Annotated in this window: 59 protein-coding genes, 10 tRNA genes, 1 other RNA gene and 1 pseudogene (1 of these 71 running past the window's edge); 34 read left to right on the top strand and 37 right to left on the bottom strand. The window is 71.5% G+C overall.

All coding sequences use genetic code 11. The features are described from left to right. Positions 1 to 424, top strand: partial view of a GtrA family protein gene (locus QJR14_04645; protein ID MDI3316886.1) — the 3' portion only. It extends 77 nt beyond the left edge of the window; the window shows 424 of its 501 coding nt (coding positions 78–501); its start codon lies off the left edge, out of view; its stop codon occupies positions 422 to 424. Here QJR14_04645 and QJR14_04640 read toward each other — a convergent pair. The 3 genes from QJR14_04640 to QJR14_04630 form a co-directional block, all read right to left on the bottom strand. Next, entirely contained in the window at positions 369 to 758 is a 390-nt protein-coding gene (locus QJR14_04640; protein MDI3316885.1) for a VOC family protein, read from the bottom strand. The two genes, QJR14_04645 and QJR14_04640, sit on opposite strands and share 56 nt — an antisense overlap. Positions 759 to 936: 178 nt before the next feature. Then, entirely contained in the window at positions 937 to 1,947 is a 1,011-nt protein-coding gene (locus QJR14_04635) for a cobyric acid synthase (GenBank protein ID MDI3316884.1), read from the bottom strand. Then, a complete protein-coding gene (locus QJR14_04630) occupies positions 1,929 to 2,516 on the bottom strand; it encodes a bifunctional adenosylcobinamide kinase/adenosylcobinamide-phosphate guanylyltransferase (protein ID MDI3316883.1) in 588 nt (195 codons plus the stop codon). The genes QJR14_04635 and QJR14_04630 overlap by 19 nt, the downstream gene beginning before the upstream one ends. Before the next feature lie 514 nt (positions 2,517 to 3,030). Here QJR14_04630 and QJR14_04625 point away from each other — a divergent pair. Both QJR14_04625 and QJR14_04620 read left to right on the top strand, forming a co-directional pair. Further along, on the top strand, positions 3,031 to 4,512 hold the full coding sequence (locus tag QJR14_04625) for a radical SAM protein (protein MDI3316882.1): 1,482 nt from the start codon (positions 3,031 to 3,033) through the stop codon (positions 4,510 to 4,512). Between the two features lie 164 nt (positions 4,513 to 4,676). Continuing rightward, positions 4,677 to 5,078, top strand: a complete 402-nt coding sequence (locus QJR14_04620; GenBank protein ID MDI3316881.1) for a rhodanese-like domain-containing protein — start codon at positions 4,677 to 4,679, stop codon at positions 5,076 to 5,078. Between the two features lie 65 nt (positions 5,079 to 5,143). Here the strand turns inward: QJR14_04620 and QJR14_04615 are convergent, their stop codons facing one another. Then, a complete protein-coding gene (locus tag QJR14_04615; GenBank protein MDI3316880.1) occupies positions 5,144 to 5,926 on the bottom strand; it encodes an ABC transporter permease in 783 nt (260 codons plus the stop codon). Next, the gene (locus tag QJR14_04610) at positions 5,923 to 6,882 is read right to left on the bottom strand and encodes an ATP-binding cassette domain-containing protein (GenBank protein ID MDI3316879.1); all 960 of its coding nucleotides are present in this window, start codon (positions 6,880 to 6,882) and stop codon (positions 5,923 to 5,925) included. Before QJR14_04610 ends, QJR14_04615 begins: the two co-directional genes overlap by 4 nt. 143 nt (positions 6,883 to 7,025) lie before the next feature. Here QJR14_04610 and QJR14_04605 point away from each other — a divergent pair, with 143 nt between their 5' ends. Next, the gene (locus QJR14_04605) at positions 7,026 to 7,286 is read left to right on the top strand and encodes a PLP-dependent transferase (GenBank protein ID MDI3316878.1); all 261 of its coding nucleotides are present in this window, start codon (positions 7,026 to 7,028) and stop codon (positions 7,284 to 7,286) included. Next, positions 7,277 to 8,599 (top strand): acetamidase/formamidase family protein, encoded by a 1,323-nt coding sequence (locus tag QJR14_04600; GenBank protein ID MDI3316877.1) that lies wholly within the window; start codon positions 7,277 to 7,279, stop codon positions 8,597 to 8,599. Before QJR14_04605 ends, QJR14_04600 begins: the two co-directional genes overlap by 10 nt. A 46-nt stretch (positions 8,600 to 8,645) precedes the next feature. Here the strand turns inward: QJR14_04600 and QJR14_04595 are convergent. Then, positions 8,646 to 8,921, bottom strand: a pseudogene (locus QJR14_04595) (transposase). Between the two features lie 550 nt (positions 8,922 to 9,471). Here QJR14_04595 and QJR14_04590 point away from each other — a divergent pair. Then, the gene (locus QJR14_04590) at positions 9,472 to 10,455 is read left to right on the top strand and encodes a site-specific integrase (protein MDI3316876.1); all 984 of its coding nucleotides are present in this window, start codon (positions 9,472 to 9,474) and stop codon (positions 10,453 to 10,455) included. 128 nt (positions 10,456 to 10,583) lie between these two features. Here QJR14_04590 and QJR14_04585 read toward each other — a convergent pair. From QJR14_04585 to QJR14_04515, 15 genes are all read right to left on the bottom strand, one after another. Continuing rightward, a tRNA-Glu gene (locus tag QJR14_04585) sits at positions 10,584 to 10,659 on the bottom strand. A gap of 10 nt (positions 10,660 to 10,669) precedes the next feature. Continuing rightward, positions 10,670 to 10,743: transfer RNA gene (locus QJR14_04580), tRNA-Gln, on the bottom strand. A 144-nt stretch (positions 10,744 to 10,887) separates the two neighbouring features. After that, positions 10,888 to 12,486: a glutamate--tRNA ligase gene (gene gltX / locus QJR14_04575; protein MDI3316875.1), complete on the bottom strand. Its 1,599-nt coding sequence runs from the start codon at positions 12,484 to 12,486 to the stop codon at positions 10,888 to 10,890. A gap of 94 nt (positions 12,487 to 12,580) precedes the next feature. Beyond that, positions 12,581 to 12,913 (bottom strand): pro-sigmaK processing inhibitor BofA family protein, encoded by a 333-nt coding sequence (locus QJR14_04570; protein MDI3316874.1) that lies wholly within the window; start codon positions 12,911 to 12,913, stop codon positions 12,581 to 12,583. Positions 12,914 to 12,946: 33 nt separating this feature from the next. Next, positions 12,947 to 13,144: a DUF2508 family protein gene (locus tag QJR14_04565; protein MDI3316873.1), complete on the bottom strand. Its 198-nt coding sequence runs from the start codon at positions 13,142 to 13,144 to the stop codon at positions 12,947 to 12,949. Positions 13,145 to 13,342: 198 nt separating this feature from the next. Next, entirely contained in the window at positions 13,343 to 13,939 is a 597-nt protein-coding gene (recR, locus tag QJR14_04560; GenBank protein ID MDI3316872.1) for a recombination mediator RecR, read from the bottom strand. Positions 13,940 to 13,972: 33 nt separating this feature from the next. Beyond that, positions 13,973 to 14,311, bottom strand: coding sequence for a YbaB/EbfC family nucleoid-associated protein (locus QJR14_04555; GenBank protein MDI3316871.1), 339 nt, complete (start codon positions 14,309 to 14,311; stop codon positions 13,973 to 13,975). Further along, a complete protein-coding gene (dnaX, locus tag QJR14_04550) occupies positions 14,308 to 16,020 on the bottom strand; it encodes a DNA polymerase III subunit gamma/tau (GenBank protein ID MDI3316870.1) in 1,713 nt (570 codons plus the stop codon). The genes QJR14_04555 and dnaX overlap by 4 nt, the downstream gene beginning before the upstream one ends. Before the next feature lie 103 nt (positions 16,021 to 16,123). Next, positions 16,124 to 16,386: signal recognition particle sRNA large type (ffs, locus tag QJR14_04545), an RNA gene on the bottom strand. Between the two features lie 19 nt (positions 16,387 to 16,405). Then, positions 16,406 to 16,495, bottom strand: a tRNA-Ser gene (locus QJR14_04540). 9 nt (positions 16,496 to 16,504) lie between these two features. Next, a tRNA-Ser gene (locus QJR14_04535) sits at positions 16,505 to 16,593 on the bottom strand. A gap of 86 nt (positions 16,594 to 16,679) precedes the next feature. Further along, positions 16,680 to 16,758: transfer RNA gene (locus tag QJR14_04530), tRNA-Arg, on the bottom strand. A 320-nt stretch (positions 16,759 to 17,078) separates the two neighbouring features. Beyond that, positions 17,079 to 17,543: a tRNA adenosine(34) deaminase TadA gene (gene tadA / locus QJR14_04525; GenBank protein MDI3316869.1), complete on the bottom strand. Its 465-nt coding sequence runs from the start codon at positions 17,541 to 17,543 to the stop codon at positions 17,079 to 17,081. Next, entirely contained in the window at positions 17,536 to 19,026 is a 1,491-nt protein-coding gene (locus QJR14_04520) for an ATP-binding protein (GenBank protein MDI3316868.1), read from the bottom strand. Before QJR14_04520 ends, tadA begins: the two co-directional genes overlap by 8 nt. A 1-nt stretch (position 19,027) precedes the next feature. Then, the gene (locus tag QJR14_04515) at positions 19,028 to 19,741 is read right to left on the bottom strand and encodes a response regulator transcription factor (protein MDI3316867.1); all 714 of its coding nucleotides are present in this window, start codon (positions 19,739 to 19,741) and stop codon (positions 19,028 to 19,030) included. 170 nt (positions 19,742 to 19,911) lie between these two features. On the opposite strand from QJR14_04515, the gene QJR14_04510 reads away from it, so the two are divergent. Together QJR14_04510 and QJR14_04505 are read left to right on the top strand one after the other, a co-directional pair. Continuing rightward, positions 19,912 to 21,120, top strand: coding sequence for a glycosyltransferase (locus QJR14_04510; protein ID MDI3316866.1), 1,209 nt, complete (start codon positions 19,912 to 19,914; stop codon positions 21,118 to 21,120). A 9-nt stretch (positions 21,121 to 21,129) separates the two neighbouring features. Continuing rightward, the gene (locus tag QJR14_04505) at positions 21,130 to 22,341 is read left to right on the top strand and encodes an MFS transporter (GenBank protein MDI3316865.1); all 1,212 of its coding nucleotides are present in this window, start codon (positions 21,130 to 21,132) and stop codon (positions 22,339 to 22,341) included. A gap of 73 nt (positions 22,342 to 22,414) precedes the next feature. Here QJR14_04505 and QJR14_04500 read toward each other — a convergent pair. Both QJR14_04500 and QJR14_04495 read right to left on the bottom strand, forming a co-directional pair. After that, positions 22,415 to 22,490, bottom strand: a tRNA-Arg gene (locus tag QJR14_04500). Between the two features lie 16 nt (positions 22,491 to 22,506). Continuing rightward, positions 22,507 to 22,596, bottom strand: a tRNA-Ser gene (locus tag QJR14_04495). A 98-nt stretch (positions 22,597 to 22,694) separates the two neighbouring features. Here QJR14_04495 and QJR14_04490 point away from each other — a divergent pair. Further along, a complete protein-coding gene (locus tag QJR14_04490; protein ID MDI3316864.1) occupies positions 22,695 to 22,964 on the top strand; it encodes a YqhV family protein in 270 nt (89 codons plus the stop codon). A gap of 52 nt (positions 22,965 to 23,016) precedes the next feature. Here the strand turns inward: QJR14_04490 and QJR14_04485 are convergent, their stop codons facing one another. The 13 genes from QJR14_04485 to dnaA form a co-directional block, all read right to left on the bottom strand. Further along, on the bottom strand, positions 23,017 to 23,301 hold the full coding sequence (locus QJR14_04485; GenBank protein ID MDI3316863.1) for a hypothetical protein: 285 nt from the start codon (positions 23,299 to 23,301) through the stop codon (positions 23,017 to 23,019). Positions 23,302 to 23,410: 109 nt separating this feature from the next. Beyond that, positions 23,411 to 23,902, bottom strand: a complete 492-nt coding sequence (locus tag QJR14_04480; protein ID MDI3316862.1) for a YbaK/EbsC family protein — start codon at positions 23,900 to 23,902, stop codon at positions 23,411 to 23,413. A 63-nt stretch (positions 23,903 to 23,965) separates the two neighbouring features. Further along, positions 23,966 to 24,056: transfer RNA gene (locus tag QJR14_04475), tRNA-Ser, on the bottom strand. Positions 24,057 to 24,119: 63 nt separating this feature from the next. Further along, the gene (serS, locus tag QJR14_04470) at positions 24,120 to 25,403 is read right to left on the bottom strand and encodes a serine--tRNA ligase (protein MDI3316861.1); all 1,284 of its coding nucleotides are present in this window, start codon (positions 25,401 to 25,403) and stop codon (positions 24,120 to 24,122) included. A gap of 3 nt (positions 25,404 to 25,406) precedes the next feature. Continuing rightward, positions 25,407 to 26,447 (bottom strand): AIR synthase-related protein, encoded by a 1,041-nt coding sequence (locus QJR14_04465; GenBank protein ID MDI3316860.1) that lies wholly within the window; start codon positions 26,445 to 26,447, stop codon positions 25,407 to 25,409. Between the two features lie 4 nt (positions 26,448 to 26,451). After that, the gene (gene gyrA, locus QJR14_04460; GenBank protein MDI3316859.1) at positions 26,452 to 28,908 is read right to left on the bottom strand and encodes a DNA gyrase subunit A; all 2,457 of its coding nucleotides are present in this window, start codon (positions 28,906 to 28,908) and stop codon (positions 26,452 to 26,454) included. A 22-nt stretch (positions 28,909 to 28,930) separates the two neighbouring features. Beyond that, positions 28,931 to 30,880: a DNA topoisomerase (ATP-hydrolyzing) subunit B gene (gene gyrB / locus QJR14_04455; protein ID MDI3316858.1), complete on the bottom strand. Its 1,950-nt coding sequence runs from the start codon at positions 30,878 to 30,880 to the stop codon at positions 28,931 to 28,933. A gap of 56 nt (positions 30,881 to 30,936) precedes the next feature. Continuing rightward, the gene (locus QJR14_04450; GenBank protein MDI3316857.1) at positions 30,937 to 31,170 is read right to left on the bottom strand and encodes a DUF370 domain-containing protein; all 234 of its coding nucleotides are present in this window, start codon (positions 31,168 to 31,170) and stop codon (positions 30,937 to 30,939) included. Next, positions 31,151 to 31,726 (bottom strand): DUF721 domain-containing protein, encoded by a 576-nt coding sequence (locus tag QJR14_04445; protein ID MDI3316856.1) that lies wholly within the window; start codon positions 31,724 to 31,726, stop codon positions 31,151 to 31,153. Before QJR14_04445 ends, QJR14_04450 begins: the two co-directional genes overlap by 20 nt. After that, the gene (gene recF / locus QJR14_04440; protein ID MDI3316855.1) at positions 31,701 to 32,915 is read right to left on the bottom strand and encodes a DNA replication and repair protein RecF; all 1,215 of its coding nucleotides are present in this window, start codon (positions 32,913 to 32,915) and stop codon (positions 31,701 to 31,703) included. Before recF ends, QJR14_04445 begins: the two co-directional genes overlap by 26 nt. Then, positions 32,905 to 33,129 (bottom strand): RNA-binding S4 domain-containing protein, encoded by a 225-nt coding sequence (locus tag QJR14_04435; protein ID MDI3316854.1) that lies wholly within the window; start codon positions 33,127 to 33,129, stop codon positions 32,905 to 32,907. Before QJR14_04435 ends, recF begins: the two co-directional genes overlap by 11 nt. Positions 33,130 to 33,143: 14 nt before the next feature. Next, a complete protein-coding gene (dnaN, locus tag QJR14_04430) occupies positions 33,144 to 34,319 on the bottom strand; it encodes a DNA polymerase III subunit beta (GenBank protein MDI3316853.1) in 1,176 nt (391 codons plus the stop codon). A gap of 277 nt (positions 34,320 to 34,596) precedes the next feature. Beyond that, positions 34,597 to 35,964 (bottom strand): chromosomal replication initiator protein DnaA, encoded by a 1,368-nt coding sequence (dnaA, locus tag QJR14_04425; GenBank protein ID MDI3316852.1) that lies wholly within the window; start codon positions 35,962 to 35,964, stop codon positions 34,597 to 34,599. A 514-nt stretch (positions 35,965 to 36,478) separates the two neighbouring features. On the opposite strand from dnaA, the gene rpmH reads away from it, so the two are divergent. From rpmH to QJR14_04375, 10 genes are all read left to right on the top strand, one after another. Continuing rightward, positions 36,479 to 36,616, top strand: coding sequence for a 50S ribosomal protein L34 (rpmH, locus tag QJR14_04420; GenBank protein ID MDI3316851.1), 138 nt, complete (start codon positions 36,479 to 36,481; stop codon positions 36,614 to 36,616). Positions 36,617 to 37,010: 394 nt separating this feature from the next. Further along, complete coding sequence (gene yidD, locus QJR14_04415) at positions 37,011 to 37,256, top strand: membrane protein insertion efficiency factor YidD (GenBank protein ID MDI3316850.1); 246 nt, start codon at positions 37,011 to 37,013, stop codon at positions 37,254 to 37,256. Positions 37,257 to 37,315: 59 nt separating this feature from the next. Then, on the top strand, positions 37,316 to 37,969 hold the full coding sequence (locus QJR14_04410; protein MDI3316849.1) for a YidC/Oxa1 family membrane protein insertase: 654 nt from the start codon (positions 37,316 to 37,318) through the stop codon (positions 37,967 to 37,969). A gap of 13 nt (positions 37,970 to 37,982) precedes the next feature. Beyond that, positions 37,983 to 38,717, top strand: a complete 735-nt coding sequence (jag, locus tag QJR14_04405) for an RNA-binding cell elongation regulator Jag/EloR (protein ID MDI3316848.1) — start codon at positions 37,983 to 37,985, stop codon at positions 38,715 to 38,717. Beyond that, a complete protein-coding gene (locus QJR14_04400) occupies positions 38,714 to 39,415 on the top strand; it encodes a 16S rRNA (guanine(527)-N(7))-methyltransferase RsmG (GenBank protein MDI3316847.1) in 702 nt (233 codons plus the stop codon). Before jag ends, QJR14_04400 begins: the two co-directional genes overlap by 4 nt. A gap of 85 nt (positions 39,416 to 39,500) precedes the next feature. Further along, complete coding sequence (locus tag QJR14_04395) at positions 39,501 to 40,397, top strand: ParB/RepB/Spo0J family partition protein (GenBank protein MDI3316846.1); 897 nt, start codon at positions 39,501 to 39,503, stop codon at positions 40,395 to 40,397. A gap of 10 nt (positions 40,398 to 40,407) precedes the next feature. After that, a complete protein-coding gene (locus tag QJR14_04390; protein MDI3316845.1) occupies positions 40,408 to 41,172 on the top strand; it encodes a ParA family protein in 765 nt (254 codons plus the stop codon). Beyond that, a complete protein-coding gene (locus QJR14_04385) occupies positions 41,162 to 42,085 on the top strand; it encodes a ParB/RepB/Spo0J family partition protein (GenBank protein MDI3316844.1) in 924 nt (307 codons plus the stop codon). The genes QJR14_04390 and QJR14_04385 overlap by 11 nt, the downstream gene beginning before the upstream one ends. A gap of 141 nt (positions 42,086 to 42,226) precedes the next feature. Then, the gene (locus QJR14_04380) at positions 42,227 to 42,925 is read left to right on the top strand and encodes a DUF554 domain-containing protein (protein ID MDI3316843.1); all 699 of its coding nucleotides are present in this window, start codon (positions 42,227 to 42,229) and stop codon (positions 42,923 to 42,925) included. Between the two features lie 100 nt (positions 42,926 to 43,025). Continuing rightward, on the top strand, positions 43,026 to 43,562 hold the full coding sequence (locus QJR14_04375) for a DUF4446 family protein (protein ID MDI3316842.1): 537 nt from the start codon (positions 43,026 to 43,028) through the stop codon (positions 43,560 to 43,562). On the opposite strand, the gene yyaC is transcribed toward QJR14_04375, so the two are convergent. Next, positions 43,557 to 44,219 carry a spore protease YyaC gene (gene yyaC, locus QJR14_04370; GenBank protein ID MDI3316841.1) on the bottom strand — a complete coding sequence of 221 codons (663 nt, stop codon included), beginning with the start codon at positions 44,217 to 44,219 and terminating at the stop codon, positions 43,557 to 43,559. The genes QJR14_04375 and yyaC overlap by 6 nt on opposite strands. A 197-nt stretch (positions 44,220 to 44,416) precedes the next feature. On the opposite strand from yyaC, the gene QJR14_04365 reads away from it, so the two are divergent. The 15 genes from QJR14_04365 (at position 44,417) to QJR14_04295 (ending at position 54,674) form a co-directional block, all read left to right on the top strand. Continuing rightward, positions 44,417 to 44,914: a tetratricopeptide repeat protein gene (locus QJR14_04365; protein MDI3316840.1), complete on the top strand. Its 498-nt coding sequence runs from the start codon at positions 44,417 to 44,419 to the stop codon at positions 44,912 to 44,914. After that, complete coding sequence (locus QJR14_04360; GenBank protein ID MDI3316839.1) at positions 44,911 to 45,132, top strand: DUF951 domain-containing protein; 222 nt, start codon at positions 44,911 to 44,913, stop codon at positions 45,130 to 45,132. Before QJR14_04365 ends, QJR14_04360 begins: the two co-directional genes overlap by 4 nt. A gap of 141 nt (positions 45,133 to 45,273) precedes the next feature. Continuing rightward, a complete protein-coding gene (gene rpsF, locus QJR14_04355) occupies positions 45,274 to 45,579 on the top strand; it encodes a 30S ribosomal protein S6 (protein MDI3316838.1) in 306 nt (101 codons plus the stop codon). Between the two features lie 75 nt (positions 45,580 to 45,654). Beyond that, on the top strand, positions 45,655 to 46,050 hold the full coding sequence (gene ssb, locus QJR14_04350) for a single-stranded DNA-binding protein (protein MDI3316837.1): 396 nt from the start codon (positions 45,655 to 45,657) through the stop codon (positions 46,048 to 46,050). 63 nt (positions 46,051 to 46,113) lie between these two features. Next, a complete protein-coding gene (gene rpsR / locus QJR14_04345) occupies positions 46,114 to 46,341 on the top strand; it encodes a 30S ribosomal protein S18 (protein MDI3316836.1) in 228 nt (75 codons plus the stop codon). 78 nt (positions 46,342 to 46,419) lie between these two features. Beyond that, the gene (locus tag QJR14_04340; GenBank protein ID MDI3316835.1) at positions 46,420 to 46,788 is read left to right on the top strand and encodes a MazG-like family protein; all 369 of its coding nucleotides are present in this window, start codon (positions 46,420 to 46,422) and stop codon (positions 46,786 to 46,788) included. 5 nt (positions 46,789 to 46,793) lie between these two features. Next, positions 46,794 to 47,753, top strand: a complete 960-nt coding sequence (locus QJR14_04335) for a DUF2232 domain-containing protein (protein ID MDI3316834.1) — start codon at positions 46,794 to 46,796, stop codon at positions 47,751 to 47,753. Beyond that, positions 47,753 to 48,226: a 50S ribosomal protein L9 gene (rplI, locus tag QJR14_04330; protein MDI3316833.1), complete on the top strand. Its 474-nt coding sequence runs from the start codon at positions 47,753 to 47,755 to the stop codon at positions 48,224 to 48,226. Before QJR14_04335 ends, rplI begins: the two co-directional genes overlap by 1 nt. A 22-nt stretch (positions 48,227 to 48,248) precedes the next feature. Next, positions 48,249 to 49,577 (top strand): replicative DNA helicase, encoded by a 1,329-nt coding sequence (gene dnaB, locus QJR14_04325; protein MDI3316832.1) that lies wholly within the window; start codon positions 48,249 to 48,251, stop codon positions 49,575 to 49,577. A gap of 66 nt (positions 49,578 to 49,643) precedes the next feature. Beyond that, positions 49,644 to 50,936 (top strand): adenylosuccinate synthase, encoded by a 1,293-nt coding sequence (locus tag QJR14_04320; GenBank protein MDI3316831.1) that lies wholly within the window; start codon positions 49,644 to 49,646, stop codon positions 50,934 to 50,936. A gap of 93 nt (positions 50,937 to 51,029) precedes the next feature. After that, positions 51,030 to 51,105 (top strand) — tRNA-Lys (locus QJR14_04315). A gap of 262 nt (positions 51,106 to 51,367) precedes the next feature. Beyond that, positions 51,368 to 51,934 carry a thymidine kinase gene (locus QJR14_04310; GenBank protein MDI3316830.1) on the top strand — a complete coding sequence of 189 codons (567 nt, stop codon included), beginning with the start codon at positions 51,368 to 51,370 and terminating at the stop codon, positions 51,932 to 51,934. Between the two features lie 85 nt (positions 51,935 to 52,019). Beyond that, positions 52,020 to 53,024, top strand: coding sequence for a dipeptidase (locus QJR14_04305; GenBank protein MDI3316829.1), 1,005 nt, complete (start codon positions 52,020 to 52,022; stop codon positions 53,022 to 53,024). Further along, positions 53,021 to 54,487 carry a purine/pyrimidine permease gene (locus QJR14_04300; protein MDI3316828.1) on the top strand — a complete coding sequence of 489 codons (1,467 nt, stop codon included), beginning with the start codon at positions 53,021 to 53,023 and terminating at the stop codon, positions 54,485 to 54,487. The genes QJR14_04305 and QJR14_04300 overlap by 4 nt, the downstream gene beginning before the upstream one ends. Before the next feature lie 110 nt (positions 54,488 to 54,597). Further along, positions 54,598 to 54,674: transfer RNA gene (locus QJR14_04295), tRNA-Asp, on the top strand. The last annotated feature ends 549 nt before the right edge of the window (positions 54,675 to 55,223 follow it).

The following is a 55,223-nucleotide window of genomic DNA, read 5'->3' as shown; positions in this document are numbered from 1 at the left end:
GGTCGGCTCCGCCTGGCTGGATGCGAGCGGCGCCGGGACGCACGCCTGGCTCGCCCTCCTCTCGGGGGGCAGCGCCATGGTGCAGAGCTTCCTGCTCCAGCGCGGCTGGGTCTTCCGGAGCGAGGCGCGGCCGCTCCGCTTCCTGCTGGTGAGCGGCACGGCGCTCCTGGCCGGGGCGGTGGCGACCGCCTCCCTGGCCGACGTTCTCGCCCCGCCGGCGGCGCGCCTCGGCGGGGCGGCGCTCACCGCCCTGGTCGACTGGTGGGGATACCGGCGCTGGGTCTTCGCCGCCGAGGACGAGGGGGCGACGGGTCCGCGGCGCGGAGAGCCCGGGGCCGCCCGTCGCCCTGGGCGGGGTGCGGCCGGCTTCAGCGTCCCCTCCGCGGGCCGAGGAGAAAGACCAGGTTGCCGTCGGGGTCGTTGAGGCTGCAGGCCCGTGCCCCCCAGGGCTGGTCCTCCGGCTCGCCGGTCAAGACGACGCCCTGCTCCCGCAACCGGCGGCAGGCGTCGTCCACGTCGCTCACCCAGAAGCTCAGGTGGTCCAGCCCGGGCGGGTCGTCGACCAGCTCCGGGCGTCGCTGGGCGCCTGCTCCCTCGGCCCTCGTCTCGAAGAGGTAGAGGCGTGCACTGCCCGCCGCCATCAGGACGCCGGGCGTCGCGTCCCTCTCCACCACCTCGAAGCCGAGCAGGCCGTAGAACCGTTCCATCGCCTCCAGACGCCGGGTCGCGACACCGACGTTGTCGATGCGCTCGATCATGGCTCACCCCTCCGTTGCCGCGGGAAAGGCCGGCGACCACCGCCTCAAGCACGCGCTTGCCGAATTCGCGAGCCGGCTCCGCCTCCCTGCAGGAGAGTCCGCGGCCCTGGAGGCTCCCCGGCCGAAGGCAGGTGGCCGTTCGAGGCCAGCGCCTCGGCGGGACGCTCGGCCGTGCCGTCTACCTTCGGAAGCTGAGCCGGCCATACCGCGCCGGGGGGTCGCGACCCGGGGGACGGGGGCCGCTCTCCCGGTGCGCCCGCAGGTCGTCGACGGTGTTCTTGCTGCCCGGGAGGAGGATGGCGTCCGGCTCCCCCAGCTCCTCCGGCCGCCGCACCGGCCGGAGGCGGACGCCGGGCCGGCGGCGGAGCGGTTCCAGGTCGCTGAAGTTGGAGAGGTGCGGGTGGAGGACCACGGCGATCTCCAGCGTCCCGGGCTCGGCCGCCGGCGCGGTCCAGGCCGCGCGCCCGCCCAGGTCCAGCGCGTCCTCCGGCTCGATCTCCACCTCCAGGCGAGGAAGCACCCCCACCACCGGCACGCCGCCCCGCTCCTCCAGGATGCGCACCCCGTCCTCGAAGAGGCGCAGGTCGCCGCGGAACTTGTTGACCACCAGGCCCCGCACCCTCCGCCGCTCCTCCGGCGGCAGGAGGTCGAGCGTGCCCAGGAGCGCCGCGAAGATGCCTCCCCGCTCGATGTCGCCGACCAGGAGGACGGGGGCGCCGGCCGCCCCGGCCACGCGCATGTTGGCCAGGTCGTGGCGGCGCAGGTTCAGCTCCGCCGGGCTCCCCGCACCCTCGATCACCACCAGGTCGAAGGCCTCGCGAAGGCGGTCCAGCGCCTCCGCGACCGCCGCCCAGAGCCGCTCCCCCTCCGCCCAGAGGGCCCCCGCGCCCAGGTCCCCCAGGGGCCGCCCGCGGAGGATCACCTGGCTGACGCCGTCCCCCTTGGGCTTGAGGAGGATGGGGTTCATCTCGACGCGCGGCTCGACCCCGGCCGCCTCCGCCTGGACCGCCTGCGCCCGGGCCATCTCGCCGCCGTCGGCCGCCACCCAGGCGTTGAGCGACATGTTCTGCGCCTTGAAGGGGGCCACCCTCAGCCCGGCCTGGGCGAAGAGGCGGCAGAGCCCCGTCACCAGGAAGCTCTTCCCCACGCCCGAGCCGGTCCCCTGGACCATCAGCGTGCGCGCGCGCACTCCGGCAGCTCCCCCTTGACCGCCAGCGGCAGGCCGGCCACCATCCAGACCACGCGCCCGGCCTCGGCAGCCAGCTCCTGGTTGAGCCGGCCGAGCCAGTCGACGAAGCGGCGCGCCCCCGGATCCGGCGGCACGATCCCCGCCCCGGCTTCGCCGCTGACCACCACCGCCGGCGCCCTCCTCCCCGCCAGCGCCCTCACCAGCCGCGCCAGCAGCCGCCGGTACGCCGCCTCGGCCACCCCCGCCCCCGGCCCCGTCTCCGCCCAGGCGTCCAGGCAGGTGGCCACCCAGAGGCTCGCCTCGTCCAGGAGCACGAGGCGCTCCTGCGCCAGGGACTCCAGGGCCGCAGGAAGCGCCTCCGGCCGCCAGGCGTCGGGCTCCAGCGTCTCCCACGCCGGCGGCCGCCGCGCCCGGTGCGCGCGGATCCGCTCCAGCATCTCCGGGTGGTCCGGGCGGGCGGTGGCGACGTAGGTGACGGGGAGGTGCGCCTCCTCCTCAAGGCAGGCGGCCAGCCGCTCGGCGAAGGTGGACTTGCCGCTCCGCCGCGCGCCCACCACCAGCGTGAACATCGCCGCACATCACCGCCCGAGTGGGTTCCGCGAGAAGAGCGGTATCTCCTGGCCTCCACCGCCGCCTCGCGGGGCCGGCTGTCCCGCGGACAGCTTCCCGGCCTCTCGTCTGAATTTCCATTTGAGCAGGATCCTGCGTTGAAAACTTGCAACTAAAGCTGATGTGTTCATCGCCTTGACAGATCCTCCCGATGCTCCTAGTTTCACAAGTGAGCGGGTGAGCCTGCGCCTGCGGGATCGATGCCGGAACATCTGCCAAAGGGTGAGCGGCCCGTGTCGAAGCCTCCGCCTGCGCCCAGGAAGCCGCATGTGCCCGGTCTCGCGGGCCGGCGGGATCCGGACGGCCTCGCCTTGTTTCCAAATTCCCTTTCAAATGCTTTGAAACTTCCGATGATCGATCCCCGTGCACGGCCGGAGGCTGGTCCTTCGTAGCATCGCGGCCGGGTCGCGGCCGGGCGGGTGGCCGCCCCGCCGCGATGGGCGCCGGTCCCATCTGACAAGGGGGTGCATCTCCATGCCGGAAGCGATGAACGGGCGATCCTGGTGGAGCCAGGCCGAGCTGGCCGTCGCCCGGCGGACGGCGGAAGCCGCCGTCGACGCCGCCGTCTCGTATCTGATGCCGGATCCGGCGGGCCGGCTGGACCGGATCCTGGACACCGTCGAGCGCTTCGTCCGCGACCCGGGGGTCCGGGAGCAGTTCCTCGCCTTCCGGCGGCGCGTGAGCGGCGACCCCGCCATCGCGGAGCGGGCGCGGCAGCTCTTGACCAACCGGACCATGGTGAAGCGGATCGTGACCAACTGGGCCATCCACCAGCTCCTCTTCGCGCCGTCCCAGCGGCGGGCGGCGGAACAGCGACACGGTGTCCACGTCCCGGTCTTCCTGCTGATCGATCCGACCTCGGGCTGCAACCTCCGCTGCAAAGGATGCTGGGCGGGCGGCTACGCCCGCGGCCCCTTCATCCCGCGCGAGCGCTTCGACCTGCTGCTGCGGGAGGCCAAGGAGCTGGGAATCTACTGGTTCGTCCTCTCGGGCGGCGAACCCTTCGCCTACAAGCCTCTCCTGGACGTCGTGGCGGAGCATACCGACGCATCGTTCATGGTCTACACCAACGGCACGCTCATCACCGACCGGGTGGCCGACCGGCTGGCCGAGCTGGGCAACCTCTCGCCCGCCATCAGCCTGGAGGGGTGGAGGGAAGAGACGGACGACCGGCGCGGTCCCGGTGTCTTCGACCGGGTGATGGCCGCCATGGACCGGCTGCGCGAGCGCGGCGTCCTCTTCGGCGCGTCGATCACCGTCACCCGGCGGAACGTCGAAGAGGTCTTCTCGGACGACTTCATCAGCTTCCTCATCGAGAAGGGCGTGGTCTACCTCTGGAGCTTCCACTACGTGCCCGTGGGGCCGGACGCCGACCTGGACCTGATGCTCCGGCCGGAGCAGCGGGCCTGGCTCGTCCGCCGGGTCAACGAACTCCGCCGGACCCGGCCCATCTTGATCGCCGACTTCTGGAACGACGGGCACTTCACGCAGGGCTGCATCGCGGGGGCACGGACGTACCTGCACATCACCCCCAGCGGCGAAGCGGAACCCTGTGCCTTCGTCCACTTCGCCACCCACAACATCCGCGAATCCTCGCTTCTCGAGATCCTCCGGAGCCCCCTCTTCGCGGCCTACCAGCGGCGCATCCCCTTCTCGCCCAACCACTACGCGCCGTGCCCCATCATCGACAACCCGGCCGCCCTCCGCGCCATGGTGGCCGAGTCGGGCGCCCATCCCACCCACCCGGGCGCCGAGGACGTGCTGGTGGGCGAGCGCGCCCGCTTCCTGGACGAGCTGTCGTCCCGCTGGCATGCGGCCGCCGACGTCCTCGAGGCCGAGGACGCGCAGGAAAGGGGCTACGCGGCCCGGGAGCCTTGGAAGGAAGCGCGCGAGGAGGCGACACGCCAGGCGGCCGCCCCGGCGCTCCACGACCCTCGGAGTGGACGCCGCCGCTAGAGACCTCCCACCCACCGGAGCCCGCCCGGCACCGGGGAGGCTTCGGGTGGGGGCCATCCGACCGCCGGACCTCGCCGGGCCGGGCCCGCCACCCAAGACGGAGCCGGCAGGCCCGGCGCTCCGCTGCGGAAGGCTTCCGGCATTTCCAGAGCCGGCGGTATTCTTTGTCGAGCAGGCAAGGGAGGGACGAGGAGACGACTCTGCTCGACCTGTTCCGCCATCCCCGGGGGCTGGCCGATCTCACCCCCGACCAGCTCGAGGCGCTCCTGGAAGCCCGCCCGGACCTGGTGCTGATCGACGTTCGCACCCGTCGCGAGTTCCGCGCGGGCCACATCGAAGGCGCCCTCTCCTACCCGCTCGGCAGCGAAGCTCGGCTGGCCCGCGACGCGGGGCCGTCGCAGAAGGTGGTGCTCGTCTGCAAGACAGGCCACAGGAGCCAGGCCGCGGCCGCGGAGCTCCTCCGCCGTGGCTTCCGCGACGTCTCCCACCTGGCCGGGGGGATGGATGCCTGGCGGCGGGCGCGCAAGCCGGAGGTGCGGGGAAAGGCGACGGCGAGCCGGCCCTGAGGCTCTCCGGAGGAGGCGTGGAGAGCGGGGAGGTGGACCGGGAGCTCCTCCCCCGCCTCCTCCGGTCAGACGTTCCGGGCGGTGGTGAACGCCCACGAGGCGAGGCCGAGCAGCACCGCGGCCACGCCCGCCGTCACCGCCAGGTCCAGTTCCAGCGGGAACTGCGTCAACGCCCGTTCCAGGGCGGAGGAGCCGTAGACGATGTGGCGGAGCGCGTCGATAAGAGGCTGACATGGGCCCGTCGGTGCCGCCTCCGGGATCTTCCATCCTCGTTCAGCCGCCACTGACAAGAGCCCCGACAGAAAGAACATCGGCATGACCAGGAAGTTCATGATCACCTGGAACCCCTGCATCGACTCCATCCGGCTGGCGATGAGGATGCCGAGGCCGACCAGCGTCAGGGAGACGAGCGCCAGCACCCCCAGCATGGCCAGGAAGGTGAGCACGCCCAGGCGGACGCCGACGGCCGGCGCGAGCAGGAGGAGGATGGCGCCCTGCACCACCGCCACCGACACCCCGCCCGCCGCCTTGCCCAGCACGATCGCCCAGCGCGGCACCGGGCTGACGAGCACCTCTTTCAAGAAACCGAACTCCCGGTCCCAGACGATCGAGACGGCGCTGAAGAGACTGGTGAAGAGCACCGACATGCCCGCGATGCCGGGGAACATGAACGTCAGGTAGTCCGCTCCCCGGGCGGCGTTGAGGGTGAAGCCGCTGCGGATCCCGTTCCCCACCAGCAGCAGGAAGAGGAGCGGCTGGGCGAACATGCCCACGATCTGCGACGGCTGGCGCACGAACCGGAGCAGCTCCCGGAGCCAGATCACGTAGGCGCCCCGCGCCGCCCTCACCGGCCCCACCTCGCCCTCCGCCGCCGCGGATCCTCCGGCGGCTCCTCCCGGATCTCGCGCCCCGTCAGCGTCAGGAAGACCGTATCCAGGGTCGGCCTGCGCACCTCCACGCGCCGCACCCCCGTGAAGGCCTCCACCACCCGCGGCAGCACCCGGTCGGCGCCCTGGCAGCGGACCTCGAAGCGCGGCGCGCCTCCCCGCAGCTCGACGCCGAGACCCTCCGCCCAGTGCGGGTCGGCGGGCGGCTCATCCGCCTCCACCAGGATGATGTCGGAGCCCACCTGCCGTTTCAGCCCGTCCGGGGTGTCCAGCGCCACGATGCGGCCGTCGTCCATGATGGCGATCCGGTCGGCGACCTCCGCCTCGTCCATGTAGTGCGTGGTCATGAAGACCGTCACGCCGCCGTCGCGCGCCAGCCCCCGGACCAGCTCCCACATCTGCGCACGCGACTGCGGGTCCAGACCCACCGTCGGCTCGTCCAGGAAGAGCACCTCCGGCGTGTGGATCAGGCCGCGGACCAGCTCCAGCCGGCGTTTCATCCCGCCCGAGAAGGTGCGCACCAGGCTCTGCGCCCGCTCCTCCAGCCCGGAGAGGCGGAGGAGGGGCAGCGCCCGTTCCCGCACCTGCCGTTCCGACAGCCCGTAGAGGAGACCGTGGAAGACCAGGTTCTCCATCGCCGTCAACTGGTCGTCCAACGTCGGGTCCTGGAAGACGATGCCGATCGCCTCCCGCACCCGCGCCCTCTCCCGGACGACGTCATGGCCCGCCACCGTCGCCCGCCCGCCGCTCGGATCGAGAAGCGTGGCCAGCATCTTGATCGTGGTCGTCTTCCCGGCACCGTTGGGCCCGAGGAAGGCGAAGATCTCCCTCGCCCGGACCGTGAACGAGACCCCGCGCACCGCCTCCACGGCGCCATACCGCCTCTCGAGCCTCTCCACCTCGATGACGTCCCCCACCGCCGCCTCACCCGCCTCCGCTTGCTCAGATGCCCGGATCCTCCGCCTGCCCCGCCGCCCATCTGCTCTGCAAGGAATGCCGCCCCCGTTCCAAGAAGCTACGGCGAGCCGGTCCACTCGACGCCGTGGAGGGATCCGATCCAGTGGAGCTTCGCGACTGCTCGCCCGCCACCGTCGCGGTCCACGCCGGGGAACGCCGCCCGGCGCCGACCTTCACGCCCACGGTGGGGCCCATCTACGCCAGCAACACGTACGTCGCCCCCGGCCCCACGGAGATGGACGCCATCCTGGGGGGAGCCCGGAGCGGCTTCACCTATACGCGGCACCACAACCCCACCGTGGCGGCCTTTGAAGAGGCCGTAGCCCTGCTGGAGGGGGCGGAGGCGGCGACCGGGTGCTCTTGAGCCGCGATCTCTACGGAGCCACCATCAGCCTGGTTCGCAAGATCTTCGGCCGGTTCGGCGTCCGGGCCGTCACCGCCGGCTTCTTCGGCCGCATCCCCAGCGGCGGCCGGATCCGCGCCGTCACCCCGCCCGGCTGCTGGGGCCCCATGATCACGCCGCACTTCAAGGGCGGCCACGAGGTGACCCAGCCCGTCTACGTGGAGGGCGCGCGGCCGGGCGACGCCGTCGCCATCACCATCGAGCGGCTCCGCGTCGTCTCCCACGCCGCCGCCACCGGCACCATGACGCTCAACCCCAAGGCCTTCGGCGACGACCCCTTCGTCGACAAGCGCTGCCCCAACTGCGGCGCGCCCTGGCCGGAGAGCCGCCCCGAGGGGACGGGCGAGGAAGCGGTCCGCTGCGCCCGCTGCGGCGCCGAGGCGAGCGCCTTCCATTTCGAGGAGGGCTACACCGTCACCTACGACGACGAGTACCGCGTCGCCCTGGCCGTGGACGAGGCCAACGCCCGCCGCATCGCCGAGCGCGCCCGCGAGGAGGCCTCCCTCCCCGAAGGAAGCGAGCAGCATCCGATCCTCCTCTACGCGCCCCACACGCTCAGCGGCATGGTCGCCCGCGTCATCCCCAACGTGGGCAACATCGGCACCACGCCCTCCGTCGACATGCCCGACTCGCACAACGCCGGCGACTTCGGCGCGAGCCTCGTCGGCGCGCACCACCCCTACGCGCTCACCCAGGAGCAGCTCGACGCCCACCGGACCGACGCGCACCTCGACTGCCGCGACGTCCGCGAGGGCGCCGTCCTCCTCTGCCCGGTCAAGGTGGAGGGCGCCGGCGTCTACATGGGCGACGCCCACTCGGTGATGGGCCGCGGCGAGCTGGCGCTCCACTCCATCGACGTCACCGCCGACGTGACGGTCCGCGTCGACGTGCTCCCCGGCCTGGAGCTGGAAGGCCCGATCCTCCTGCCGCGGCCCGAGGACCTGCCGCCCATCGCCCGCCCCTTCGCGGCGGAGGAAGTGACCGCGGCCCGCGCCCTCGGCGAGCGGATCGGCGTCGCCCCCGAGCTCGACGTGGCGCCGCTCCAGTTCATCGGCACCGGCGTCGACCTCAACCGCGCCACCGAGAACGCCATCCGGAGGGCGGCGCGCTTCCTGGGCGTCAGCGAGGCGGAGGTGCGGAACCGCGCCACGGTCACCGGTGGCGTCGAGGTCTCCCGCCTCCCCGGCGCCGTCCAGCTGACCCTGCTCCTTCCTTTCCGGATGCTGGAGAAGAAGGGGCTCCTCGACCTGGTGCGCTCGCAGTACGGCCTCTGAGGCCGGCCTCCTGGATCACCGAGAGGAGCGCCTTCTCGGTCCGGCGTCGCGGCTGGAGGAGGCTGGGGAAGAAGGAGCCCTTGCGGAGCTTGGGGATGCCGAGCTCGAGCGGTCCCATCCGGCTCTTCAGGACGTACGGCCGGTGGCCGTTGCGCTGCGTCACCCGCTCGGGCGTGCGCTCGTAGCGCTCGGCGCCGATCTTCTCGCTGGCCTCGGCCTCGATCAACGCCTGGAGGAGCCGCTGAAGCGCGATCCGGAAGAAGTCCGGAGCGTCCTGGGCGTTGCGCAGGAGCTCCGAGAGCGAGAGACTGAACTCAGCCACTCCTGAGGTCCCTCCTTGGTTGCGGGTTCGCTACCGCCAGGAAACCTCAGGGTGGCTTTCCTTGTCCAGCCAGGAACTGGCTGGCTTGCCCGGCTGCACCCTCGGTCTACGCCCTCGGGTGCAGCCGGAAGGACCTCAGCTCACCCAGGGCTTTTCCACCACGTCCTGGGACACAGGCCTGATTCGCCGCGACGCCCTCTTCACGTGGATGGAGGAGCGGGAGCACACCCACGCGGCCTCCGCCAGCTAGCCGAGGTTAGAAGAGGGAGCGGGCGGTCCCGCGGCGTACCACGTGCGCCGGAGGGACCGCCCGTGCATGTGCACGGAGGTCGATGGATCTTTGACAAAGCATCATACTTGCGGGCGCCCATCCTCTACGTCGGGGCGTGGGCATATCGAGCAACGCGGGCGCGATTCTTGGCGGGTCGAGGTCTGGCGGGGTGGAAAGCGCTACCGCAAGTCGGTACGTGGCACTCGCGAAGACGCCGAGCAGGAGCTCACCGCTCTTCTGCGGGCGGCCGACCTGGGCATCGTCGTGGAACCGCGCAGGATGACTGTCGGCGAGTTCCTCGTCCAGTGGATCGAAGCAACACGCATGAAGCTACGGCCCCGCACGGTCGAGCGCTACGCGGGGATCATCGAGAACCACGTCCGGCCGGTCCTGGGCGTCGTTCCGCTTCAGCGCATCACTCCGCTTGACTTGGAGCGAGCCTACGCTGAATGGCTACGAGGTGGCTTGTCGGCCAGGACGGTTGCCCAGCACCACCGGATGCTCCACCGGGCGCTCCAAGACGCCGTTACCTGGGGTCTCATCTCCACCAACCCGGTCGCGAAGGCCTCACCTCCGAGATGGGATCCCCCAGAGATGAGGGCCCTCGACCGCGATGAAGTGATGCAGCTCATGGCCGCCGTGCGGGGTACAAGGATAGAGGCCATCGTCGTTCTGGCTCTTGCTACCGGGATGCGCCGAGGCGAGCTCTTGGGCCTCCGCTGGCGCGACGTCGATCTAGAAGACGGGGTCCTACGTGTCGCCCAGGCACTCCAGCGCCTGGACAATGGGTTGGCTTCCACGACGCCCAAGACGCGCGAGTCGGTCCGCCAGGTGAAGATCGGCCCCGAGGCCGCGACGGTCTTGAGACGGCAAAAGCTCCTGATACAAAAGGCGCGACTGGCCTGGGGTCCGGCCTGGCAGGGCGATAAATGGGACTTGGTGTTTCCCCGTGAGGACGGGCAGCCGCTGAGCCCGAACTGGCTGAGCGCAGCGTTCAGGAGGGCGGTGGAAAAGGCTGGGTTCAAGCCTCCGCTCCCCCGCTTTCATGACCTGCGACACACGTTCACGACGCTCCAGGCGGCCGCCGGAACGCCCATCCACGTGATCTCTAAGATGCTCGGGCATTCCGACGTCATGACGACGCTCAGGATCTACGCGCACGTGCTACCCGTGCAACAGAGCCAGGCAGCCCTCGCAGCCGATCAGCTACTCAGCGATGCCTTGGCGGCAGCCAACAGCATGCCTGCCAGAAAAGAGCTGTGACCGCCGGAATTCGGTACCACGCTACCCGGCGGTCACCTGCGGATCTCCCCGAGTTCTCCCCAACTTCTCCCCAGCACCCGGGGTCTGACGTCCGCAATGTCTTGTGGCTCAAGCTCTTTCGGGAACGATGGTACCGGATGCGGGATTCGAACCCGCGTTACCGCCGTGAGAGGGCGGCGTCCTGGGCCTCTAGACGAATCCGGCAGAAGTCTTCTGGCTGGGGGACCTGGATTCGAACCAGGATTCCATGATCCAGAGTCATGTGTCCTACCGTTGGACGATCCCCCACCGACGGCCTCCTCAGTCAGAACCTGAGGACGCGCACGCAAGGATCCGCTTCCGCGGTCCTCCCGCGCAGGCAAGCAGGACTATAGCACGGTCGGCCGCTCTTCGCAACCGGCCACCCGGCCCGCGCTCGGACGGCGGGCAGGCTCATGGCCTGCCGTCCGAGCGCGGCGCCCCGCCCTCCGGGGCCGGCGCCGCCTCGTCCGCGACCAGCGCCTCGAAACGGCCTTCCTCGATCCAGCGGGCGGCGTCGCGCAACCGCCGGACCACCTCCTGCCGCGGCAGGAGCGTCAGGAGCGCGAAGAGGCTCGGGCCGACGGTCCGACCGCTGACCGCCAGGCGGACCGGGTGGAAGAGCTGGCCGGTCTTCCAGCCGCGCGCCTCGCAGAGGGCGCGGAAGGCGGCCTCGGCGCGCGCCTCGTCCCAGGCGGGCAGCGACTCCAGCGCGGCCGCCGCGGCGCGGAGCCGCTCGGGCGCGGGCGGCAGCGCGGGAGCACCCGTCTCCGCGGCGGCAGGCGCCGGCGACAGGAAGTGCTTCCTCACACCCTTGGGGTCGAAGTCCTCCGGGGCGGGGGCGCGCCAGAAGTAGGGGAAGGCCTCCGGCACCTCGCCCAGCGTCCGCACCCGGTCGCGGCCGGCGGCCAGGACGCCCTCCAGGCGCTGGCGCTCCGGGCCGGGCCCGGCCAGCGCGCCCGGCGCCGCCAGACCCGCCCGCTCCAGGAAGGGCGCGGTCAGGTCGGCCAGCCGGCCCAGGTCGGCCTCGCGCAGGTAGTGCGCGTTCATCCAGGTCAGCTTCTCCACGTCGTAGATGGCCGGCTGGCGGCTGACCCGGTCGAGGTCGAAGCGGGCGACGAGCTCGTCGCGGGTGAAGAACTCTTCCTCGCCGCCCGGCGACCAGCCGAGGAGCGCCAGGTAGTTGACCATCGCCTCAGGAAGGTAGCCGCGGTCCCGGAACTCCTCCACGGCGATGGCGCCGTGGCGCTTGGAGAGCTTCGACCGGTCGGGGGCGAGGATCATGGGCAGGTGGCCGAAGGCGGGCGGCTCCAGGCCCAGCGCCCGGTAGACCGCCAGCTGCTTGGGCGTGTTGGAGAGGTGCTCCTCCGCGCGGAGCACGTGGGTGATCCGCATGGCCGCGTCGTCGACCACGGCGGCGAAGTTGTACGTCGGGAAGCCGTCGGACTTCACGATGACGAAGTCGTCCATCACCGCCGCGTTCGCGAACTCGACGTCGCCGCGGACCAGGTCGTGGACCACGGTGATCCCCTCGTCGGGCGCCAGCAGGCGGAGCGCAGGCCGCCGGCCCTCCCGCTCCAGGCGCTCGCGCTCGGCGGCGCCCAGGCGGAGACAGCGCCGGTCGTAGCGCGGCGCGCGGCCCTCGGCCAGCGCCTGCTTCCTCCGCTCCTCCAGCTCCTCCGGGGTGCAGTAGCACCGGTAGGCGAGGCCGCGCTCGAGCAGCGAGGCGGCCGCCTGGCGGTAGGCTTCCTGGCGCTGCGACTGGAAGTAGGGACCGTAGGCGCCGCCGGCGCCGGGGCCCTCGTCCCAGTCGAGGCCCAGCCAGCGGAGGCCGTCGGTGATCGCGCGCACGGACGCCTCGGTCGAGCGCTGCCGGTCGGTGTCCTCGATGCGGAGCACGAAGACGCCGCCATGATGGCGGGCGAAAAGCCAGTTGAAAAGTGCCGTCCGCGCCCCGCCCAGGTGGAGGTAGCCGGTCGGGCTGGGGGCGAAACGGACTCGGACGTTGCTCATCGGTGCACGGCGCCTCGCTCGATGGTCCGATCGGATCGGGCCGGGATGACGTGTCCCAGTCTAGCAGAACGACCGTCGAGCCGCTCGGGGCACGTCAGAAGGGCCACCGTTCCACCGCCACCAGGAGGAGCGCGCCGGGCACGCCCAGGAGCGACAGGACCAGCAGGTTCCAGAGGTTCCAGCCGACGTGGAGGTCGGGGGCGAAGAGGAGGTCGACCAGCGTGGCGACCGCCCCGCCGCCGGCCAGGTTGAGCAGGGGCCGCTTCAGCCGCGCGCCCAGCCAGAGGGCGGCGCGCAGCGACAGGGAGGCCAGCGCCAGCACCCAGCGCGCCAGCGGGGCCGCCAGCGCCCAGAGCACCAGGGCGACGACGAGCGCCGCCAGGCCCCCCACCCAGAACGCCTGAGCCGCCGCCATCGTTCCGCTCATCCCCGGTCCCGGCCGGCCTGGACAAGGGTGACGTCAGTGCAGCCGGCCTGCCTGCATCTCGCGCTGCGCGCGGTGGACGAGGTACATGTACTTGCTTTCGGCCGCGTTGAGGAGATGGATGGCGTGGTCGACCAGTTCGGGATCGGTCACCGAGTCGAAGTAGCAGCGCGCCGCCTCCAGCTCGCGCCGCGCCTGCTCGACCGCTTCCTCGAAGAGGGGGTCGTCGCGCACGAAGGGTATCCCTTCCCCGTTCACGGTCTCACCCCCATCCCGCCCTTGGAACAGGCTATGCGCCGTGGCGACACCCATTCCGCCTGGCGACTCCGGCGGATTAATGGGAGTCTGGCCGGAAAATGGGAGCTCTAGTCGGGGAAGGGGATCGGGCGCCTTCGCGCTTCCTCGGAGCGTTCGCAGCCGCTCGGAGCACCCTCAGAGCGCCCGGCGACCCTCCAGCGCCCGCGTCAGCGTCACCTCGTCCACGTAGTCCAGCTCGCCGCCCTCGGGGAGGCCGCGGGCCAGCCGGCTCGTCTTCACCCCCAGCGGCTTGAGCAGGCGAGCCAGGTACATGGCGGTGGCCTCGCCCTCCACGTCGGGGTCGGTGGCCAGGATCACCTCGCGGACCCGGCCGTCTCCCAGCCGCTGGAGGAGGCTGTCGATGCGCAGGTCGTCCGGGCCGACGCCGCTCAACGGCGAGATGACCCCCATCAGCACGTGGTAGCGCCCGTGGAACTCGTGCGTCCGCTCCAGCGCGACCACGTCCTTCGGCTCCTCCACCACGCAGAGCAGCGTCTCGTCCCGACCCGGGTCGCCGCAGATGGCGCAGGGGTCGGTATCGGTCAGGTTGCCGCAGACCGAGCAGGGGTGGATCCGGTCCTTGGCCTCCACCAGGGCGGAGGCGAGAGCGGCCACCTCCTCCCGGGGGCGGTTGAGGATGTGGAGCGCCAGCCGTTGGGCCGTCTTCGGGCCCACTCCCGGCAGGTGCTGCAGCTCCGCCATCAGGCGCTCGATGGGCGCCGCGTACTCCACAGGCCGACCTCCCGTCCCGAGGCGTCCGAGGCGTCAGAGGAGATGTTCCAGGCCGGGCAGACCGCCCAGCCCGCCCGTCACCTTGGACATTTCCTGGGCGGCTACCTCCCGCGCCTGGCGCTGCGCTTCGGAGACCGCCGCCACGATCATGTCCTGGAGCATCTCGAGGTCTTCCGCGCCGAACTCCTCGCCCAGCGCCTCCCGCCGGATCTGGAGCGACTGCAGGACACCGCTTCCGTTGACCACCGCGGTGACGGCGCCGCCCCCCGCCGTGGCCTCGACGCGCCGGTTCTTCAGTTCCTCCTGGGCGCGGGCGACGTCGGCCTGCACCTTCTCCAGCTGCTTCATGAGACGGTTGACGTTGAAGCTCATGCTCTCGCCTCCTCCCCGGGACGGCTGCGCCGGCGGCGGTCTGCCGGTTCCACCTGCTCCCGGATCTCCTCGCGGACGCGCACGTCCGGGCCCAGCTTCTCCAGCACCTGCCGGACCGCGGGCGCCAGCCCCGTCTCCGGCTCCGCCTCCTCCAGGCGGCTCTTGATGGCCAGTCTACGCCCCAGCAGCTCGCTGAGGACCTCCTCCAGCATCTCGCGCTGCGGCGTCTCCGCCAGCTGCTGGCAGTGGAACTCGTAGAGAGGCGGGAACTCCAGCACCAGCGCGTCCCCTTGGATCCCCCCCAGCTTCGCCGGATCCAGGAAGGCCGCCAGCTTGGCGGAACGCCGCCGCGCCCGGCGGACCACCTCGGGCCAGATCTCCTCCACCCGCCGGAGGTCGATCTCGCCGGCGGCCGGCGCCGCCGCCTGTGCGGGGCTCCCGGGCGCAGCGCCCCGGCGGGTTTCGTCCGGCTTGTCCTCCGGCTCGTCCCGCTCGTCGGTGCTGGCCCGCCCGGAGGGCTTGGCCGGCTCCGCCGGCCGGGGGGATGCGCCGCCCCCCGCCACCGGGCCCTCCGGATCGGCCCCCGTCTGCTCCAGCGGGCCACCCGCCGGCGCCAGCGGGTGGCCCGCCCGCTCCATGGCCGCCAGGAGGCCCAGCTCGAAACGCGCCCTGGGTCGCGCCGCCCAGCGCATCTCTCCCTCCAGGTCGGCCAGCGCCTCCAGGGTGGCCAGGAGCGTCTCCGCCCGCCAGGGGTGCGATTCCTGCGCTCCGGGCGCCGCAGCCGTCCCGGACCGCGCCGGGCCCGGTGCCGGCGCCGCTGCCGCAGCCTGGTTCCCCTCCAGCAACCGGAGCAGTTCCTCGCGCAGATAGGCGGTCAGATCGAGGAGGACCTGGCGGAAGTCCTTGCCCTCCTGCGCCAGCTCCCGCACCGTGGCCAGGAGACCGCCGGCGTCCCCCCGGGCGAGCGCGCCGGAGAGCGCCTCCAGCGCCTGCGAGGGAGCCGTCCCGAGGACGGCGGCCACGTCGTCGACGGTCCGGGCGCCCGCCGCGAGGCACTCGTCCAGCAGGCTGAGGGCGTCGCGCAGCCCGCCCTCGGCGTAGCGCGCGACGGCGGCCAGCGCCGCCGGCTCCATGGACGCACCCAGGCTCTCGGCGACGTGGGCCAGGTGCCGGGCGATCCGCTCTTCCTCGATGCGATGGAAATCGAAGCGCTGGCAGCGGGAGAGGATGGTGACCGGCACCTTCTGCGGCTCGGTGGTGGCGAGGACGAAGAGCGTGTGCGCCGGCGGCTCCTCCAGCGTCTTCAGGAAGGCGTTGAAGGCGTCGGGCGTCAGCATGTGCGCCTCGTCGATGATGTAGACCTTCCGCCGTCCCTCCACCGGCGCCAGGTGGACGCGCTCGAGGAGCTCGCGCATCTGGTCGATGCCCCGGTTGGAGGCGGCGTCGATCTCCACCAGATCGAGGAAGGAGCCCTCCAGCGCCTCGGCGCACGGGCGGCAGGCGTTGCACGGTTCGCCTTCCTCGGGACGGAGGCAGTTGACCGCGCGGGCGAGGATCCGCGCCACCGACGTCTTGCCGGTCCCGCGCGGGCCGGCGAAGCAGTAGGCGTGCGCCACGCGCCCCTCGGCCACGGCGCGGCGGAGCGCCCGCACCACGTGCTCCTGGCCCACGACCTCGGCGAAGGTGCGCGGCCGCCACTCGCGATACAACGCACGGTACTCGCCCGTTCTCGCCGCCCCCGGTATACCAGGATAGTAGAAATCGAGGCTCCCGGACGGGAGCCTCGCCTGCGAAAAGATGCGCAAAGGGCGGCCGTGCAACCGCCTTTGACCTGGTCGCTCCGGGCGTCGTCCGGTCGCCGGCTCCGACCCGGCACCCCTGCGGCACCCGCCCTGACCCGCTTACCGCTGCTTCCTTCCGGACCTGACGGGGTTCACGGGTGGACGTCGCGCAGGACCCGATCCTCAACACCACGTGCCGGACCCGGACCCCACAGCGCCAGGCCGGGGGCGGTCTTCAGCCCCGCTGAAGCGGATTGCGGGTACAGGGCACCGCTACCTCCCCGCCTAGCACGGCCAAAGCGCAACTGGATTCTGGCGGAAGGGGTGGGATTCGAACCCACGGTACGGTCTCCCGTACACACGCTCTCCAGGCGTGCCAGATCAACCACTCCTGCACCCTTCCGAAAAGAGCTGGCGGAGGGGGTGGGATTCGAACCCACGGTGGCTCGTCACCACACGGCTTTTCGAGAGCCGCACCTTAAACCGCTCGGACACCCCTCCGCGAAGATCCGGCGGCCTCGACCCGCGAGCGGTCTTGTCGTGGAGCGCTCCCGCTCCGGGCGGTCTCGCTCCCGGCCGATGCTGGTTGGTGCGCCCGGGGGGACTCGAACCCCCGACAGACAAGGTTTAGGAAACCTCCGCTCTATCCTTCTGAGCTACGGGCGCACGCCCGCTGACCCACACGCTCCTGGCACCCTATTAGGCTAGCACGGCGCCCGACCTCCAACAACCGGGGATCCCGCGGGCGAGGCGGCCGCTTTTGCCACCTGTGGCCAGGCCGTCTCCGGTGCCCGGTCCCGGCCTGTCCGTGGCGGCGGCGGGTGGGCTTCCTGTCAGGTCGTGTCAACGCCGGCTTAGAATCGACCCGCTTGGCGCCGCCGGTTGGAAACTGACCCCCCTCGATCTCTGGCTCCTGGCTGACCCGGGCCCTGCACGGGGCGGGTGGCGGCGCCGCGCCCGCGCGGCCGGCCCCGCCCGCCCGCGCGCTACCGGCGGCTGCGGAAGAAGTCGCGGAGGAGCTCCGCCGCTTCCTCCGCCAGCACGCCGCCACGGATCTCCAGGCGGTGGTTGAGACGGGGGTCGTCGGCGATCCGCCAGAGCGTCCGCACCGCCCCGGCGCGGGGATCGGCGGCGCCGAAGACCAGGCGGTCGACCCGCGCCAGCACCAGGGCGCCCGCGCACATGGCGCAGGGCTCGAGCGTCACGTAGAGCGTCGTCCCCTCCAGGTGCCAGCGCCGGCGCCGGCCCGCCGCCGCCCGCAGGGCGACCACCTCGGCGTGGGCGGTGGGGTCCTGGTCGCGCTCGCGGCGGTTCTCCCCCGTGGCCAGCAGCCGGTCGCCCTCCACCAGCGCCGCGCCGACCGGGACGTCCCCCTCCTCCGCCGCCCGGCGCGCCGCCTGCAGGGCGACCCGCATCCACCGCAGGTCGCGCTCGAGCGCCTCCTCAGCCATGGAGGACGTCTGGATGGTCCCTCGCCTCCTCGGGAGCTGCGCGCGGGACGACCTGGGCCTCCGCTCCATCCGCCGCCCCGCGGCCCGTCGCCCGGCGCTCGCCGGTGCCCCCCGACGCCCGCGGCAGCCAGAAGAGGAAGCGACTTCCCCTCCCGACCGTGCTCTCCACCTCGATCCGGCCCCCGTGCGCGCGGACGATCGCCTGGGCGATGGCCAGGCCCAGGCCGGCGCCCTCGCTGGAGCGGGAGGGATCGCCGCGGTAGAAGCGGTCGAAGAGCCTCTCGCGCACCTCGGCGGGGATGCCCGGTCCGGTGTCGCGGACACTGGTCTCCACCCCCGCCCTTCCTCCGCGCACGACGCCCTGGCAGCTGAGTGTCACGCGACCGGGCGCGGGCGTGTAGCGGAGCGCATTGTCCACCAGCACCCAGAGCGCCTGCGCCAGCCGGTCGGGGTCGCCGCGGACGAAGAGCGGCCCGGGCGGCGCCTCGGCGGTCAGCTCCAGCCCGCGCTCCTCCGCCAGGGGCCGCGCCCTCCGCGCCACCGTGCGCAGGAGCTCCGCCGCGTCCACCGGCTCCCTGCGCAGCTCGAGCCGGCCTGCGTCCGCCCGCGCCAGCGTCAGCAGCCCTTCCACCAGGTTGGACATGCGCAGCGCCTCGTCCTGGATGTCGGCCACGATCTCCCGCTCTTCCTCGGCCCCCCGCTCCGCCAGCCGCTTGGCCAGCAGCTCGCTGTTGCCGCGGATGACCGCCAGCGGGGTGCGGAGCTCGTGCGAGGCGTCGGCGATGAAACTGCGCTGCTGCTCCCAGGCCTGCCGGATGGGCACCAGGGCGCGGCCCGCCATCAGGCTGCCCGCCGCCGCCGCCGCCAGCAGAGCCACCCCGGCGGCGCCCAGCAAGACCGTGAGGAGGCCGTGGAGCGTCGACGCGAGCGGCTCCGTCGGCCGCGCGGTCACCAGGAAGCCGGCCACCCGGCCCCCCGCCTCCCGGATCGGGGCGCCGTACAGGCGGATCGACCCCTGCCGCAGGGAGACCGTCTCGAAGCCCGCCTGGCGCCAGGAACCGACCGAGCGGACGGCCCCCTCGGTCACCAGGCTGCTCGCGCCCGGCGAGCCCGCCAGGAGTCGCCCGTCTGGCCCGAGCAGGAGCGTCGTGCTGGTCACGAAGCCCAGGTGCTCCTGTTCCAGGGGTAGGGCGGGGACGCTCTCCTCGCGGTCGGCCTCGCCGTTCTCCTCCGGCTCCCCGGTCTCGCCGGGCAGCTCGCGTTCGCCCAGCTCTCCCGGATGGCCGAGCCGCCAGGCGTCGCCCGCCCAGCGCAGCCCCAGCGACTCGCCGGCGCGCCGGTTCTCCAGGAGCAGGCCGCGGTCCATCTCGCCGACCAGGGTCCGCTCCGCGGCCAGGTAGATGCCGCCCACGAAGAGGAGCAGGACCAGCGCCAAGGTCCCCACGTGCCAGAGGGTCAGCCGCCTGCGGACGCGCTCGAACATCTCAGTCCCGCCCGCCCGGCTCCAGCCGGTAGCCCAGCCCCCGCACGTTGCGGATGGCGAAGGCGGGCGCCAGCGGCTCCAGCTTCCTGCGCAGGAGGTAGAGCACGCTGTCGACGCTCTGCTCGCCCACCACCTGGGGGTCGTCCCAGGCCTGGCGCAGGATCTGCCCCCGGCTCAGCACCTGCCCCGGGTGCCGGAGGAAGCACTCCAGCACCGCCGCCTCCCGGACGGTCAGGCGGACCTCCTCGGAACCGCCGTCCCTGCGCCGCACGGTGCGCAGCTCGGGATCGAAGAGGAGGCCGCCCGCCTCCATCTCCCGCGCTTCCTGGGACTGGCGGAGCGGCCGGAGGATCCGGCGTTCGAGCGCCCGCACCCGCGCCGCCAGTTCCTCCAGCGAGAAGGGCTTGGTCAGGTAGTCGTCGGCGCCGGCGTCGAGACCGGCCACCCGGTCGCTGACGGCGTCGCGGGCGGTCAGCATGAGGATGGGGATGGCGCCCGCCGGGCCCGGCTCCTGGCGCAGCGTCCTGCAGAGCGAGAGCCCGTCCAGTCCGGGCAGCAGCCAGTCGAGGATGAGGAGGTCGTAGCCGCCCCGCCGCGCCTGCTCCAGACCCGTCCAGCCGTCGTGGACGCAGTCGGCGCTGTGGCGGACCTCCTCCATGGCGCGGCAGAGGAGCCTGGCCAGTCTCGGCTCGTCTTCCACCACCAGGATGCGCACCTTTCTCGCCGGCCCCCCGATCTCCGGATCTCTTCCCGTCCCCGGGTCGTCTTCCTATCACGATACCGCCCGCTGGCGGCGGACGGGTGGAGTGTGTCACCATGGGAGCGTTCCGCCCGCTTCGGAGGCGGCTCCGTGACGGCTATCATGACGGCTGGGAGAGGATAGGCGTGGAAGCTGGGAAGCTCCAGGCGGTCTGGTCGGCCGGGGACGGGCAGGCCGACCTCCTCATCCTGACCGCGGGCTACGGCGGCGGCCACCGGCAGGTGGCCCTGGCCGTGGCCGAGGCGGTGGCCGAGCTGGAGCCGGCTCTCTCCTTCCAGGTGCTCGACTTCTTCCAGGCCTACTCGCCGCTCTACGCGCGCTTCACCCGCTTCAGCTACGTCACGGCGGTGCGCCACTTCCCGCGCGCCTACGGCTGGTTCTACCGGGCCTCCTCGCGCGTCGCGGAGCAGGCGGCGCTCCGCGAGGCGCTCACGCGCCTCGGCTGGCGGCGCATGCTGGAGATCGTGGCGTCGGCCCGCCCCAGCGTCCTGGTCCACACCTTCCCGCAGACGGCCGCCATCCATTCCGCCCTGGCCCGGCGGGGGCGGCTCCGCGATCTCTCGTTCTACACGGTGGTGACCGACCACACCGACGGCCCCGAGTGGATCTACCCCGGGACCGATGGCTACTTCGTCAGCTCGCCCGCCATCGCCCAGGGACTCGTCCGGCGCGGCGTCGAAGCGGGGCACGTCCACGCCACCGGCATCCCCCTCCGGCGCGCCTTCCTGCACCTGCCCGAGAGGGCCGCCGCCCGCGCCGGCTTCGGGCTGGATCCGGGCCGTCCCGTGCTCCTGCTCACCGGCGGCGCGCTGGCCACCCTGTCCGGCCTCCCCGAGCTCCTGGCGCGGATCGACCGCCTGCCGGCCGACTTCCAGCTGCTCGCGGTGGCCGGCGACGATGCCGCCGCCCAGCGCCACCTGCGCCAGGAAGCGCGCCGCATGCGCCACCCGGTCCGCGCGGTCGACCTCCTCCCCGACCTGGCCGCGGCCATGAGCGCGGCCGACCTGGTGATCACCAAGGCGGGCGGCGTCACCACCTCGGAGGCGCTGGCCGCCGGCCGCCCGCTCCTGCTGGTCCCCCCCGTCCCCGGCCAGGAGGCGGTCAACGCCGCCTACCTGGCCCGCCACGGGGCGGCGCTCGTCGCCCGCGACGCCCCCGATCTGGTCGCTCGCCTGGAGCTTCTGCTTCGCCGTCCCGAGGAAGCGGACCGGCTGGCCCAGGCCGCCCGCCGCCTGGGACGGCCCGCCGCCGCCCTGGACGTGGCTGCGGTGCTGACACGGGACCCCAGGCTGGCCCGGGCACGGTCGGCGCGGGCCGCTGCGCCCTCGAGGTGAGGCCCGGCCGTGGAGATCGCCCGGATCGTCCGCGCCATCGCCAAGCCCTCCGTGCTCGCCTATCTTGTGACCGTGGCCGCCGTCGAGTTCGTCCGCGGCGCGCTCTACATCACGTTCCTGCCCACCTACCTGCCCGGCCTGGGCGTGACCACGGCGGAGGTCGGCCTGGTCATCGCCACGCAGTACATCGCCGACAATCTTTTCAAGGCCTGGGAGGGGAGCATCATCGATCGCCTGGGCCCCTGGCCCATCCTGCTCCCCGGCTTCCTGCTGGCCGCGCTGGGCGTGCTCGTCCTCTCGCGCTCCCACAGCCTGCCGGCGCTCCTCCTGGGCTCCCTCGCCTACGGGTTGGGCGCGGCCGGCACCTGGCCGGCCGCGATGTCGGGCATCAGCGCGGCGGCGCCGGAGGAGCTCCGCTCCACCGCCCTCAGCTCCATCTTCGTCGCCTGGCTGGCCGGCGGCGGGCTGGGTCCCATCCTGGTCAACTACATCCCCGACCGCTGGGTCTTCCCGGTGCTCGGGGCCGTGATCCTGGTCCCGCTGGCGGTGGCGCTCGCCCACCTGCGCTCGCTCCGCTACCGCGGCGTCGACTGGAGGCGGGTGGAGTGGATCGGTACCACCGTGCGGCGCGTGGCGCCGCTCATCGGGCGCGCCTGGCCGGTGCTGCCGGGGATGTTCCTTCAGACCTTCGCCGTCGGGCTGATCCTCCCGGTGATGGCACCCTTCGCCCGCCAGCAGTTCCACATCTCCGGACCCGAGTACGCCTGGCTGATGATGGCCGGCGGGCTGGTCGCCGTCCTCGTCCTGCTCCCCGCGGGATGGCTCGCCGACCGCCTCGGCCCCCGTCCGGTCCTGCTGGCCGGTCTCCTGATCGCCTCCGCCTCGCTGGTCTTTCTGGCCAGCCGGAGGACGCTGGGCCAGGCGCTCCCCGCGGCCGTCCTGCTCGGCGGCGGCTACGCGCTCGTCCTGCCCTCCTGGAACGGGCTGATGACGCGCATCGCCCCGGACAGCGACCGGGGCGGCCTCATGGGCTTCTTCATGACGGTCGAGGGGGCCGGGGTGGCGCTGGGTTCCGCCCTGGGAGGCGTCCTGGGCACGCTCTTCGGTCTCCACCTGCCGCTCTACGCCACCTGCAGCGTGCTGCTGGCCATGATCGTCGTCTACTTCTTCCTGCCGGTGGAGCGCTTCGCGCTGCCGCCGGAGGAGTTTCCCGGGAAATGAATTCGTCCGCGCGGCCTGGCGGGCGGAAAAAAGGCCGCAGCCCGGCGGGCTGCGGCCTGCGACGTTCCATTGGTGGTGCGCCCAGGAGGATTTGAACCCCCGGCCTACTGGTCCGTAGCCAGTCGCTCTGTCCACTGAGCTATGGGCGCACGGAAGGCTCAACTCTGGCGGAGAGGGCGGGATTCGAACCCGCGGAGGACTTGCGCCCTCAACTGCTTAGCAGGCAGCTACCTTCAGCCACTCGGTCACCTCTCCAGTGCAACTCCGTATGCTAGCACTCGCGCCCCCGCCTGGCAACCGGCTCATACCCCCGCAGTCCGCCGAATAGGAAGCCTCCTGGAGGCGAGGCGGCCGTGCTCGGTCTCGAGCCCTACGTCGGCGCCATGGTCCTGATGCGCCTGATCTCGGCCGGCATCGAGTTGACCGGCGCCACGCTGATGGCGCACTACAACCGCGTCGAGGCGGCTCTCCGTGTCAACGCGCTGCTGGGCATGGCGGGACCGCTGGTGCTTCTCACCGTCACCGCCATCGGCGTGGCCGGCATCGCCGGCGAGATGCCGCTCTGGCGGATCGGTGTCATCTTCCTGGGCGTCGCCCTGATCCTCTTCGGCGTCCAGCACTGATCGGGTGTCCGGCGTCGGGCCCGGCGGGCGCCGCTCCCACGAGGAAGTACGCTCAACGCTCCCGCTCGGGCGTCTCCGGCGCGCCCGGGTTGCCCGGTCGCGTCAGGTCGCGCCCGACCAGGAGGTGGTACTCCCGTTCGTGCCCTCCCTTGGGCTGGTAGCCGAAACCCTTCGCTTCGATCACGCGGACCACGGGGTCGAGCTGGTGGGCGTCCGCCGCCTCCAGCAGCAGGTCGAGCCGGTCGTCCTCCTCCATCCGGTCCAGCGCCTCCGCCACCCTGGCCGGATCGCGCTCCGGATCGACGCGGGGGCCCAGGCGGAGCCGGATCTCACCCACGAGCGAACGCACCTCCGGCCCCAGTCTGCCCCGGGTTCGGACCACCCATGAGCCGCGCCGGCCGGGCGCGCCACCGGGCCGATCCTCTCTCCTTCCTCCGGCGGCCAGGTCACTCCGCGATCTCGGCCGGCCGGCCGCCCGTCAGCCGAAGCAGCTCCGCCGCCGTCACGGGGAAGACGGCGCGCGGCGTCCCGGCGGCGGCCCACAGAGTGGCCTCGCCGTCTGCGACGAGGCTCTGGTCGATCACGGTAGGAAGCGGCCGGGCATGGCCCACCGGCGGCACCCCGCCCACCGGGAAGCCGGTCACCTGCTTGACCGTTGTGGCGTCGGCGCGTCGCACGTCGTCGGGTTCGCGCCCGAGAAGAACGGCCAGCGCCCGCGCGAGCTTCGCCTCGTCGACGCGGTGGGCCCCCGAGACCAGGGCGAGGACCGGCTGGCCGTCGGCCAGCCAGAGGAGGCTCTTGACGATGCGGTCGACCGTCGTCCCCACAGCCTCCGCGGCCTCGCGGGCGGTGGCGGTCGACTCCGTCGTCTCCCGCACCGCGGGATCCACGCCGGCCGCCCTCAGCGCCGCCAGGACCCGCTCCACGTTGGCGTGCATGGCGGCTGCCTCCCCCCCCGCCCGGGGAACGCTCTCCGAAAGTCTGGATCCTGGCGCAGAGCCTGGCGGAGAGGGTGGGATTCGAACCCACGAGGAGCTTCGAGCCCCTGGCGGTTTTCAAGACCGCTCCGTTCAACCGCTCCGGCACCTCTCCGGAAAGCCGGGTCGAGCAAGAGTCTAGCACAGCCTGCCCGGCGCGGGCGGCCGGCCTGTCGCCTCAGGCAGGCGGGGCGATCCGTTCCTGGCCGCGCATGTAGGGACGGAGCACGGCGGGGATGGTGACGGAGCCGTCCGCTTCCTGGTAGTTCTCGAGGATGGCGGCGAAGGTGCGGCCGACCGCCAGGCCGGAGCCGTTGAGGGTGTGGACCAGCTCCGCCTTGCTCTCCGGCGTCCGGCGGAACCGGATGTTGGCGCGGCGGGCCTGGAAGTCGGTGAAGTTGGAGCAGCTGGAGATCTCCACGTAGCGGCCGTAGCTGGGCATCCAGACCTCCAGGTCGATCTTCTTCGCCGCCGTGAAGCCCAGGTCGCCGGTGCACATCTGGAATTCGCGGTAGGGCAGCTCCAGCGCCTCCAGCACTTCCTCCGCGTCGCGGATGAGCGAGCGGAGCTCCTCCTCGGAGCTCTCGGGGGTGACGAACTTGACCAGCTCCACTTTGTCGAACTCGTGCTGGCGGATCAGCCCGCGCGTGTCGCGCCCGGCGGCGCCGGCCTCGGAGCGGAAGCAGGCGGTGTAGGCGCAGTGCTTGATCGGCAGCCGGGCGCCGTCGAGGATCTCGTCGCGGTAGAGGTTGGTCACCGGCACCTCGGCGGTGGGCACCAGCCAGAGGTCGTGGCCCTCCACCTTGAAGGCGTCCTCGGCGAACTTGGGCAGCTGGCCGGTCCCGGTCATGCTGGCGCTGTTGACCAGGAAGGGCGGGTAGATCTCGCTGTAGCCCTGGCGCTCGATGTGCAGGTCGAGCATGAACTGGATGAGCGCGCGCGCCAGGCGCGCGCCCGTACCCTTGTAGACGACGAAGCGCGAGCCGCTGATCTTGCTCGCCCGCTCGAAGTCCAGGAGGCCCAGGCGGGACCCCAGCTCCCAGTGGGGAAGCGGCTCGAAGCCGAACCCGCGCACCTCGCCCACGCGCCGGAGCTCCACGTTGCCCGACTCGTCCGGCCCCACCGGTACGTCCGGCGCAGGAAGGTTGGGGATGGCCAGGAGCGCCGCCTGGATCCGGTCGGCCTCCTCCCGCACCCTCGCCTCCAGCTCCTTGATCCGCGCGCCCACCCCGCGCATCTCGGCCACCAGCTCGTCCGCCGGCCGGCCCTCGCGGCGCCGGCGCCCGACCTCCTCCGAGACCCGGTTGCGGGTGGCGCGGAGCTCCTCCAGCTCGGCCAGGTGCTGCCGCCAGCCGCGATCGGCGTCGAGGAGCTCGTCCAGCGGCGCCTCCTCGACCCCCTTGGCGCGCATGCCGGCGCGCACCTCCTCCGGATGCTCCCGTACCCAGCGCAGGTCGAGCACGCCCTATCCCCCTCCCGACGATCCGCCGACCACTCGCCAGAGCTCGTCACCCCGCGGCGGCTCCAGGTCGGCCCAGCCCTCCCCCTGCCGGATCCGCAGGCCGGCCGCCCGCTCGCGGACGCGCCCGATGCGCGCGGCGGGAATGCCTGCCTCCCGCAGGCGGTCGACCAGCGGCCCCGCCTCCTCCCAGGCCAGGCCGATCAGGAGGCTGCCGCTCGAGATCAGCCGGTAGACGTCCAGGCCGAAGTGCCGGCAGAGGCGCTCCACGTCCGGCGGCACCGGCACGGCCTGGGGATCCAGCTCCAGCCCGACGCCCGAGGCGGCCGCCATCTCGTAGGCGGCGCCCCAGACGCCGCCCTCCGTCACATCGTGCATCGCCCGGCTTCCCGTCGCCAGCGCGATCCTGGCCGCCGGCACGATGCTGATCCGTCGCCGCAGGTCGAGGAGGCGCCGCCAGGCTTCCTCGCCGAGGGCGGCCCGCACCTCCCCCGCCCGGTCGGCGGCCAGGATGGCGGCGCCTTCGGTCCCGGCCGCACCCGCCATCACCAGCGCGTCACCGGGCTCGAGCGCCCCGGCGTGAACGTCCCGCTCGCGCGGGCGCCGGCCGAGGACGGTGGCCGAGAGGATCGGCCGCGGCAGGCCCGGGGTGACCTCGGTGTGCCCGCCGCCGATGGCCAGCCCCACCTCCTCCGCCGCCCGCTGCGCGCCGGCCATCAGCCGCTCCACCAGGGCCGGGCCGCTTCCTTCGGGGAGGAGGAGCGTCAGCAGGACCAGCACCGGTTCGGCGCCGGCGGCGGCCACGTCGTTGGCGGAGACGTGGACCGCCAGCCAGCCGGCGTCCGCCTCGGCCGCCGTGATCGGGTCGGTGGAGGCGACCACCAGGTCGCCGCCCAGGTCGAGGACGGCGGCGTCCTCGCCCGTCGCGCCGCCGCGGAGGAGCTCGGCGCGCTGCGCACCCCGGTACCGGAGCACGTGCCGCTCCAGCAGATCGAGAGGAAGCTTGCCCGCGGCCAGGCCGGCCCTCTCCCCGCCCGTCGCGCTCACCGGCTCACCGCTCCCCGCCGTTCGCCTCGTCGGACTCGATGCGGGCGACGGCCACCAGCTGGTCGCCCGGCCCCAGCCGCATGAGGCTGACCCCCTGGGTCATGCGGCCGAGGCGGGGCACGTCGTGGACCGGGTAGCGGATGAGGACGCCCTGGGCGCTGATAGCCATCACCTCGTCCTCCTCGTGGACCACCAGCGCCCCGGCCACCTGCCCGTTCCGGCGGGTGGGCCGGATGGCGTGGACACCCATGCCGCCGCGGCCCTGGCGGCGGAACTGCTCCAGCGGCGTCCGTTTGCCGAAGCCGTTCTCCGTCACCACCAGCAGGTCGGCTGCCGGGTCGACCACGGCCATGGCGATCACCCGGTCGCCCTCCGCCAGGCGGATGCCGGTGACCCCCCGGGCGGTCCGCCCCATGGGCCGGACGTCGGCGAGGGAGAAGCGGATGGCGGCTCCGCCACGGCTGGCCAGAAGCAGGTCGGCCGGCTCCTGCGCGCGCGCCACGGCGATCAGCTCGTCGCCCTCGTCCAGGCCCAGGGCCACCAGCCCGGCCCGCCGGGCGGAACCGAACTCGCGCAGCGCCGTCCGCTTGATCACGCCGTTGCGCGTCGCCATCACCAGGAAGTCCCCTTCCTCTGCCTCCTCCTCCTCGAAGGAGGGGACGGTGACCACGGCCGTGATCCCCTCGCCGCCCTCCAGGGGCACCAGGTTGACCACCGCCGTCCCCCGGGCGGTCCGGCTCGCCTCCGGGATCTCGTACGCCTTGACCGGGTAGACGCGCCCGCGGTTGGTGAAGAAGAGCACCCAGTGGTGGGTCCGGGTGACGAAGAGGTGCTCCACGAAGTCCTCATTCCGCACCGAGGTGCCGGCGATGCCGCGGCCGCCGCGGTGCTGGCTCCGGTAGCTGCCCAGCGGCTGCCGCTTCACGTAGCCGAAGTGGGTGACGGTGACCACGCACTCCTCGTCGGCGATCAGGTCTTCCTCGTCGAACGCGGCCTCGCCGGCGACGATCTCCGTCCGCCGGGCGTCGCCGTACTTCTCCCGGATCTCGCTCAGCTCGTCGCGGATGACGCCCAGGAGGCGCTGCTCGTCCGCCAGGATGGCGCGCAGCTCGGCGATCCGCTGCAGCACCTCGCGGTACTCGGCCTCGATCTTCTCCCGCTCCAGGCCGGTCAGCCGCTGCAGCCGCATGTCCAGGATCGCCTGGGCCTGCTTCTCGCTCAGGCCGAAGCGGGCCATCAGCCCGTCCCGGGCCTCCTCCACCGTGCGGGAGCCGCGGATCAGGGCGACGATCTCGTCGATGTGGTCCAGGGCGATGCGCAGGCCCTCCAGGATGTGCGCCCGCTCCTCGGCGCGATCGAGCTCGAAGCGGCTCCGGCGGCGGATCACCTCTTCCTGGTGGGCCAGGTAGAGCTCCAGGATCTCCTTGAGGTTGAGGATGCGGGGTTGCTGGTCGACCAGCGCCAGCAGGATGATGCCGAAGCTCTGCTGCAGGGCGGTCGCCTTGTACAGCTTGTTGAGGACCACGTTGGCGTTGGCGCCCCGCTGGAGCTCGATGACGATCCGCATCCCGTTCCGGTCGGTCTCGTCGCGGAGGTCGGAGATGCCCTCGATGCGGCGCTCGCGGACCTCCTCGGCGATCTGCTCGATCAGCTTCGCCTTGTTGACCTCGTAGGGCAGCTCCTCGACGACGATCTGCTGCCGGTCACCCTTCCCCGTCTCGACGTGGGCCCGCGCGCGCAGCGTGATGATGCCGCGCCCGGTCTCGTAGGCCTGGCGGATGCCCTGCCGGCCGACGATCAGCGCCCCGGTGGGGAAGTCGGGGCCGGGGATGCGGCGCATCAGGTCGGCCACGTTCAGGGAGCGGTCCTCGATCAGCGCCAGGACCCCGTCGATCACCTCGCGCAGGTTGTGCGGGGGGATGTTGGTGGCCATGCCGACGGCGATGCCGGCCGAGCCGTTGACCAGCAGGTTGGGGAAGCGGGCCGGCAGGACCACCGGCTCCTTCTCGTCCCCGTCGAAGTTGGGGACGAAGTCCACCGTCTCCTTCTCCAGGTCGCGCAGGAGCTCCATGGCGATCGGCGCCAGGCGCGCCTCCGTATAGCGCATGGCGGCCGGCGGGTCCCCGTCCACGGAGCCGAAGTTGCCGTGCCCGTCGATGAGCGGATAGCGCATGGCGAAGTCCTGGGCCATGCGGACCAGCGCGTCGTAGACGGCCGCGTCGCCGTGCGGGTGGTATTTGCCCAGCACGTCGCCCACCGTCCGCGCCGCCTTCTTGTACGGCTTGTCCGGCGTGTTGCCCGCCTGGCGCATGGCGTAGAGGATCCGCCGGTGCACGGGCTTCAGGCCGTCGCGGACGTCGGGCAGCGCACGGTTGACGATCACGCTCATGGCGTAATCGATGTAGGACTGCTTCATCTGCTCGGTCAGGTCGACGGGTACGACGTTGCCGATCTCTGCCACTCCGGCTCCTCCTGCTTGTCAGCTAGCCGATCGTGTCCAGGTTCTGGACCTCGTGCGCGTGCTCCTGGATGAACTCCCGCCGCGGGGCCACCTCGGCGCCCATCAGGATGCTGAAGATCTGGTCGGCCTGGATGGCGTCCTGCAGGGTGACGGCCAGGAGCGTCCTCCGGGTGGGATCCATGGTGGTGGACCAGAGCTGTTCGGCGTCCATCTCCCCCAGGCCCTTGTAGCGCTGGGGCGGTTCCACCGCCTCCCAGCCTCCCAGCTGGGCGATGATCCGGTCGCGCTCCGCGTCGGAGTAAGCGTAACGGGGCTGCCGGTCCTTCCCCCGCTTCGGGACGATCTGGTAGAGGGGCGGCTGGGCGACGTAGACGTAGCCGTGCTCGATCAGCGGCCGCATGTGCCGGAAGAAGAAGGTGAGCAGGAGCGTCCGGATGTGCGCGCCGTCCACGTCGGCGTCGGTCATCAGGATCACCCGGTGGTAGCGCGCCTTCGAGATGTCGAAGTCCTCGCCGATGCCGGTGCCGATGGCGGTGATCAGGGCGCGGATCTCCTCGTGGCTCAACACCCGGTCGAGCCGCGCCTTCTCCACGTTCAGGATCTTGCCGCGCAGGGGGAGCACCGCCTGGAAGCGCTTGTCTCTGCCCTGCTTGGCGCTGCCGCCGGCGGACTCGCCTTCCACCAGGAAGAGCTCCGCCTCCTCCGGATCGCGCACCGTGCAGTCGGTCAGCTTCCCGGGCAGCGCCGTCACCTCGAGGGCGCCCTTCCTGCGCGTCAGCTCGCGTGCCCGCCGCGCCGCCTCGCGCGCCCGCGACGCCGTCACCGCCTTGTCCAGGATGGCGCGGGCCGCGGACGGGTTCTCCTCCAGGAAGGCGGCCACGCCGTCGGCCACGACGGTGTCGACGATGGCACGGACATCGCTGTTGCCCAGCTTCGTCTTGGTCTGTCCCTCGAACTGCGGCTCGGGGAGGCGGACCGAGAGGATGGCCGTGAGGCCTTCGCGGACGTCCTCGCCGCTCAGGTTCTCCTGGCCTTCCTTGAGCAGTCCGAGCCGCCGGGCGGCGTCGTTGACCACCCGGGTCAGCGCCATCTTGAAGCCGGTCTCGTGCGTGCCGCCCTCCACCGTGTGGATGTTGTTGGCGAAGGAGTAGAGGGTCTCGCTGTACCCTTCGTTGTACTGGAGGGCGGCTTCCACGCTGACGCCCTCGCGCTGGCCGCTCACGTAGCAGACTCCCGGGTGCAGCGGCCCCTTTCCCTTGTTGAGCACCTGGACGAACGAGACGATGCCCCCCTGGAAGCGGTAGCGGCTGAGCCGCCCGGTCCGCTCGTCGTCCAGCTCGATGGCCAGCCCGCGATTGAGGAAGGCCAGCTCCCGCAACCGCTGCGCCAGCGTCTCGTAGTCGAAGGTCGTGCTCTCGAAGATGCTGGCGTCCGGCAGGAAGGTGATGGTCGTCCCCGTCTCGTCGCTCTCCCCGACCCGCCTCATCGGGCCGACCGGCTGACCCCGCTCGAAGCGCTGCCGGAAGACGCCGCCCTCCCGGCGGCTCTCCGCCTCGAGCCAGGCGGAGAGCGCGTTGACCACCGAGACGCCCACGCCGTGGAGGCCGCCCGAGACCTTGTACGCCTTGGAGTCGAACTTCCCGCCCGCGTGCAGCATGGTCAGCACGACCTCGAGGGTGGGCCTCTTCACCTTGGGGTGGATGCCGGTGGGGATGCCGCGCCCGTTGTCGCGGACCCGGACGCTGCCGTCGGCGCGCAGCGTGACGACGATGTGGTCGCAGAAGCCGGCCATGGCCTCGTCGACGCTGTTGTCGACCACCTCGTAGACCAGGTGATGGAGCCCCTGGGCGCCCGTGCTGCCGACGTACATGCCCGGACGGCGACGAACGGCCTCCAGACCCTCCAGCACCTGGATCTGGCTCTCGTCGTACCCGCCGTCCTCACGGCCGGCCGGATGGAGCAGATCGATCACGCTCTCCTCTGCCAATCCGACGCCTCCCCGCCCTCTCCGCCTTCTCCACCGTCTCCTCAGACGGCTCCGCGCACGCCCCTCTCCAGGCGCGCGCGGAGCGCCGCGCTGGAGAGAACCGAGGCGTAGAGCACGCCCTCCGCGGTCAGCACATAGCTCTTTGGCGCCTGCGCCTGCGCCTGGACCAGCCGTCCGCGGCGCCGGTGCGCCTCGACCATCCTCCGGAAGTCGGGCGACCCCCGGGCGCAGGCGGCGTCCAGGATCAAGACCAGATCACGCGCCCAGACCGTCATCCCGTCTCCCAGGTCCAGAATCACGTGACGCCCGTCCCCTTTCGCCGCCAGCGCCCGCCCGCGCCGCCGCCAGGCGCTCCCTCCTGCGCAGCTGCGCGCTGACCAGCCGCCGCCAGCGGTCGATCAGCTGGCGATCCACGCCCGCAGCCTCCAGCTCCCGCAGCGCAGCGGCTGCCTCCGGAAGAAGCTCTCCCTGGGTCGGGGAGGAGACCACCCGGCCGTCCCCGGCTTCCTCGTCCGCGGCGCCGTCGTGCCAGGCAGGCGAGACGTCGACGCGCAGGGATCGGATACCGCGCACGCCTCTGCGCTGCAGCTCGCGCAGGATGGCGCTCTTGTGGAAGGCGAGCTCGGTGGCCCAGCTGCCGTTCTCCGCCTCGACGCGGAGCACCGCGAACTCGATCCCTTCGGCCCGCGAATGACGGGCGAGCACCGGCCCCACGACCTCCGGCCAGAGGTCGAGGGCCCGGTAGGCCTCGATCCGCTTGCTCACGCCCAGCCGCCTCACCAGGTCGGCCAGGACGGCGCCCAGCTCAGCGGGCGGACGGCGATCGGTCACCGGCGGGCACCTCGCTGAGCGAGCCTGAAAAGACGCGAAACCATTTTACTCTTTCACTCCCCGCAATCTCCAGCAGCGAGCCCCCCGCTCCGGCCTGGCGCTCTTCCGCCACCGTCAGCCAGGCCTGCTCGACGTCCGGGAGGAGCAGCTGCAGCAGGCGCTGCCGCCTTTCGCCATCCAGTTCGGAGAAGACGTCGTCCAGGAGCAGGAGCGGTGACTCGCCCAGGCGCTGGCGCAGGAGGACGAACTGGGCCATGCGCAGCGCCACCGCCACCGTCCGCTGCTGCCCCTGCGAACCGTAGGAGCGCAGGTCGCGCCCGGCCAGGAGCAGGCGGAGGTCGTCCCGGTGCGGCCCGACCAGGGTGAAGCCCCTGGCCAGCTCCTCGGCCAGCCTCGCCTGCAGCGCCTCACGCAGGGCCTGCCGGAGGAGCTCGTCCGTCTCCGGCGCCTCCCGGGCCGTCGGCGCCCCGCCCGCCGCGATCCGCCGTCCCAGCTCCGGGACCGACGAGGCGTAGCGGACCTCCAGCGCGTCGTTGCCGGAGAGCGCTGCATGGAGCCGGCGCAGCGCGGGGACCAGCTCGGCCAGCAGGGCCAGGCGCCGGCGGAGGAGGCCGGCGGCGGCCGCCACGAAGGCCTCGTCCCAGCTTTCCAGCAGCAGGGCGGCGCTTTTCGTCGAGGCGCCGGCCCCCAGCCGCCGCAAGAGGGCGTTCCGCTGCCCGAGCGCCTTCCGCGTCGCCTCCAGGGAGGCGTCGTACGAGCGGCTCCACGCCCGCCCGACCTCGTCCAGGAAGCGTCGTCGCACGCTGGCCGGCCCCTGGGCGAGCAGCAAGTCCTCCGGCCGGAAGAGGACCACCGGCGTGCGGAAGGCGAGCTCCCCCAGCCGTGTCACCGGACGCCCGTCCACCTCGACCTGCTTCGCCTCCGGGGAGAGCCGGACGCCCACGGTCGAGCGGCGGCCCCCCACTTCCACCTCGGCGCCGACCCGCGTCTCGGTGCAGCCCTCACGCACCATCTCCGACTCCGCCCGCGCCCGCGGCGAGCGGCCCGAGAGCACGAGGAAGGCGGCCTCGAGAAGATTCGTCTTGCCCGCGCCGTTGGGGCCGACGAGCACGTCGACGCCCGGTGACGGGCGCCAGTCCAGGCTGGCGTAGTTGCGGAAGTCGGCCAGGAACAGTCGCTCAATCCGCAACGAGCAGCTCCTCGCTTCCGCCGTCCTCCCGCTCGACGAGAATGCGGTCGCCCGGGGACAGCTTCCTCCCGCGGCGCAGCTCGGGCTGCCCGTTCACCCGCACCCGGCCGGCCTGGATCAGCCGCTTGGCCTCCCCGCCCGTCTCCGCCATCCCCGCCCGCTTCAGGAAGGCCCCCAGCTCGATGGGCAGCCGCTCCACCGAAACCTTCCGCATGACCTCGCCCCGGCTCAGCTCGCGGTCCTCATGGGCATCACCACGTAGAAGAAGGAGCTGTCCTCGGGATCGCGCAGCCGAGCGGCCGAGAGCGGCCCGCTCATCTCCACCTGCACGCGCTCCCCCTCCAGCGCCTTCAGCCCCTCCATCCAGAAGCGCGGGTTGAAGGCGATCTCCAGCGGCTCCCCCTCCTCCAGCGGAGGAAGCGCCTCCCGCGCCCGCCCCAGCTCCGGTGCGTCGGCAGTGACCACCAACCGCCCATCCCCGAACTGGAGTTTGAGCGGTGCCTGCTCCCTGCCGCTCCCCAGCAGTGCCACCCGCTCGCAGGCGTCCAGGAGCTCCTGGCGGTCCAGCTGCCAGGTGGATGGGAAGTGAGCCGGGACCGCCGCCAGCACCTGGGGATAGCTTCCCTGGAGAAGGGAGGCCACGAAGTGGAAACCCTTCCCTCTGGCGTGCAGGCGCGTCCCGTCGCTGGCCACCTGGATCTCTTCCTCCGTCTCGCCAAGGCTCACCAGGACGTCCAAGCTCCTGGCCGGGACCACCAGCGCGCCGAAGTCGCCCGGCGCAGCTCCCGCGGCCTCGGCTGGAGCCGAGGCCGCGGCTGACTCCTCCGCGCCTCCCTCCTCGGCCGCCTCCTGGAAGACCTCCTGGCGCGCGATGCGGAAGCCATCGGTAGCCATGGCGGTGATCCGGGCTCTCCCCAGCTCGAGCAGGATGCCGGTCAGGATCGGCCTCGCCTGGTCCTGCGAGGCCGCGAAGACCGTCCGGCGAACCGCCCGGGCGAGGGCCGCGCCGGGGACGGAGACGGAGGCCGCCCCTTCGGGGAAGGCCCCGGGTCGCGGAAACTCCTCGGGGCTCATGCCCTGGATGACGAAGTCGGCATCGGGCCAGGCCAGGCGGAGCGCAAGCGCCTCTCCGGAGCTGGAGAGCTCCAGGTCGGTGGCGGGAGCCCGCCGCACCAGGTCGGTCAGGAAGCGCGCCGGCAGGACCGCCTCCCCCGGCTCTTCCACGCCGGCCGGAATGCCGAGGGTGGCGCTCATCTCCAGGTCGGTGGCGGTCACCTCCAACCATCCGTCCCGGGCGTGGAGCAGGACACCCGAAGCGATGGGCAGGGGACTCCGGGACGGGACGATGCGGCTGGCGGCCTGGAGAAGCCTGGCGAAGACGGGTTGGGCGAGACGGAATCGCACCGGTCGGACCTCCTTCGATGTTGCTGACTCGAATGAAACCGCTTCGTACTATGGAACCTGCTTCGTAGACGTAGTCGTAAGGGCTGTGGAGATGTGGAAAGCGGGTCCGAGCCCTCGTTGGCCCTCATTCCGGGCTGTGGACAACCTGTGGATGCGGGGGAGAACTTCTCCACTCTGTCCACCAGGAAGCGGACCCTCTCCTCTCCTCCCCATCTCGTCCACAGCCTCTCCCCACGCTTCCCCACAGTTCGTCCCCAAGGGTGCCGGAGCGGACGGATCACGCGCGGATCTGGCGGATCAGGTGGTCGATGGTCGAGGCCAGCGCCGGGTCGCGCCGGACGTCGGCCTCCACCTTGTTGCAGGCGTGGAGCACGGTGGTGTGGTCGCGCCCACCGAAGGCTTCGCCGATCTTCGGCAAGGAGGCGTCGGTCAGCTTCCTGCACAGGTACATGGCGATCTGGCGCGGGTAGGCCACCGCCCGGGTCCGCTTGTGCACCTTCATCTCCTGGGGGTCGAGGTTGTAGTAGTCGGCCACCACCTTCTGGATCGCGTCGATGGTAATCAGCTTCTCCGGTCGCGGGGCGACGAAGTCCTGAAGCGACTCCTTGGCCACGTCGAGGGTGAGCGGCAGGTGCTTGAAGGAGGTATAGGCCACCAGCCGGATCAGGGCCCCCTCCAGCTCGCGGATGTTGGTGCGGATGTTCTCCGCGATGTAGGTGAGGATGGCGTCGTCGATCTCGAGCTTGTCCGCCGCGGCCTTGGCACGGAGGATGGCCAGCCGGGTCTCGAAATCCGGCGGTTGGATGTCGGAGATCAGGCCCCACTCGAACCGCGAACGGAGCCGCTCCTCCAGGGTCGGAATCTCCTTGGGCGGCCGATCCGAGGAGACGATGATCTGGCGGTCGGCCTCGTGCAAGGCGTTGAAGGTGTGGAAGAACTCTTCCTGCGTGCTCTCCTTGCCTGCCAGGAACTGGATGTCGTCCACCAGCAGGACATCCACATTCCGGTAGCGGTTGCGGAATTCCACCGTCCTGCGGTCACGGATCGCGTTGATCAGCTCGTTGGCGAAGGTTTCGGAGGAGACGTAGGCGACCCGGATCCCCGGATGCCTCTCCAGGGTCCGGTGGGCGACCGCCTGCATCAGGTGGGTCTTGCCGAGACCCGCCCCCCCGTAGATGAAGAGCGGGTTGTACGCCCTGGCGGGCGCATCCGCCACGGCCAGGGAGGCGGCATGGGCCAGACGGTTGGAGCTGCCGACGACGAAGGTCTGGAAGGTGTACCGGGGATTCAGGGGCTGGCCCACCACACCTCCCGTCTGGGCGACGTGCGCCTGGACCGCCGCCGAGAGCGCCACGGCCACCTCGTCCTCCGGGGAGGGCTCGGGCCGCTCGCCCGCGCCCTCCGGCGGCACGACGAACTCGAGACGGACCTCGCGCTGCAGGAGGTCGGTGAGCTGGCGTTGGAGGAGCATGGCCACGTGATCCTGCAGGTAATCCCGGGTGAAGCTGTTTCGCACGGCGAGGATCAGCGTGTCGTCGTGCAGCGCGATGGGCTCGGTCTCGCGGATGAAGTGGAATGTCGGGGCCGGGACGCTCTCCTCGAGGTTATGTACCGCCTGCGTCCATACCTGTGCGAGCGACTGCATCTTGCCAACCCCCGTCTGGATGGGCAATCGCCGCCACGAGCCGGGGACGGTCGCGCGGACGGCCTTCGCACCTATGCGGCGCTGGAGTGGTCGGCTGAACCGGACCTGCCGAAGTAAACGGATCAGGCGCGGGTGCTGCATGGTTATGTCACCGTATGCGGTAGGCACATGTTATCAACAGAGGTGTCCACAGCCTGTGCATACAACCAGCGGCATCACGAGCCCGTCCCGCCAGGTCGGCTTCCCCACGCTAGCAGAGGAGCCTCTGGCAGGCAAGGCCGGCCCGTTTCCGTCTCCGCCCGCCAGAAGGGTTCGGACTTGCCGAGCGGCGTTTGACTCGCCCACATGCGTTCGCCTATAATGCGCGCGGCCTGAAGCCGGCTCGGCAGGCGGGAACCCGTCTCGATCCTGCCGGGGACCTTGCGGTGCGCGGCGAGTCCCGCGTCTGCGATACGAACCAGGTTCGGTTCGCCTCCCGGGATCCCTGCCGAGGAGGTCGGAGGTGTGGAACGACATGAAGAGGACGTACCAGCCCAAGAGGTTGCACCGGCGTCGGGTCCACGGCTTCCGTGCGCGGATGCGGACGCGGGGCGGCCGGGAGGTTCTGCGGCGGCGGCGGGCCAAGGGCCGCCATCGCCTGACCGTGAGTTGAAGGAGGGCGGGCGCGGCCCGTGGGGGTCGCCTGGTCGGGCCACGCTCCGCAGGGTGGAGAGGATCGTGCGCCGGGAGCAGTTCCGGCGCGTTTTTGACTGCGGCATACAGGTCGTTGGCCGGCCGGCCGTGGTGTACACTGTGCCTAATGAGCTGGAGGTCAGCCGGCTCGGTATCGTGGTCAGCTCGCGTATCGGCCGGGCAGCCGCTCGCAACCGGGTGCGCAGGCGGCTGCGGGAGTGGGCCCGGCGCTCGTGGCACCGGGTGCGGCCGGGTCACGATATCGTCATCGTGGGCCGTCGGGCTACCCGCGAGATGTCTTATCCGGGCTTTGCAGCGGAGATGGCGAGGCTCTTCAGCGCACTGCAACTGTGGGGAGACGAGGGCGAGGACAGATGCTCGCAGCCGGGACCCGTCGAGTGAGCGGCAGGGCTCAGAAACTCCTGGTAGGCGCCATCCGCTTCTACCAGAGATGGATCTCGCCGCTCAAACCTCCGAGCTGTCGGTTCACGCCCACCTGCTCGGAGTACGCGGTGGAGGCAGTCCAGAAGCACGGCGCCGCGAAGGGATCCGCGCTGGCGGCTTGGCGCGTGGTCCGGTGCGGACCCTGGTCGCCGGGCGGTTACGATCCCGTGCCCTGAGGGCGTCGTCCCCCGGGAGGTGGCGCATGGAGCGCCCTTCCTCGTAAGGAGGTTTCTGGTTGGCAGTCTGGGACGCGTTGCTCGAGGCTTTCCGGGCGGCGCTGACATTCCTGGCCTCCGTGGCCGGCAGCTACGGCGTCGGCATCGTCCTGTTGACCCTGCTGGTCCGCGGGATCCTCTGGCCGGCCACCTGGCCGTCCATGGTCTCCTCGCGCAAGATGCAGGACCTCCAGCCGAAACTGGCCGACCTGCAAAAGAAGTACAAGAACAACCCCCAGAAGCTGAACGAAGAGACGATGAAGCTCTGGCGGGAGCACGGGGTGAACCCCGCGTCCGGCTGCTTCCCGTTGCTCCTGCAGTTGCCCATCCTCTGGGCGCTCTATGAGACGCTGCGCCGGTTCGACTTCTCGCACGCCTCCTTCCTCTGGATCAGCGCGCTGTCCCGCCCGGATCCGTTCTACGTGCTTCCGATCCTGACAGCTCTGACGACCTTCCTGCAGAGCTGGGTGATGCTGCGCAACTCGCCGGGGATGTCGGGCCAGGCAGGTCAGCAGCAGCGCATGATGATGTACCTGATGCCGCTCCTGATGGGCTGGATCACCCTCAACCTGCCTGCGGGGCTGGGCCTCTACTTCGTCGTCTCCAACATCTTCAGCGTCTTCCAGGCGGCGATGGTGCCTCGGGTGGTCAAGCGTACGACGGAGAGGGGATGAGCCTTTGCGGTCGGTGGAAGTGACGGCGCCGAGCGTGGACGAGGCGGTCTCCATCGGCCTGATTCGATTGGGTGGCGTAGGACACCGGGACGTGAAGGTAGAGGTTCTGGAGGAGCCGGGCGCGGACGGCGGAACGGCCGCGCCGGGCGATGCCAAGCAGGCCCGTGTCCGGCTGACGCTGGCCATGGACAAGGCGCTCGCCGCCCAGCGCTTCCTCTCGCGGGTCGCCCTGCTCTACGGTTGCACGGGGACCTCGGTGGTGGTGGTCCGGGAGGAGGAGCGGATCGTTCTGCAGCTGCGGGGACGGGATGCAGGCGAGCTGATCGGCTTCCACGGGCAGACGCTGGATGCGCTCCAGACACTGACCAACACGGTGGCCACCCAGGCCTCCGGGGACAGGACGCCGCTGGTCCTGGACGCGGTCCAGTACCGCGAGCGGAGAAGCGTCCACCTCAAGCGGATGGCGCGCCAGGCGGCCGAGCAGGCGGTGGAGAGCGGGAAGCCCATACAGCTGCCGCCCATGCCGGCAGCGGAGCGCCGGCTGGTCCACTTGGCGCTGGAGGGCGATGCGCGGGTACGGACCCACAGCGAGGGTGAGGAGCCGCGTCGCTTCGTCGTGGTGGAGCCCGCCGGCGCGGCGGCGGGGAGGGAGCAGGCGGCCAAGGGAAGCGAACCGGCCCGGCGGCTGCACAGGCGCCGCCACGCGGGTGGCGACGCCCGCAGGAAGGGTGCTGCGACAGGGTCGTGAGCGAGGCGGCCGGTGAGCACGTGGCGCTCTTGAAACAGTGGCTGGAGGAGTGGGGCGTCTCACTTCCCGGGGAGCAGACCGCGGCGCTGGTCCGCCTGGGGGAGGACGTGGCGGCCGAGGCGGAACGCTGGGCTGTCTCCGGTGTCGCCGGGACGGAGGAAAACCTGCGCCGGAACATCCTTGACTCCCTTCTGGCTCTCTCGGCGCCGGAATGGGCCGGCGAGGGTGAGGCGGTGGACGTGGGATCCGGCGGCGGCTTCCCCGGCCTGGCCCTGGCGCTGGCGGAGCCGGATCGCCGCTGGTGGCTGCTGGAGGCGACGCGCAAGAAGGCCGCCTTTCTGGCACGCGAGGCCTCCGCGCTGGGGGTCGGCGGCCGGGTGCACGTGGTCTGGGGGCGCGCGGAGGACAGGCGGACCTGGCGGCCGCTCGACCACGACGCCGTGTGGCCGGGACGATTCGCCCGGGTGACGGCGCGGGCGGTGGCCCCCCTCCGACGGTTGGTACCCTGGGTGGCAGCTCTTCCGGAGCGACCGGGAGGGCTTTTTTTCGCTTACAAGGGGCCGGGGGCGGAGCAGGAACTGCAGGAGGCCCGGGCCTCGCTGCGGCGGGAGCGCCTCGAGCTGGTGCGGGTGGTGGAGGCGCGCCTGCCGAGGGGTGGCGAGATCCGGCGACTCCTGGTCTTTCGGGCCGAGGGCTGACGGACCGGGAGGGGCGCGCCGACAGCCGCGGCGCTTGGCGGGAAGGAGCGAAAAGCCGCGGCGTGGAAGGAGGGCGCCGCCGGAGGTGAGGCGGCGCATGGGCGTCGGGGGTTCGTCGGTAGAGCGGTGGCTCGAGGTGCCCGTCGACCAAGTGCGCCCGAGCCCGTATCAAGCCAGGCGCCACTTTGGCAGCGAAGCGCTGCAGGAGCTCTCGGAGTCGATCCGCGAAAACGGGCTGTTGCAGCCGGTGGTCGTCCGGCCGGTCGGGGGTGCGTACGAGCTGGTGGCGGGGGAACGCCGCTGGCGGGCGGCCCGGATGGCCGGGCTGGAGCGCATCCCCGCCGTGGTGATGGAAGCCGACGACCGGCGCGCGGCGGTGCTCAGCCTGGTGGAGAACCTGCAGCGGGAGAACCTCCACTTCCTGGAGGAGGCGGAGGGCTACCGCGAGCTGATCGAGGACTTCCATCTGCGCCAGAGCGAGCTGGCGGCGCGGATCGGGAAGAGCCCGAGCACCGTGGCCAACCGCCTGCGCCTCCTTCATCTGCCCGAAGCCGTGCGCCGCGAGATCTTCCGGCGGCGGGACGTGGTGAGCGAGCGCCATGCACGGGCGCTCCTCCGCATAGAGGACGAGCAGCTCCAGATGGAGGTCCTGGAGAAGATCGTGGAGGCCGACCTGACCGTCCAGGAGACCGAACGTTGGGTGGAGCAGCTGGTGGCCGCCTCGGGCCAGCGCCCGCCGACCAACCCCGGGCGGCGGCAGGTTCGCGTGATCAAGGACATCCGGATCTTCCTCAATACCTTCCGGCAGGCGGTCAATCACCTCCAGGCGGCAGGTGTGGCCACCCGCCTGGAGGAAGTGGACCTGGGCGAAGAGCTGGAGGTGCGGGTGCGCATCTCCAAGCGGCCCGTACCCGTGGCGGGAAAGACGGTTCCTGACAGAGCGGTGCAGAACCTGCCCGGCAAGGCAGCGCGGAGGGAATGATCGGCGGCTCATGGCCCGGGTGATCGCGGTGGCCAATCAGAAGGGCGGGGTGGGCAAGACCACGACGGCTGTGAACCTGGGCGCCGGCCTCGCGCAGCTTGGCCAGAGGGTCCTTCTGGTGGACATCGACCCGCAGGGGAACAGCACGAGCGGTCTGGGCGTGGACAAGGAAGGGAGCCGGCCCAACATCTACGACGCCCTGATCGGCCAGGCGGAGCTGGGGGCGTCCGTGCGGCCGACGCCGGTGGACGGGCTCTTCCTCGTGCCGGCCAACATCGACTTGGCCGGGGCCGAGATCGAGCTGGTCAACATGATGGCCCGGGAGTCGCGGCTCCGGAAGGCGCTGGAGAAGGAGCAGGACGCCTACGACTTCGTGCTCATCGACTGCCCGCCCTCGCTCGGGCTCCTGACCATCAACGCCCTGACGGCCGCCCACTCGGTGCTCATCCCGATCCAGTGCGAGTACTACGCCCTGGAGGGGCTCACGCAGCTCCTGAACAGCGTGCGCATGGTGCGCGCCAACCTGAACGAGGCGCTGGAGCTGGAGGGCGTGGTGCTGACCATGTTCGACGGCAGGACCAACCTGTCCATCCAGGTGGCGGAGGAAGTGAAGCGATACTTCCCCCGGAAGGTCTTCCGCAGTGTCATCCCCAGGAACGTGCGCATCAGCGAGGCGCCGAGCCACGGACTGCCTGTCCTGCTCTACGATCCGAAATCCCGGGGCGCGGAGGTCTACCTCGAGCTGGCGAGGGAGGTGCTCGAACGTGCCGGTTAACCGGACGGCGTTGGGACGGGGCCTTCAGGCGCTCTTCCCGGAGGGCCTGGAGCAGAGGCCGGGCGAGGAGGTCCGCTTGCTGCCGGTGGGGGCGATCCGGGCCAACCCGATGCAGCCGCGCCGGCAGATGGACGACGCCAAGCTGCAGGAGCTGGTCGCCTCGGTCAAGGAGCACGGCGTGCTGGAACCCGTGATCGTGCGCCGGGCCGGGGAGAGGTACGAACTGGTGGCCGGGGAGCGGCGCTGGCGGGCGGCCAGCCAGGCCGGACTGGCGGAGATCCCCGCCATCCTCCGCGATGTGGACGACCGCCAGATGCTGGAGCTCGCCCTGATCGAGAACATCCAGCGGGAGGAACTGAGCCCGCTGGACGAAGCGCGCGCCTACGCCACGCTGATCCACGACCTGGGCTTGACGCAGGAGGAAGTGGCGCGGCGGGTGGGCAAGAGCCGGTCGACCATCGCCAACTCGCTGCGTCTTCTTCAACTCCCGGAGCCGGTCGCCCAGTGGGTGGAGCGGCGGGTCTTGAGCGAGGGTCACGCTCGAGCCCTGCTGGGGGTGGAGGACCCTGCCGAGCGCGAGCGCCTGGCGAAGCAGGCGGTGGAAGAGGGCTGGAGCGTCCGCGAGGTGGAGCGCCGCGTCCGCCAGGAGGCGGGGGGCCAAGGACGGCGGGAGCGGGGCGGCGCGGGACGGGTGGAGCGGGCGCCGGCCGGCGGCGAACAGCCGGTCTGGCAGGCGGAGATGGAACAGCTGCAGGACCGTCTCCAGGACGTCCTGGGAAGCCCGGTCCGGATCCGGCCGCAGGCCCAGGGCGGGACCATCGAGATCCGCTTCTTCGGCCTGGAGGACCTGGAGCGGTTGGCGGAGCTGATGCTGGGGCGGAGTCTCGCAGAGGACGGGGGACCGGGCGGCTAGGCGGACGAGCCATCGGTGGACGACGGGCCTGGGCGCGGGACGACGGCCGCCGCGCGGCGGCTGTTTCACGTGAAACATCGCCACCCATCATCGCAATACCGCCCTCGGGCGGGAACCGGGACAAGAGAGGACGCGCAAGCCGTGATCGGAACCCTGGTCAATACTCTGGCGATCCTCGCCGGCACCCTTCTTGGCGCCTTCCTCCTGCCTCCTCTGGCAGACGGAACCCACCGGCGGATGCTCCAGGCTGTCGGCCTGGGGGTGGTTCTCATCGGACTCGGCCAAGCGCTGCCCGCGGGTCAGACCCTGGTGGCCCTGCTGTCCACCGCGTTGGGCGCCGCCGTTGGAGAATGGCTCCACGTCCACGAGGGTCTCGAGCGCTTCAGCCTCTGGCTGCGCAGGGTCCTGCCCGCGAGGATGGGAGGCGACGGGAACGGCTTCATCACCGCCACCGTCATCTTCATCGTCGGCCCGATGTCCATCGTCGGTGCGATCCAGGACGGTCTCCGCGGCGACCACTCCATCCTCTTCGCCAAGGCGATCCTGGACGGTATCACCTCGACCCTTCTCGCCGCGACCATGGGGGCGAGCGTGGGCCTGGCCGCCCTGGCGGTCCTGGTCTACCAAGGAGGCATCGCGCTCTTCGCCGCGCCCTTCCACGCCTTTCTCACGACCAGCGCTGAGCGCGCCTTGACAGCGACGGGAGGCTTGCTCATTCTCGCCATCGGACTGAACATGGTGGGAGCGACAGAGATCCGGGTGGCCAACCTGTTGCCAGCCTTGCTCGTCGCCGTAGCGCTGGGCGCCTTGACACCCCTTCTGCACGGGCTGGGTCTCTGAGACAGATCGAGGCCACGGGGAAGGGCCGCGCACGAAATGACGGCACAGGTACGATCGCCGCGACCCGGAGACGCGCCGAGGAAGGGAAGGAGCCGCAACGATGCCCCCCATCGATGGGAACCTGCTTGAACCCGCCGCCCTGGCCGGAGTCCTCCTGGCCTTCCTCGCCTTCGTCCTGGCCATCGTCGCGGTGAGGGCGTCTCGCCGAACCCGGCTGCAGATCGAGCGTGACCTCGGCCGCACGGAGCTGGGCCGCCTGGAGCGGGCACTCGAGGAGATGGCCGTGGAGGTCGAGCGCCTCCGAACCGAGGTGAGCAGCCTCCAGCGCCAAGTGGAACAGCTGCGCCGCAGGCAGCGCCGGAGCTTCCAGTCTTACGCGCTCAAGCGCTACCCGGCCATGGGCCAGGACGGTGCGCCCCCCAGCCAGAGCTTGGCGCTCCTCACCGAGGAAGGCGACGGTATCACCCTCACCTGGATCCAGACCGAGCGCGGCTGCTACACATACGCCAAACGGATCGAGGGTGGGGCTGCGGCCGATCGCGCCCGGTTGAGCGAGGAAGAGGCGGAGGCCCTCCGGCAGGCGCTCGACGGCCTCTCCTCCTCGATGCGCGAGGCAGCGGCAGGCCGCGACTCATAAGGCCGCATCGGAGGAACAGGCCTCGACCTCACCCAGCACGACCTCGTCGTGACCGGCGAGGAGACGGGTGACCGCGGCGGCGATCCCCTCGGCGATCACCGTGGCCATCGCCATCACCAGGCTGAGCCGGGTGTTCTGCAGGACCAGGTATTCCATGAAGCCGCCGACGTTGACCGTGCCGGTGACGTAGCAGTCACCCACCTGGGGCAACACCTTCCGCACGCCGGCTCCGGGACGGAGCGGACCCGGGCCGACGGTTACGGTGCCCACGCTCTCCGCCGGCCCCAGGCAGGCGTCGATCGCCACCACCAGGGGGCGCGGGACGGAGTGCTCCAGCCCATGGACGGTCTGGACCAGGTTCGCGGCGTGCACGGGGGCGTCCAGGGTACCCACGACCTGCAGGGGCGGACGGAAGCCTTCAGCCCTGGCGCAGGCCCAGCCCTCGGCCAGCTTGCTGCCGACCAGGGGCCCGAGCGCATCGCCCGTCGACCTGTCGCTGCCTATGCAAAGGAAAAGGAGTGGGCGTCCGGAATCCACGAACGGGCCCAGCGAACCGACTACCCCGCGCGCCACGGCCCCGGCCGCGGCCGGCTCGGTGTAACGCACGCGGACCACCGAGGGACGCCGGGTGCCTGGCTGAGACGGCCGCATGTGCATCCCCTCCCGCGGACGGATTAGTGTATGTACGAGGCGAGGGAGCCATTCAGCGCCCCGGGGGCCCGCCCCACCGGGCCACGCAGGGCACGGGCGAGCGGTCGACCCCCCGATCGGAGGGCCGGACGGGGCACCCCTCCCCCTCGCCTTGACGCAGCCCGACGGGAGGCGCCGACCGACGCCTCGGGAGGAGGTCGAGGGTGAGCGTGGAGGATGGAGTGTCGGCCGAGCGGGAGGAAGCCTTCGATCGCCTGATTCAGCAGGGCCGCCTGCAGGAGGCGAAGGTGCTGTTGATCCGGCGCCTCCGCGCCGGCGGGGCCCGGGACCCGGTCCTGCTCAGCAGGTGGGCCGGCCTCCTTCTCCGGGAGGGCCGCCTCGAGGCGGCCGCGCGCCTGCTCGACCACGTCCTGGCGACGGATCCCGACTGCGCCCCGGCTTGGCTCAATCGGGGAAACGCCGCGCTCGAGGCCGGTCAGCTGGAGGAAGCGGAGAGCTGCTATCGACGAGCGCTGGAGATCCGCCCCGACTACGTCGCCGCCTTCAACAACCTGGCCGTCCTCTTCAAGCGGCGCGGCCAGATCGAACGCATGGTGGCGGCCCTCAAGGCGGCGGCACGCGCGGAACGGCAGGCGAGCCTGCCCTGGTGGCGACGCCGGGGGTGGGGCGGCCTTCTCCCGGACCGGAGGCCGTTCGCATGAAAGGCGGGCCGATCCGCTTTCACCTCGGGGACGTGATCGAGCTGAAGCGGCAGCATCCCTGCGGCTCGGCGAGCTGGGAGGTCCTCCGCACGGGCGCGGATCTCCGCCTCCGCTGCACCGGTTGCGGCCGCGTGGTGCTCCTGCCGCGAAGCCGGGTCGAGCAGCGGCTGGTACGGATTCTGGCGTCACCGCTGGGGGACGACCCGAGCGGCCTGTGATATAATGCGCCAGCGCGCCGACCCGGACGGCTCCGCCCGAGGGCGGAGCTTGCAGTCTGGCGCGGATTTCCTTCCGTACCCGGTACCGTCACGGCGCCACCCGCGGCGGGGTCCGCCGGGTACCCACGCCCGAGGAAGGAGGTGGCGTTGGGTTTGGCACATTCCTATGAGCTCATGGTGATCACCGACCCCGAGCTCGGCGAGGAAGCGACAGAGGCTCTCCAGGAGCGCATCACGCACCTCATCTCCCAGCAAGGCGGCGAGCTGAAGAGCACGGATCCCTGGGGCAAGCGGCGGCTGGCCTATGCGATCGACGGTCGGGCCGAGGGCGTCTACACGCTCTGGACCTTCGAGAGCTCGGAGCACGTGCCCGCGGAGCTTTCCCGTCAGCTTCGCCTGACCGAGGGAGTCCTCCGGCACATGATCGTGCGCAAGGACGGAGAGTAGGTCGACCCGACCGGGCGGTACGGCCTGGGCCGGCCGCTTGGGCCGCGGCCAGCGGCCAGCCGGAGGTGGATCGGCATGTTGAACGTGGTGGTGCTCATCGGGCGACTGGTCCGGGATCCGGAGCTGCGCTACACGCCCACGGGGGTGGCGGTCTGCAACTTCACCCTGGCGGTCGACCGGTCGTTCACCAACCAGCAGGGCGAGCGGGAGACCGACTTTATCGACGTCGTCACCTGGCGCCACCTGGCCGAGACGGTCGCCAACCACCTGAGCAAAGGCCGCCTGGTGGCTGTCCACGGGAGGCTCCAGATCCGGAATTACGAGACGCAGGACGGGCAGAAGCGGCGCGTGGCGGAGGTGGTGGCCGACACCGTCCGCTTCCTCGATCGCCCCGCCGACCGGGAGGCCCCGCCGGGGGCGCTGGAAGGCAGCACCGAGGTGGATCTCCCAGGGGACGACATCCCCTTCTGAGCCCGTCCCTGCCCGTCCCGAACCGCCGTCGAGAGACCTGAGAGACGTGAGAGGAGGAGAGAGATGGCACGGAAGGACCGGCGTCGCCGCAGGAAAGTCTGTAACTTCTGCGTCGACAAGATCGCCATGGTCGATTACAAGGACGTGGGCCGCCTGCGCCGGTACCTGAGCGAGCGCGGCAAGATCCTGCCGCGCCGGATCACGGGCAACTGCGCCCGTCACCAGCGCCAGCTGACCCGCTCCATCAAGCGCGCCCGGATCATGGCGCTCCTGCCCTTCGTCGTCGACTGAGGCGGCCACTGGACCAGGAGGGAGTCGCTCTCCCCGTGGGTCACGGGAGGCGGTGCCCTGCGACGAGGAGTGAGGCGGGTGCCGGCGGACGGCGGAGTCGATGTGGCGCGGAACGCCAGGGCGATCGAGTGGCTGCGCACGGAGTTGATCCGCACGGTGGCCGACGTTCACCGCGCGCTGACGGACGGCGACGACGAGTCGCTGGCTACGGCGCTCGCCGAGACCATCCTGGTCTCGGCGCTCCTGGCGCGCCGCTCGGGGCTGGGTCTGGGCCGGCTGGAGTCGGAGCTGGCGGCCAAGGCCCGTGCCAACGTGGTCAGCGCTCATGAGCTGGAGCGCTGGTACGGGGATATGAGCGCCCTCCTGGTTTGGCTCCAGTCGCGCCCAGGAGCGGGAGGGCCGGGCTCGCCGGACGAGACGGCACCCGGCCGCGCCTCGCGGGGCTGAGCGGGATGACGGGAACGAGGACGCGCTCCCTGGTCGAAGCGGTCCTGCTGGCGGTTCTGAGCGTCCTTCTGGTGCTGGCGGGGAGCTGGGTCCCGGTGGTCGGCCTGTTCGGGCTCCTCTTCAGCCCGCTGCCCACGCTGGTGGCCACCGTGCGGCTGGGGCCCCGCCTGGGGCTGGCGAGCGCCACCGTCGCCTCGCTGGTGGTCTTGCTGGTGGCGGGACCGCTGGGGGCGGTGGCGACGTGGCTGGACCTGGTCGCCTTCGGTGCGGGTATGGGTTGGGCGTGGCAGAGCCGGAGAGATCCTCTGTGGGTGATCGGTGCCGGGGCCGTGGGGATGGTTGTGACCACGCTGGCCACCCTGACCATCAGCCGCCTCTTTCTGGGGCAGGATCTGCTCGCGCAGCTGACGCAGCAGATGCTCCGGTCCGCCGAGGAAGCGGGCGCCCTGCTCAAGGCCTCCGGCGGCATGCAGGCCGGCCAGGTGGAGGAGGCCACCCGGCAGCTGAGCCAACAGCTCCACCTCTTGATGGGCGAACTCCTGCCCGGGGTGGTGCTGGCCGCCGGGGCCGGTTACGCCCTGCTTCTGGTGGCGGTGGCCGGACCGCTGGCCAGGCGCCTGGACCTGCCGCCGCTGACCCTGCCGCCTTTCGCCGGCTGGGATCTGCCGACCTGGACCGTCGGCCTGTGGGGGATCGGCTTCGTCCTCAGCCTGGCCTCCGAGCGGTTGGCCGGTGGCCTGCTGCGCAGCACGGGTGCGAACCTGGTGCTGATCGGGCAGATGCTCTTCCTGGTGGAGGGCACCGCCTTCGCTTACTTCTGGCTCCGCCGGTGGCACCTGGCGAAGGGGTTGGCGGTCCTCATCCTCGTCATCCTGCTGGTCAACCCGTACTTTTCCCAGGTTCTCGTCTGGCTGGGGCTCTTCGAATCGATCGTGCACATGCGACGAAGCACGGGGGTGTCGTGATGAAGGTCATTCTCCGACAAGAGGTCGCGGGGCTCGGCGGCGCCGGCGACCTGGTCGAGGTCAAGCCCGGATATGCGCGGAACTACCTGCTGCCACGCGGCATGGCCGTGGAGGCGACGGAGGGCGCCCTGCGCCAGCTGGAAGAGGCACGCGACCGGATCCGCCGTCAGGCCGAGCGCGAGCTGGAGCAGGCGCGCAAGCGGCAGGAAGCGCTGGAGGGAGCCGAGCTGACGCTGCGCGTCCGCGTGGGCAAGAACGGCAAGCTCTTCGGTTCCGTGACCGCGGCGGACATCGCCGACGCACTGGAGAAGGAGCGGGCCATCCGCGTCGACCGCCGGCAGATCCGCCTGGCCGAGCCGATCAAACAGGCCGGCGACTACGCGGTCGAGCTCCGCCTCCACCCGCAGGTGGTGGCCACGTGCACCGTCCACGTCGTGGCCGAGGGAGCCGAAGGAGCTGGAGCCGGGAGCTGACGAGAACCGGGAGCTGACGGGGATGGCCGTTCCGGTCGACCGCGTCCCGCCGCAGGCGATCGAGGCCGAGCAGCAGGTCCTGGGCGCCCTGCTGCTGGACCACGACGCCCTGGTCCGCATCGCGGTCGTGCTGACGCCGCAAGATTTCTACAAAGAAGCGCACCGGCTGATCTACGAGGCGATGCTCTCCCTCTTCGACCGCGGCCAACCGGTGGACGTGATCACCCTCACCGACGAACTGGGCCGGAAGGGACAGCTGGAGCGCGTCGGCGGCGTACCGTACCTCGCCTCCCTGGCCAGCTCTGTGGCGACGGCGGCCAACGTGGACTACCACGCGCGCATCGTCCAGGAAAAGTCGATGCTGCGCCAGCTGTTGACCGCCGTGAGCGAGATCTCGGCCAGTGTCTTCCACTCGGGGGAAGAGGTGGAGACTCTTCTCGACCAGGCCGAGAACAGGATCTTCCAGGTGTCGCAGAGGCGCCAGAGCCGGTCGTACGAACCGCTGCGGGATGTGCTCATCAAGACGTTCGAAGAGATCGAACAGCTCTACACGCACCGCGGCGAGGTGATCGGGGTACCGAGCGGCTTTCCGGACCTGGACCGGCTGACCTCCGGCTGGCACCCCTCCGAGCTCATCATCGTCGCCGCGCGCCCCTCCCAGGGGAAGACGGCGCTCAGCCTGAACATGGCGGCCACCGCCGCCGTGCGCCACAAGGTGCCGGTGGCCATCTTCAGCCTGGAGATGTCCAAGGAGCAGCTGGCCCAGCGTCTCCTCTGCGCCGAGGCGCAGGTTCCGTCGGTCCGCCTCCGCACCGGCACGCTCAACGACGACGACTGGCCCAAGCTCTCCCGGGCGCTCGGCCGCCTGAGCGAGGCGCCCATCTACATCGACGACACGCCCAACATCTCCGTCCTCGAGCTGCGCGCCAAGGCGCGACGCCTGAAGGCGGAGCGGAACATCGGCATGGTGGTGGTCGACTACCTGCAGCTGATGCGCGCGCAAGGGCGGGCCGAGTCCCGCCAGCAGGAGATCTCCGAGATCTCCCGGAGCCTCAAATCGCTGGCGCGCGAGCTCTCCGTCCCCGTGGTGGCGCTCTCGCAGCTGAGCCGCGCGGTCGAACAGCGGCAGGACCGGCGCCCTCAGCTCTCGGACCTGCGCGAGTCCGGCGCCATCGAGCAGGACGCCGATGTGGTCACCTTCATCTACCAGAACCCCGAGATGGAGTCGAGCAACGTGGTGGAGCTGATCCTGGCCAAACAGCGGAACGGGCCGGTCGGGAGCGCCCAGCTCGTCTTCCTGCGGGAGATCGGCAAGTTCGTCAGCCTCGACCGCCGCCAGCAGACGAGCTGAACGCCCGGCGCGCGGGCAGGGACTGGCCAGAGCTACAGCAACGGGAACTGAGGTGGGGGTGGGCTCATGCCGACACTGGTGGTGGTAGGAAGCCAGTGGGGCGACGAAGGCAAGGGCAAGGTGACCGACTACCTCGCCGCCCGCGCGGACATGGTGGTGCGGTACCAGGGAGGGACCAACGCTGGCCACACCGTCGTCTTCCGAGGGGAGGAATTCCGTCTCCACCTCGTGCCCTCGGGGGTCCTGCACGGCGTGACCAGCATCCTGGGCAACGGCATGGTGATCGACGTGCCGGCGCTGCTTCAGGAGCTGGAGGAGCTGGAGTCGCGCGGCATCGACACGTCCAAGGTGCTCGTCAGCGACATCGCGCACCTCATCATGCCGTACCACAAGCTGTTCGACCAGCTGGAGGAAGAACGGCGCGGAGCGGCCCGGATCGGCACCACGCTGCGCGGGATCGGGCCCGCCTACATGGACAAGTTCGCCCGCTCGGGCATCCGGGCGCTGGACCTTCTCGACCCGGCCCACCTCCGGGAGCGGCTGGAGACGGTCTTGCCCGAGGTCAACCGCAAGCTGGAGAGGATCTATGACCAGAAGGCCTTCGACCTGGAGGCGCTGGTGGAGGAGTACGCCGCCTACGGCGAGCGGCTCCGGCCGCGGCTGCGCGACACCTCCCTGGTCCTGAACCAGGCGATCGACGCCAACGAGCGCGTCCTCTTCGAGGGGGCGCAGGGGACGCTGCTGGACATCGACCACGGGACCTACCCGTACGTCACCTCTTCCTCGCCGACGGCGGGGGGGGCCTGCATCGGCAGCGGCGTCGGTCCCACGCGCATCGACAGGGTGCTGGGCGTGGCCAAGGCCTACAGCTCCAGGGTGGGCGACGGGCCGTTCCCGTCGGAGCTGCACGGCAGCCAGGCCGAGTGGCTGCGCGAGAAAGGCCACGAGTACGGCACCACCACCGGCCGCCCGCGCCGCGTCGGCTGGCTGGACCTGGTCGCCCTCCGCTACGCGGTCCGCGTCAGCGGCATCAGCCAGCTGGCCGTGACCAAGCTCGACACGCTGACCGGCCTGGGCAGCATCCGGGTCTGCGTCGCCTACCGCCACGGTCCCGACCGCCTGACGGAGATGCCGCACGACGTCCACGTGCTGCAGGAGTGCACCCCGGAGTTCGTGGAGATGACCGGGTGGAGCGAAGAGCTCGCTTCCTGCGAGCAGGTCTCCGACCTGCCTGCGGAAGCCCGGCGCTATCTTGACTTCATCTCGGCGCGCCTGGGTATCCCCGTCAGCCTCGTCTCCGTCGGCGCCGACCGCCAGCGTACCCTCGCCCTCAGCGACCCCTTCGACGTGAACGGCTGAGGAACCGAGGCCCCCGGACGGTCGCTGGCGGGAGGCCGCCGGCTTGACCGCCCGGGTTGCAGGGCGGGATACTCCATGGGCGGAACCACTTTCGGGCCCCTAGCTCAGCTGGCAGAGCACCCGACTTTTAATCGGGGTGTCCAGGGTTCGAATCCCTGGGGGCCCACCACTTTGCGCCAGGCTGGAAGCCTCGTTGGCCGCGCATACCCCTATGGGGCCGCACCGCCGCGCGCCGGGACGGCGGCCAAACCGTAGCCACCGACGCGGGCGTCCAGGGTTCCAAGCTCCGGAGGCTCAACAGGACGATCGAGCAGGGCCAGGCGTTTCAGGCAGCCCCCGCAGGTTCGCGGGGGCGCCTGTCTTCGGGTCGCTCCGGCTGTTCCCACCCGGCTCGCCTATACTCGTTGCCTGGGGAGGTCACGCCATCCGAGATGCCCGGGCGTCTCGAAGTGGTCACGGGCTGCATGTTCGCCGGCAAGAGCGAAGAGCTCCTCCGCCGGCTCCGACGGGCCATCATCGCCAGGAAGGGTGTCCTTCTCGTCAAGCCCGACATCGACTGGCGCTACGGCCGGGACCAGGTGGTCAGCCACGACGGCCAGCGCCTCGACGCCCAGCCGCTTCCGACGGACCGCAGCGAACTCCTCCTGGAGCTGGCGGATCGCCGGCGGCCCGAGGTGGTCGGCGTCGACGAGGCCCAGTTCTTCTCGCCGGCCCTGATCGGCGTCGTCGAGCGGCTCGTCAGGCAAGGCCTCCGGGTGATCGTGGCCGGCCTGGACATGGACTTCGCGGGACGGCCCTTCGGCCCGATGCCCCAGCTGATGGCCATGGCCGACGAGGTCTCCAAGCTGCAGGCCGTCTGCGTCGTCTGCGGCGAGCCCGCCGTCCTCACCCAGCGGCTGATCGACGGACGGCCCGCGCCGGCGGACGCACCCGTCATCGCCGTCGGCGGCGCCGAGAGCTACGAGGCACGCTGCCGCCGGCACCACCAGCTTGCCTGAAGGAAGCCGGACCCGCCGCTCGAACCCCTGCATCCGAGGCGGGTGCCCAGCGGCCCGCCACCCCCTCACGAAAGGGGCCCCGTCGTTGCCTGAGAGCGAGATCGATGCGGAGGCACTCGCGGTCCACCGCCGCGCGGTGGTGGTGGATACGCACCAGGATACTCTGGAGGATGTGGTGGCCGGACGGCGCCACCTCGGCGAGCGGGCCGACTCCGGTCACGCCGACCTGCCTCGCCTCCTGGAAGGCGGCGTCGACGTCGTCCTCTTCTCGCACTGGACACGGCCCACCGGCTACCCTGGTCTGACGCTCAGCCAGGTGCTTCACAAGCTTCACATCTTCTGGCAGGAGTGCGCGGACACTTCTTCCACCCTGGCCCCGGCGACCACCGCGGGCGAGATCGACGCCGCAGTGGCTGCGGGCAAGGTGGCCGGCGTCGTCAGCATGGAAGGGCTGGAGGCCATCGGCTCCGATCCGGGGCTCCTCGACGTCCTCTACCGGATCGGCGTCCGCGTGGCCAGCCTGACTTGGAACGAGCGCAACGCCCTCGCCGACGGCACCGGCCAGAGCGAGACCCGGAGCCGCCTGACCGCCGCCGGCCGCGAGGCGGTCCGCGCCATGCACCGGCTGGGCATCGTGGTCGACGTCTCCCACCTCTCGGAGGGCTGCTTCTGGGACCTTCTGGAGCAGGGCGACCCGCCGGTGATCGCCTCCCATTCCAACGCCCGCGCGCTCTGCGATCACCCCCGCAACCTGAGCGACGACCAGGTGCGCGCGGTCGCGCAGCGGGGAGGGGTGGTGGGGGTCACCTTCGTCCCAGCCTTCCTGGTGCCGGAGGAAGCGGGGACGCCGGCGACGTTGGAGAGCGTGGTGGCCCACATCGACCACCTGGTCACGCTGGTGGGGCCCGAGCATGTCGGCATCGGCTCGGACTTCGACGGCACGGAGCAGCTGCCGGTCGGGCTGGAGGACGTGACCCGCCTGCCCGCCCTGACGGAAGCGCTTCTCCGCAGGGGCTACGGGGAGGCGGCGGTGACCGCCATCCTCGGCGGCAACTTCCTGCGCGTCTTCCGCCAGGTGTGGGGCAGGTGAGAGAGATCTCGCCGCGGGCTGGCATCGCCCGGCGACTGGCCGCCGGCCGGCTCTCCCGGGCCGTCTGGACCGGACTCTACACCGGCCAATGGCTTGCCTTCACCCTGGCCAGTCTGCTGGCGGTCCCCGTGGTGGTCGGCCAGGCCATCGGCCTGGATGCGGCCGGAGTCGCCCAATTGGCCCGCCGGACCTTCCTCCTGGCGGGGCTGGCCTCCCTTCTCCAGGCGCTATGGGGCCACCGCTACCCCTTGCTGGAGGGGCCGGCCGGCATCTGGTGGGCGACCATGATCAGCCTGGGCCAGATCTTCCCCGCGCTGGGCCACCCCCTGGCGCAACTGCGCGCCGACCTCGAGGGAGGCCTGCTGGCGGCGGGCCTCCTCCTCGCCGTCCTCGGCGCGAGCGGTCTTCTCTCGCGGCTTCTCGGGCTCTTCACGCCCGCGGTCACGGGTAGCTTCCTCATCCTGGTCAGCCTCCAGCTGGCCGGCCCCTTCCTGCGTGGCCTCCTGGGCCTCCCGGGCGCCGGCGCCGCCGCGCCCGCCCTCTTCCACCCCGCCGCAGCCGCCGCCGGCCTCCTCACCGTCGGCCTCACCGTCCTGGTCTCGCTGCGTGCGCGAGGAAGCCTGCGCAGCCTCGGCGTCCTGATCGGAACCGCGGGCGGATGGCTCTTCTGGTTGGCGGCCACGCGCGCGGGCTGGCTGCCTGCCGCCCCGCCGACGCCCGCCCCAGGAAGCGGCGCACCCGGACCGCTTCTCTTCCCCTGGGGACGCCCCACCTTCGACGCCGGCGTCACCCTCACCTCGCTTCTGGTGGGCCTCTTCGTCATCACCAACCTGGTCGCCAGCCTGGCGGGCATCGGCCTTCTCACCGGGCGCGGCCCGACCCGCCGGCAGACCGACCGCGCGCTCCTCTGGACCGGCGTCGGCACCGCCTTGGCCGGCCTGGGAGGCACCATGGGGACGGTCCCTTTCACAACCTCGGTCGGCTTCGTCGCCGTCAGCGGGGTGGCGGACCTGCTGCCCTTCGCCCTGCACGCCGCGCTTCTGGCGATCCTGGCGCTCCTGCCCTGGTTCGGCGCGGCGATCTCGGCACTGCCGCCTCCTGTCGCCTACGGTGCCCTGCTCGCCGCCAACGCCCAGATGATCGCCGCCGGAAGTCGCGACTACGCCCGCCTGGCGCTCTCCACCCGCGACGGCTTCGTCATCGGCATCACGCTGCTCCTGGGTGTCGGAGCCACCCAGATCCCGGCAGGCTTCTGGGCACCGCTCCCTCCCACGCTGCGCTACCTGGTCGGCAACGGCACCGTGGTCGGCGTGGCCGTGGCCCTTCTCCTGGACCACCTGCTCCTCCCCGCCCGCGCCTTCCCGCCGGTGGAGCCCGCCGGCCCCGGAAGGTCGCCGGCGCTACGAGGCGACGAGCGGGCGGAGGTGGGCGGGAGGCCGTCCTCACCGCATTCGGCCGGCTGAAGGACAAATTGCACCGGCTGCGCCGCTCGTGTATCATGGGGCGTGCGCTCGGTACAGCATGCGCTGGCGGAGCGCCGGCCACACAGCTAGGCCTTCTGCCTATCTTTCCCGGTGGCGTGGTGTAGCTGGTTAACATACCGGTCTGTCACACCGGAGATCGCGGGTTCAAGTCCCGTCGCCACCGCCAATTCATCTCCGCGCGAGGAACCCGTTGCGACCATTCCCGCCCGGCCTCGAAGCCGTGCAGGATGCGCACGACCTGCGCGCCGTACGCGATCAGGCAGAAGGAGTGGTTGATCCGGCCTGCCTTCGGTGCTAGAGTGTCGCTTGCTGACGCTCGACCGGCCGCGGGGCCGGCGGGTGGCCCGGGCGGTCGGGCCCGGCTGGAGAGCCTGAAGCTGGTAGCGAGACGAAGGTTGACAGCCGAATCGACCGCGACTAAATTCATGACTTGCGCGCCGGCCGACGGCACGATGCCCGGGAGACCGGGAGCGGGCCGAGAACCCAGGCGCGCGGGCTTGGTCCTTGAAAACCGCACAGGGGGAGGCTCCGCCGGGAGTGGAGTCCGGCGCCGCGGGAGCGGTGGAGGGCGAAGCGGCCGGCGGGGCGAGAGAGGAGCCTTGCGAGCGAAAGGAATGCGAGAGCGAAGGACGAGCTCTCCGCGAGAAGCAGGGATTTTGGTGGAGAGTTTGATCCTGGCTCAGGACGAACGCTGGCGGCGTGCCTCATACATGCA

It is taken from the genome of Bacillota bacterium (assembly GCA_029961055.1).
Lineage (GTDB): Bacteria > Bacillota > Sulfobacillia > JAIMAT01 > JAIMAT01 > JAIMAT01.
This window is presented reverse-complemented; position numbering and strand designations above follow the sequence as displayed.

Bases quoted from the DNA above. Each gene is read 5' to 3' on its own strand.
- QJR14_04480 (MDI3316862.1), bottom strand. From the start codon at position 23,902: ATGCACGCCAACGTGGAGCGGGTCCTGGCGGCGCTGAGGGCGGCCGGC.
- QJR14_04630 (MDI3316883.1), bottom strand. From the start codon at position 2,516: ATGTTCACGCTGGTGGTGGGCGCGCGGCGGAGCGGCAAGTCCACCTTC.
- QJR14_04520 (MDI3316868.1), bottom strand. From the start codon at position 19,026: ATGTTCGAGCGCGTCCGCAGGCGGCTGACCCTCTGGCACGTGGGGACC.
- QJR14_04555 (MDI3316871.1), bottom strand. From the start codon at position 14,311: ATGAGCTTCAACGTCAACCGTCTCATGAAGCAGCTGGAGAAGGTGCAG.
- rplI (MDI3316833.1), top strand. From the start codon at position 47,753: ATGAAGGTCATTCTCCGACAAGAGGTCGCGGGGCTCGGCGGCGCCGGC.
- QJR14_04390 (MDI3316845.1), top strand. From the start codon at position 40,408: ATGGCCCGGGTGATCGCGGTGGCCAATCAGAAGGGCGGGGTGGGCAAG.
- QJR14_04450 (MDI3316857.1), bottom strand. From the start codon at position 31,170: ATGACGGTCTGGGCGCGTGATCTGGTCTTGATCCTGGACGCCGCCTGC.
- rpmH (MDI3316851.1), top strand. From the start codon at position 36,479: ATGAAGAGGACGTACCAGCCCAAGAGGTTGCACCGGCGTCGGGTCCAC.
- tadA (MDI3316869.1), bottom strand. From the start codon at position 17,543: ATGGCTGAGGAGGCGCTCGAGCGCGACCTGCGGTGGATGCGGGTCGCC.
- QJR14_04360 (MDI3316839.1), top strand. From the start codon at position 44,911: ATGAAAGGCGGGCCGATCCGCTTTCACCTCGGGGACGTGATCGAGCTG.
- dnaB (MDI3316832.1), top strand. From the start codon at position 48,249: ATGGCCGTTCCGGTCGACCGCGTCCCGCCGCAGGCGATCGAGGCCGAG.
- QJR14_04435 (MDI3316854.1), bottom strand. From the start codon at position 33,129: ATGCGGAAGGTTTCGGTGGAGCGGCTGCCCATCGAGCTGGGGGCCTTC.
- QJR14_04310 (MDI3316830.1), top strand. From the start codon at position 51,368: ATGCCCGGGCGTCTCGAAGTGGTCACGGGCTGCATGTTCGCCGGCAAG.
- yidD (MDI3316850.1), top strand. From the start codon at position 37,011: ATGCTCGCAGCCGGGACCCGTCGAGTGAGCGGCAGGGCTCAGAAACTC.
- ssb (MDI3316837.1), top strand. From the start codon at position 45,655: ATGTTGAACGTGGTGGTGCTCATCGGGCGACTGGTCCGGGATCCGGAG.
- QJR14_04640 (MDI3316885.1), bottom strand. From the start codon at position 758: ATGATCGAGCGCATCGACAACGTCGGTGTCGCGACCCGGCGTCTGGAG.
- QJR14_04375 (MDI3316842.1), top strand. From the start codon at position 43,026: ATGCCCCCCATCGATGGGAACCTGCTTGAACCCGCCGCCCTGGCCGGA.
- rpsR (MDI3316836.1), top strand. From the start codon at position 46,114: ATGGCACGGAAGGACCGGCGTCGCCGCAGGAAAGTCTGTAACTTCTGC.
- QJR14_04335 (MDI3316834.1), top strand. From the start codon at position 46,794: ATGACGGGAACGAGGACGCGCTCCCTGGTCGAAGCGGTCCTGCTGGCG.
- QJR14_04570 (MDI3316874.1), bottom strand. From the start codon at position 12,913: ATGAGCGGAACGATGGCGGCGGCTCAGGCGTTCTGGGTGGGGGGCCTG.
- QJR14_04320 (MDI3316831.1), top strand. From the start codon at position 49,644: ATGCCGACACTGGTGGTGGTAGGAAGCCAGTGGGGCGACGAAGGCAAG.
- dnaA (MDI3316852.1), bottom strand. From the start codon at position 35,964: ATGCAGTCGCTCGCACAGGTATGGACGCAGGCGGTACATAACCTCGAG.
- QJR14_04625 (MDI3316882.1), top strand. From the start codon at position 3,031: ATGCCGGAAGCGATGAACGGGCGATCCTGGTGGAGCCAGGCCGAGCTG.
- yyaC (MDI3316841.1), bottom strand. From the start codon at position 44,219: ATGCACATGCGGCCGTCTCAGCCAGGCACCCGGCGTCCCTCGGTGGTC.
- QJR14_04590 (MDI3316876.1), top strand. From the start codon at position 9,472: ATGACTGTCGGCGAGTTCCTCGTCCAGTGGATCGAAGCAACACGCATG.
- gltX (MDI3316875.1), bottom strand. From the start codon at position 12,486: ATGAGCAACGTCCGAGTCCGTTTCGCCCCCAGCCCGACCGGCTACCTC.